The sequence below is a fragment of the Dorea amylophila genome (assembly GCF_025567265.1).
Lineage (GTDB): Bacteria > Bacillota > Clostridia > Lachnospirales > Lachnospiraceae > Dorea_A > Dorea_A amylophila.
Genome location: NZ_JAOQJW010000026.1, coordinates 1 through 50901, shown reverse-complemented (window position 1 = coordinate 50901; position 50901 = coordinate 1). Strand labels below are relative to the sequence as shown.

Annotated in this window: 61 protein-coding genes and 3 pseudogenes; 21 read left to right on the top strand and 43 right to left on the bottom strand. The window is 38.4% G+C overall.

Features of this window, described 5'->3' with window-relative positions; genetic code table 11:
• Positions 1-650: 650 nt before the first annotated feature.
• The 8 genes from OCV72_RS14620 to OCV72_RS14585 all read right to left on the bottom strand — a co-directional run bounded on the left by OCV72_RS14620 (position 651) and on the right by OCV72_RS14585 (position 7640).
• A complete protein-coding gene (locus OCV72_RS14620; RefSeq protein WP_172675683.1) occupies positions 651-2042 on the bottom strand; it encodes a tyrosine-type recombinase/integrase in 1392 nt (463 codons plus the stop codon).
• A 1-nt stretch (position 2043) separates the two neighbouring features.
• Positions 2044-3033, bottom strand: a complete 990-nt coding sequence (locus OCV72_RS14615) for a helix-turn-helix domain-containing protein (protein WP_044954635.1) — start codon at positions 3031-3033, stop codon at positions 2044-2046.
• Positions 3034-3153: 120 nt separating this feature from the next.
• Entirely contained in the window at positions 3154-3330 is a 177-nt protein-coding gene (locus OCV72_RS14610; protein ID WP_003864535.1) for a helix-turn-helix domain-containing protein, read from the bottom strand.
• A gap of 278 nt (positions 3331-3608) precedes the next feature.
• Positions 3609-4229: an NUDIX hydrolase N-terminal domain-containing protein gene (locus OCV72_RS14605; protein ID WP_005334860.1), complete on the bottom strand. Its 621-nt coding sequence runs from the start codon at positions 4227-4229 to the stop codon at positions 3609-3611.
• Positions 4230-4312: 83 nt separating this feature from the next.
• Positions 4313-5479: an ABC transporter permease subunit gene (locus OCV72_RS14600; protein ID WP_055057093.1), complete on the bottom strand. Its 1167-nt coding sequence runs from the start codon at positions 5477-5479 to the stop codon at positions 4313-4315.
• Positions 5480-5483: 4 nt separating this feature from the next.
• A complete protein-coding gene (locus OCV72_RS14595; RefSeq protein ID WP_055057092.1) occupies positions 5484-6350 on the bottom strand; it encodes an ABC transporter ATP-binding protein in 867 nt (288 codons plus the stop codon).
• Positions 6341-7096 (bottom strand): hypothetical protein, encoded by a 756-nt coding sequence (locus OCV72_RS14590; RefSeq protein ID WP_055057091.1) that lies wholly within the window; start codon positions 7094-7096, stop codon positions 6341-6343. Before OCV72_RS14590 ends, OCV72_RS14595 begins: the two co-directional genes overlap by 10 nt.
• Positions 7086-7640 (bottom strand): RNA polymerase sigma factor, encoded by a 555-nt coding sequence (locus OCV72_RS14585; RefSeq protein ID WP_005334762.1) that lies wholly within the window; start codon positions 7638-7640, stop codon positions 7086-7088. Before OCV72_RS14585 ends, OCV72_RS14590 begins: the two co-directional genes overlap by 11 nt.
• Positions 7641-8030: 390 nt before the next feature.
• On the opposite strand from OCV72_RS14585, the gene OCV72_RS14580 reads away from it, so the two are divergent.
• The 4 genes and pseudogenes from OCV72_RS14580 (at position 8031) to OCV72_RS14565 (ending at position 9815) form a co-directional block, all read left to right on the top strand.
• Positions 8031-8339, top strand: coding sequence for a type II toxin-antitoxin system RelB/DinJ family antitoxin (locus tag OCV72_RS14580; protein ID WP_028087852.1), 309 nt, complete (start codon positions 8031-8033; stop codon positions 8337-8339).
• Positions 8336-8665 carry a type II toxin-antitoxin system RelE/ParE family toxin gene (locus OCV72_RS14575; RefSeq protein ID WP_005334765.1) on the top strand — a complete coding sequence of 110 codons (330 nt, stop codon included), beginning with the start codon at positions 8336-8338 and terminating at the stop codon, positions 8663-8665. The genes OCV72_RS14580 and OCV72_RS14575 overlap by 4 nt, the downstream gene beginning before the upstream one ends.
• 135 nt (positions 8666-8800) lie before the next feature.
• Positions 8801-9127, top strand: a pseudogene (locus OCV72_RS14570) (MobA/MobL family protein); the annotation flags it as partial.
• Positions 9105-9815, top strand: coding sequence for a DUF6040 family protein (locus OCV72_RS14565; RefSeq protein ID WP_008369915.1), 711 nt, complete (start codon positions 9105-9107; stop codon positions 9813-9815). The pseudogene OCV72_RS14570 and the gene OCV72_RS14565, both read left to right, overlap by 23 nt.
• Positions 9816-10034: 219 nt before the next feature.
• On the opposite strand, the gene OCV72_RS14555 is transcribed toward OCV72_RS14565, so the two are convergent.
• The 8 genes from OCV72_RS14555 to OCV72_RS14520 form a co-directional block, all read right to left on the bottom strand.
• Positions 10035-10766, bottom strand: a complete 732-nt coding sequence (locus OCV72_RS14555; RefSeq protein WP_005334769.1) for a hypothetical protein — start codon at positions 10764-10766, stop codon at positions 10035-10037.
• Between the two features lie 97 nt (positions 10767-10863).
• Positions 10864-11145: a hypothetical protein gene (locus OCV72_RS14550; protein ID WP_055057068.1), complete on the bottom strand. Its 282-nt coding sequence runs from the start codon at positions 11143-11145 to the stop codon at positions 10864-10866.
• A gap of 19 nt (positions 11146-11164) precedes the next feature.
• On the bottom strand, positions 11165-11362 hold the full coding sequence (locus OCV72_RS14545; RefSeq protein ID WP_005334773.1) for a hypothetical protein: 198 nt from the start codon (positions 11360-11362) through the stop codon (positions 11165-11167).
• A gap of 33 nt (positions 11363-11395) precedes the next feature.
• Entirely contained in the window at positions 11396-12598 is a 1203-nt protein-coding gene (locus OCV72_RS14540; protein WP_005334774.1) for a hypothetical protein, read from the bottom strand.
• A gap of 31 nt (positions 12599-12629) precedes the next feature.
• The gene (locus OCV72_RS14535; RefSeq protein ID WP_226901469.1) at positions 12630-12788 is read right to left on the bottom strand and encodes a hypothetical protein; all 159 of its coding nucleotides are present in this window, start codon (positions 12786-12788) and stop codon (positions 12630-12632) included.
• A 205-nt stretch (positions 12789-12993) separates the two neighbouring features.
• Positions 12994-13407 (bottom strand): hypothetical protein, encoded by a 414-nt coding sequence (locus tag OCV72_RS14530; RefSeq protein WP_005334777.1) that lies wholly within the window; start codon positions 13405-13407, stop codon positions 12994-12996.
• Positions 13408-14049: 642 nt separating this feature from the next.
• Complete coding sequence (locus OCV72_RS14525) at positions 14050-14805, bottom strand: hypothetical protein (RefSeq protein ID WP_040015611.1); 756 nt, start codon at positions 14803-14805, stop codon at positions 14050-14052.
• An 880-nt stretch (positions 14806-15685) separates the two neighbouring features.
• Positions 15686-15868: a DUF6061 family protein gene (locus OCV72_RS14520; protein WP_052302926.1), complete on the bottom strand. Its 183-nt coding sequence runs from the start codon at positions 15866-15868 to the stop codon at positions 15686-15688.
• 351 nt (positions 15869-16219) lie between these two features.
• Between OCV72_RS14520 and OCV72_RS14515 the strand changes: the two genes are divergently transcribed.
• From OCV72_RS14515 to OCV72_RS14490, 6 genes are read left to right on the top strand one after another with little or no spacing between them, the layout of a single operon-like run.
• Positions 16220-16606, top strand: coding sequence for a plasmid mobilization protein (locus OCV72_RS14515; protein ID WP_055057067.1), 387 nt, complete (start codon positions 16220-16222; stop codon positions 16604-16606).
• The gene (locus OCV72_RS14510; protein WP_055221938.1) at positions 16584-18137 is read left to right on the top strand and encodes a relaxase/mobilization nuclease domain-containing protein; all 1554 of its coding nucleotides are present in this window, start codon (positions 16584-16586) and stop codon (positions 18135-18137) included. The genes OCV72_RS14515 and OCV72_RS14510 overlap by 23 nt, the downstream gene beginning before the upstream one ends.
• A gap of 29 nt (positions 18138-18166) precedes the next feature.
• On the top strand, positions 18167-18493 hold the full coding sequence (locus OCV72_RS14505) for a hypothetical protein (RefSeq protein WP_003864545.1): 327 nt from the start codon (positions 18167-18169) through the stop codon (positions 18491-18493).
• Positions 18480-19259, top strand: a complete 780-nt coding sequence (locus tag OCV72_RS14500) for an FAD-dependent thymidylate synthase (RefSeq protein ID WP_033126099.1) — start codon at positions 18480-18482, stop codon at positions 19257-19259. Before OCV72_RS14505 ends, OCV72_RS14500 begins: the two co-directional genes overlap by 14 nt.
• On the top strand, positions 19249-19662 hold the full coding sequence (locus OCV72_RS14495; protein WP_055057065.1) for a dUTP diphosphatase: 414 nt from the start codon (positions 19249-19251) through the stop codon (positions 19660-19662). The genes OCV72_RS14500 and OCV72_RS14495 overlap by 11 nt, the downstream gene beginning before the upstream one ends.
• A 4-nt stretch (positions 19663-19666) precedes the next feature.
• On the top strand, positions 19667-19816 hold the full coding sequence (locus OCV72_RS14490) for a helix-turn-helix domain-containing protein (RefSeq protein WP_242856472.1): 150 nt from the start codon (positions 19667-19669) through the stop codon (positions 19814-19816).
• Positions 19817-20067: 251 nt separating this feature from the next.
• Here the strand turns inward: OCV72_RS14490 and OCV72_RS14485 are convergent, their stop codons facing one another.
• Complete coding sequence (locus OCV72_RS14485; protein WP_033126098.1) at positions 20068-20496, bottom strand: hypothetical protein; 429 nt, start codon at positions 20494-20496, stop codon at positions 20068-20070.
• A gap of 323 nt (positions 20497-20819) precedes the next feature.
• On the opposite strand from OCV72_RS14485, the gene OCV72_RS14480 reads away from it, so the two are divergent.
• The 7 genes from OCV72_RS14480 to OCV72_RS14450 all read left to right on the top strand — a co-directional run bounded on the left by OCV72_RS14480 (position 20820) and on the right by OCV72_RS14450 (position 27204).
• Positions 20820-21194 carry a TnpV protein gene (locus OCV72_RS14480; protein ID WP_015535394.1) on the top strand — a complete coding sequence of 125 codons (375 nt, stop codon included), beginning with the start codon at positions 20820-20822 and terminating at the stop codon, positions 21192-21194.
• 366 nt (positions 21195-21560) lie between these two features.
• Positions 21561-23480: a tetracycline resistance ribosomal protection protein Tet(O) gene (gene tet(O), locus OCV72_RS14475; RefSeq protein WP_055284540.1), complete on the top strand. Its 1920-nt coding sequence runs from the start codon at positions 21561-21563 to the stop codon at positions 23478-23480.
• Positions 23481-23531: 51 nt separating this feature from the next.
• Positions 23532-23705 (top strand): cysteine-rich KTR domain-containing protein, encoded by a 174-nt coding sequence (locus tag OCV72_RS14470; protein ID WP_071705139.1) that lies wholly within the window; start codon positions 23532-23534, stop codon positions 23703-23705.
• Between the two features lie 492 nt (positions 23706-24197).
• Entirely contained in the window at positions 24198-24623 is a 426-nt protein-coding gene (locus tag OCV72_RS14465) for a sigma-70 RNA polymerase sigma factor region 4 domain-containing protein (RefSeq protein ID WP_033126097.1), read from the top strand.
• 592 nt (positions 24624-25215) lie between these two features.
• Positions 25216-25560 (top strand): plasmid mobilization protein, encoded by a 345-nt coding sequence (locus tag OCV72_RS14460; protein ID WP_033126096.1) that lies wholly within the window; start codon positions 25216-25218, stop codon positions 25558-25560.
• Position 25561: 1 nt separating this feature from the next.
• On the top strand, positions 25562-26917 hold the full coding sequence (locus OCV72_RS14455; protein WP_033126095.1) for a relaxase/mobilization nuclease domain-containing protein: 1356 nt from the start codon (positions 25562-25564) through the stop codon (positions 26915-26917).
• The gene (locus tag OCV72_RS14450) at positions 26914-27204 is read left to right on the top strand and encodes a hypothetical protein (RefSeq protein ID WP_033126094.1); all 291 of its coding nucleotides are present in this window, start codon (positions 26914-26916) and stop codon (positions 27202-27204) included. Before OCV72_RS14455 ends, OCV72_RS14450 begins: the two co-directional genes overlap by 4 nt.
• 295 nt (positions 27205-27499) lie before the next feature.
• Here the strand turns inward: OCV72_RS14450 and OCV72_RS14445 are convergent, their stop codons facing one another.
• The 6 genes from OCV72_RS14445 to OCV72_RS14420 form a co-directional block, all read right to left on the bottom strand.
• Positions 27500-29173, bottom strand: coding sequence for a recombinase family protein (locus tag OCV72_RS14445; protein ID WP_033126092.1), 1674 nt, complete (start codon positions 29171-29173; stop codon positions 27500-27502).
• 77 nt (positions 29174-29250) lie between these two features.
• Positions 29251-29424, bottom strand: a complete 174-nt coding sequence (locus OCV72_RS14440; RefSeq protein ID WP_002604472.1) for a transposon-encoded TnpW family protein — start codon at positions 29422-29424, stop codon at positions 29251-29253.
• Between the two features lie 458 nt (positions 29425-29882).
• A complete protein-coding gene (locus OCV72_RS14435) occupies positions 29883-30125 on the bottom strand; it encodes a helix-turn-helix domain-containing protein (protein WP_002604473.1) in 243 nt (80 codons plus the stop codon).
• Positions 30109-30546 carry a sigma-70 family RNA polymerase sigma factor gene (locus OCV72_RS14430; protein WP_002604474.1) on the bottom strand — a complete coding sequence of 146 codons (438 nt, stop codon included), beginning with the start codon at positions 30544-30546 and terminating at the stop codon, positions 30109-30111. The genes OCV72_RS14435 and OCV72_RS14430 overlap by 17 nt, the downstream gene beginning before the upstream one ends.
• A 473-nt stretch (positions 30547-31019) precedes the next feature.
• Complete coding sequence (rlmN, locus tag OCV72_RS14425) at positions 31020-32003, bottom strand: 23S rRNA (adenine(2503)-C(2))-methyltransferase RlmN (protein ID WP_002584956.1); 984 nt, start codon at positions 32001-32003, stop codon at positions 31020-31022.
• Between the two features lie 16 nt (positions 32004-32019).
• Positions 32020-32205 carry a cysteine-rich KTR domain-containing protein gene (locus OCV72_RS14420; protein WP_003431289.1) on the bottom strand — a complete coding sequence of 62 codons (186 nt, stop codon included), beginning with the start codon at positions 32203-32205 and terminating at the stop codon, positions 32020-32022.
• Positions 32206-32603: 398 nt separating this feature from the next.
• On the opposite strand from OCV72_RS14420, the gene OCV72_RS14415 reads away from it, so the two are divergent.
• Positions 32604-32960 (top strand): helix-turn-helix transcriptional regulator, encoded by a 357-nt coding sequence (locus OCV72_RS14415; RefSeq protein ID WP_002584957.1) that lies wholly within the window; start codon positions 32604-32606, stop codon positions 32958-32960.
• 2 nt (positions 32961-32962) lie between these two features.
• On the opposite strand, the gene OCV72_RS14410 is transcribed toward OCV72_RS14415, so the two are convergent.
• The 11 genes and pseudogenes from OCV72_RS14410 to OCV72_RS14360 all read right to left on the bottom strand — a co-directional run bounded on the left by OCV72_RS14410 (position 32963) and on the right by OCV72_RS14360 (position 43622).
• Positions 32963-33154, bottom strand: a complete 192-nt coding sequence (locus OCV72_RS14410) for a hypothetical protein (RefSeq protein WP_033126091.1) — start codon at positions 33152-33154, stop codon at positions 32963-32965.
• Between the two features lie 28 nt (positions 33155-33182).
• Entirely contained in the window at positions 33183-33380 is a 198-nt protein-coding gene (locus OCV72_RS14405) for a hypothetical protein (protein WP_015535391.1), read from the bottom strand.
• Positions 33381-33639: 259 nt separating this feature from the next.
• Positions 33640-33930 carry a hypothetical protein gene (locus OCV72_RS14400; RefSeq protein ID WP_015535390.1) on the bottom strand — a complete coding sequence of 97 codons (291 nt, stop codon included), beginning with the start codon at positions 33928-33930 and terminating at the stop codon, positions 33640-33642.
• Positions 33931-33933: 3 nt separating this feature from the next.
• The gene (locus tag OCV72_RS14395) at positions 33934-34818 is read right to left on the bottom strand and encodes a DUF4316 domain-containing protein (RefSeq protein WP_015535389.1); all 885 of its coding nucleotides are present in this window, start codon (positions 34816-34818) and stop codon (positions 33934-33936) included.
• Positions 34808-35068 (bottom strand): transposon-transfer assisting family protein, encoded by a 261-nt coding sequence (locus OCV72_RS14390; RefSeq protein WP_015535388.1) that lies wholly within the window; start codon positions 35066-35068, stop codon positions 34808-34810. The genes OCV72_RS14395 and OCV72_RS14390 overlap by 11 nt, the downstream gene beginning before the upstream one ends.
• The gene (locus tag OCV72_RS14385; protein ID WP_055284538.1) at positions 35065-37086 is read right to left on the bottom strand and encodes a YodL domain-containing protein; all 2022 of its coding nucleotides are present in this window, start codon (positions 37084-37086) and stop codon (positions 35065-35067) included. The genes OCV72_RS14390 and OCV72_RS14385 overlap by 4 nt, the downstream gene beginning before the upstream one ends.
• 67 nt (positions 37087-37153) lie before the next feature.
• Positions 37154-39703: pseudogene (locus OCV72_RS14380) on the bottom strand (thioester domain-containing protein); the annotation flags it as partial.
• A 472-nt stretch (positions 39704-40175) separates the two neighbouring features.
• Positions 40176-40835, bottom strand: a complete 660-nt coding sequence (locus tag OCV72_RS14375; protein WP_055284536.1) for a sigma-70 family RNA polymerase sigma factor — start codon at positions 40833-40835, stop codon at positions 40176-40178.
• 619 nt (positions 40836-41454) lie between these two features.
• Positions 41455-41682, bottom strand: a complete 228-nt coding sequence (locus OCV72_RS14370; RefSeq protein ID WP_005334838.1) for a hypothetical protein — start codon at positions 41680-41682, stop codon at positions 41455-41457.
• 234 nt (positions 41683-41916) lie between these two features.
• A complete protein-coding gene (locus tag OCV72_RS14365; protein ID WP_227234580.1) occupies positions 41917-42333 on the bottom strand; it encodes a hypothetical protein in 417 nt (138 codons plus the stop codon).
• A 14-nt stretch (positions 42334-42347) separates the two neighbouring features.
• Positions 42348-43622 (bottom strand): Y-family DNA polymerase, encoded by a 1275-nt coding sequence (locus tag OCV72_RS14360; RefSeq protein WP_044932403.1) that lies wholly within the window; start codon positions 43620-43622, stop codon positions 42348-42350.
• Positions 43623-43885: 263 nt separating this feature from the next.
• Between OCV72_RS14360 and OCV72_RS14355 the strand changes: the two genes are divergently transcribed.
• The 3 genes from OCV72_RS14355 to OCV72_RS14345 all read left to right on the top strand — a co-directional run bounded on the left by OCV72_RS14355 (position 43886) and on the right by OCV72_RS14345 (position 45668).
• On the top strand, positions 43886-44344 hold the full coding sequence (locus OCV72_RS14355; RefSeq protein WP_049940522.1) for a helix-turn-helix domain-containing protein: 459 nt from the start codon (positions 43886-43888) through the stop codon (positions 44342-44344).
• Between the two features lie 92 nt (positions 44345-44436).
• Positions 44437-44952 carry an ImmA/IrrE family metallo-endopeptidase gene (locus tag OCV72_RS14350; RefSeq protein ID WP_252830946.1) on the top strand — a complete coding sequence of 172 codons (516 nt, stop codon included), beginning with the start codon at positions 44437-44439 and terminating at the stop codon, positions 44950-44952.
• A 65-nt stretch (positions 44953-45017) separates the two neighbouring features.
• Complete coding sequence (locus OCV72_RS14345; RefSeq protein ID WP_055160139.1) at positions 45018-45668, top strand: CpXC domain-containing protein; 651 nt, start codon at positions 45018-45020, stop codon at positions 45666-45668.
• Positions 45669-45823: 155 nt separating this feature from the next.
• Here the strand turns inward: OCV72_RS14345 and OCV72_RS14340 are convergent, their stop codons facing one another.
• From OCV72_RS14340 to OCV72_RS14300, 9 genes and pseudogenes are all read right to left on the bottom strand, one after another.
• Positions 45824-46300, bottom strand: coding sequence for an MGMT family protein (locus OCV72_RS14340; RefSeq protein WP_055160137.1), 477 nt, complete (start codon positions 46298-46300; stop codon positions 45824-45826).
• A 437-nt stretch (positions 46301-46737) separates the two neighbouring features.
• Positions 46738-47052, bottom strand: a complete 315-nt coding sequence (locus OCV72_RS14335; RefSeq protein WP_055160135.1) for a DUF3784 domain-containing protein — start codon at positions 47050-47052, stop codon at positions 46738-46740.
• 11 nt (positions 47053-47063) lie between these two features.
• Positions 47064-47195, bottom strand: a pseudogene (locus tag OCV72_RS16835) (phosphomethylpyrimidine kinase); the annotation flags it as partial.
• Between the two features lie 45 nt (positions 47196-47240).
• Entirely contained in the window at positions 47241-47492 is a 252-nt protein-coding gene (locus tag OCV72_RS14325; RefSeq protein ID WP_055160154.1) for a DUF3781 domain-containing protein, read from the bottom strand.
• Between the two features lie 77 nt (positions 47493-47569).
• Positions 47570-47968 (bottom strand): hypothetical protein, encoded by a 399-nt coding sequence (locus OCV72_RS14320; protein ID WP_330376624.1) that lies wholly within the window; start codon positions 47966-47968, stop codon positions 47570-47572.
• Positions 47969-47981: 13 nt separating this feature from the next.
• The gene (locus tag OCV72_RS14315; RefSeq protein ID WP_029471075.1) at positions 47982-48278 is read right to left on the bottom strand and encodes a hypothetical protein; all 297 of its coding nucleotides are present in this window, start codon (positions 48276-48278) and stop codon (positions 47982-47984) included.
• 9 nt (positions 48279-48287) lie between these two features.
• On the bottom strand, positions 48288-49286 hold the full coding sequence (locus OCV72_RS14310; RefSeq protein WP_055160133.1) for a DUF6017 domain-containing protein: 999 nt from the start codon (positions 49284-49286) through the stop codon (positions 48288-48290).
• A gap of 78 nt (positions 49287-49364) precedes the next feature.
• Positions 49365-50276: a ParB/RepB/Spo0J family partition protein gene (locus OCV72_RS14305; RefSeq protein ID WP_055160131.1), complete on the bottom strand. Its 912-nt coding sequence runs from the start codon at positions 50274-50276 to the stop codon at positions 49365-49367.
• Positions 50266-50901, bottom strand: a 636-nt coding sequence (locus tag OCV72_RS14300) for a ParA family protein (protein ID WP_055284534.1), incomplete at its 5' end; no start/stop codon positions are given. The genes OCV72_RS14305 and OCV72_RS14300, both read right to left, overlap by 11 nt.

The following is a 50901-nucleotide window of genomic DNA, read 5'->3' as shown; positions in this document are numbered from 1 at the left end:
GTTTGCAAACCGGTAATTTTGATTAGCTGTCAGCTAACAAAAATCGGATTGCGTTAGCTGGAAATTGATCATTTTGAATGGAATTTTGTGTCACGAACGTGATTTGAAAATAACAAAAGCGTTCGTTGTCAGCTAATCCAGCTAACATTTTCGAACGCTTTGAAGCCCGTCGCCAAGAGGATTTGAACCTCCGACCCCTCGCTTAGGAGAGCTCCAACCTATTGTCACTCTCTGTCAATCTGAGGTAAGGTAAACCCATATGGGACACTATTAAAAACTGTTTCCGATTCAATTTGAGTTATTCTGAATACCCCCTCTGTCAAGCTCTGTAAAGCTCTGAAAGTTAGCTGATTGTTTGCTCCAGCTAATAATTGGGGAATGCCTTGATATTACCATCGACATCTGTTATATGACCACCATGCTTCGTACGTTCGATCATGGTAAACAGTATTCAATTAAACTTCCTATCGAAAGCACAAGATATTTTCTTGTCTATAAATAATATAACGCATACGAGACGGTTTGTCCATGCGTTTTTGACTGGCAAATTTTATTCAGTAAAAATATCTGTAACCTTTTTTGTAACTGAATCTCCATCATTCCATCATCAAATGATGGAGATTCCAATAGATATGATGGAGATAGACTAATTACTTCATCGTCTTCGCCAGTGAATTGAGCAACGCCCGCATCTCCGGATTTGCCAATACTTTTGCCAGAAGTTCCGGATCGACTTCATCAGCAACAGGTGCATTATTATTTTCCAGCTGTACATGCATCTGTGGATCCAGATTCTTTTTCTCATAAAATGCTTCTTCAAAAAGCTCTGCATTTTTCCTTCGGTCATCATCCAGGATATGAGAGTACACATCCGTAACCATATTGACTTGAGCATGGCCGGAATCACCCTGTACCGCCTTGATGTCTCCACCATTCAATTTCAGCTTATAAGTAACGCTGCTATGACGGAAACTGTGAAATACAACCGGTGGGAGATTATAGTCCTCGATCAGTTTCTTTAAAGGACCACGGATTGCTCCATCTCCGAGAGGAAGACCAAAGGTACTTGCCATAACCAGGTTATAGTCCATATATTCATCACCAAGAATTTCTTTCATTTCATCTTGCTCAACTTTCCAGTCTACCAACATATTAGCGACACTCTTTGGTAAGAATATCTTACGTACACTACTTTCTGTCTTCGGTGTTTTCAGAATACGGACCGTAGAATTCTTCTTATGATTTGTCGGAAATACCAACAACACATCTTTTCCATCCAATGCATTTAAAGATTCTTTTCTTATACGCTGTGATTCTTTGTTGATGAAGACATATGCACGGTTTTCTTCAATTGCCTCAGGAGAAATATCTACACAATCCCAGGTAAGACCAAGCAGCTCACCAAGTCGCAGGGAACATGAGAAAGATAGATTAATTGCGAGCTTTAATCGTTCATCTTCACAGACACTGAGCGCATACATCAATGTATCCGCTGTCCAGATGTCTCTTTTTTGTGATTTATGTTTTGGTACAGTCGCATGGGTGCAAGGATTCTTCTCCATCAACTCCCATTTCACTGCCTGTTCAAAACAGTTTCTAAGCAGCTTATTAATATCCCTGACCGTACTGGAAGATACAAATTCATTTCGACTGGTTTTATTCAATGGATTGATAACTGCACGTCTCTTCAAAAGACTCTGATAATATCTTTCGATGAAACGGGTATTGATCTCTGAGAGTTTCGTATCACCAATGATCGGAAGAATATAGTTATTGATAAGAGAGACATTTCCTTCATATGTAGAAAGCGCCCAGTTTTCTTTGCCATAAAGTGCAACATATTCTGTAATAAGCTCGTCCAGTGTTTTGCATTTACGGACGACAAATGATCCCATCTCTTTTTTATATTCAATTTCTTTTTTTCTTCTCTTTGCTTCGGCTTTCGTTTCATAGGTTTCCCACTTCTGTTTCCTCTCACCTTTTTCATTCGTATAAGAATAGATTACATTAAATTTTCCGTTTCGTTCTCTTATAGATGCCATATTATTGCATACTCCTTTCCAAATCTCTTTGCTCCATCCAGTCCTCAAATTCATCCCGACGGATCCTAACTCGACTGCCAACTTTTATTACTGTGAACTTTCCTTTATCCGCCCACTTGTTAATCATGCTTCTGCTGACCTTTGCCAGATAGGAAGCTTCATCAAAAGTAAGATACTTTATATTTCCATTGCTTCCTCGTATTCCGGTCTGTGATAATTTCTTCCGCCGGAAATTAGCCAGGGCAATATTTTGTTCCTGTGCAAGTTCTTCATAATCATTCGATGGATCCAGCTTATACCGATCCTGACCTTCCAGGAATTTTCGAAAACTCTCTTTTGTGATCCTTTTCTTTTCTGCAATCACAATGAATTCAAAAAAATGACTATACTTTGGATTATCAAGAATTGTATATACTGCGCTTCTGGTTGTTCCAAGCAGCTGTGCCATCTCAGGCATCGTAATTGTTGCATCTTCCAGAAGAGCGTCTTTTTTTCTGTCTTCCTTTGTTCGATACCGGGACTGGCTTTTATACCAGTTCTGAAAAGATTCTTTTGGTATTCGTTTCCAGTAATCGACAATAACAGCTTCCATTTGATTTTTCTTGAGTAAATCATAAACAAGATACTCATCAACACCCAACAGATCCGCAACTTCCTTAACGGAATAGGACCAGGATTTCAATTCTTTCCCTGGTTCTTCTCCGGTAACTTTATGGTATTTAATCTGATTGGCGTACCATTTTTCAAAGCTGGCAATATTGATTCGTATCTTTCCAGCAATCTCTTTAGATTCAAAAACATTTTTATGCACCAGCCAGTATCGATCTGTCTTTTTTAATCCCAGCAGCTTTCCCATTTCCGGCACGGTCATCCAGGTTCTCTTTTGTGTCGGACGCCGTTTGTAAGGACTGTCTTCTGATATCTTTGAAATGATCTCTTCAACATCGTCCATTTCCGGAACTTCTTTTTGTTTCATAATTGCTGTTGCCATTTATTCTTCACTTCCTGTCTTTTTTAGTGTTAGTTTTTTTTCTTATATCATATCTCAAATCCAGATAAAAATTTAGGATGTCGATTGCAGACAAAATCTGCCTGATCAACACCCTGTTTTTTATTGTTCCAAGTTATCGAGCCAGTCATCGAAACTCTTCTTAGAGATGCGATACTTTCCGCCATCCAACTGGATCCACCGGAATTCCTTTTTCTTTAAAAGGTTATAAATAGTAGGTCTGCTGACTCCTAAGATTTCCTGTAACTCTTGAACTGTATAACATCTTTTTTCTGACATTTCTTTATCCTCTTTTCTTTGAAATATGAAAGAAAAATTATCCCTTCATATAACGAAACGCTCAGAGCATGTTTTACAGTGGTCAAAAGCAAATTTTTTTACTTTTTTCTTACGAGTTTTCTTTAATGCAACTCGTAACATTAGATTTTTACATTTTTCATGAAATTAAGTAAAGAAAAAGAGCATATGGAATTGAATCCATACACTCTATGATTACTGGAACTTTATTTCATTTTTAATTCAACAAACTAGAAGTTGTCAGTTTAGAAAACCGGAAGTCAATCAAATAAAGCTTCCCATTTTTCTGATTGCATTGCATTAAAACACATCGCAATTTGTTCTTTATTATTCTTTTCTTCTGCAAGTTCTGGAAGCTCATCAATTCCAAAATAATCAAAACCTGTTGTTTCAATATTCGTTTTAAATTGACCGCCCGTCACTTCACATTGCATAAAAATCTTACATACTTTATACGCATATATTGGAAGATTATGTTTCTCCCTATCTTGAACAGCAATCACACGTTTTACAGTAACATCAAGTCCTGATTCCTCTTTGACCTCCTTTATTGTATTCTCCTCTACGGAAATATCGACATCACACCAACCTCCCGGTAATGACCAAGTACCATTTGCTTCATGAACCAATAATATTTTCCCGTCTTTAAAAATCGCAGCCCTTGTATCTATTTTAGGAGTCTGATATCCTACATCACTGCAAAATAAATTTTGAACTTTTTCTGTAGATATTTCAGTTTTATAGCTTATCATTTCAGCAGAAATTTCTCGGATTCTTTCATATCGTTCTATATCAAATTTGTCCTTTCCATAAAACAAACCACCCTGAGCAATAGCTTGTAATTCTACTGCCCATTTTAGCCATTGTTCGTTTTTATTCATAGATTATCGCTCCTTTAAATTCCGATTTGTTACTCACATGATATCATATTTTTTCTTCAATTGCATTTTCATTGAAAAAATCATTAAAACTTCCAATGTTTAATATAAATAAAGCAATATAGTTGCATCCCTACTCGTATTAAGAGCTGAAAAATAAATATAAATCCTATATTAATGAAGAAGGAATGGAAGAAAAAAGCATCTTTTGAATATAGAATACCTAATATATTTTGTACATTCAAATTATTTATTGGAAACAAATACAAAATTTTGTTACCTACCCCTGTTTTTATCATTTGCACCAGCAATAATGGTAATATATATACCCCTAATGAAACAGCTAATACTGACATAGATGAATGCATAAGAGCTGATATTAACAATGTTACACTCTCAACAAATCCAATACCAACTAATTGCATGACAAGAATTAAAAAGTATATTTGAATATGGTTATATTGCAAAGGGAAGTCAAATAACCCCAACGACAAATTTGTTTGTATGTCTGAATTCCATCCGCTCATATCATACATTGTAGAGAAAACACCTATGTTGACCAATTGAAAAATAATAAATAAACTCACTGTAATAATACTTGTCGCAATCAATTTAGCAAATATCATTTTGTTTCTTCCATATTTTGTAACTAACAGAATCTGATTGATATTTTTAGAATTATCATCTGAAAACACTATGGAAGATACCAATATTGTAATTATGGACAAAAGAGCATATATATATCCAAGTACTCGATATAAATCTGTCCATGGAACATAATTTCCTAATGTCAAAGGAGTATCAAATTTTTTAAATCCAGCCTCGTCCAATGAATATAAATCCACGTCTTCTATTGTTAATCTTTGGCCTTTATTAACCTGTTCAATCATTTCTGAATAAACATTTTCGGCATCTTTTGAAAAAAAAGTATCTCCCATTTCCCAATAAAATGGATAAAAAGGCTTATTAACAACTTTTTGCTCTTCATTCTCTTGGAAATTATTCATAGAATCAGACAGAATCATTTTAACTTTTTCATCTGTAAACTCTCCAGAATATTTTTCATCTATTATTACATCGAGGCTCTTTTCAAACCCCTTTTTCTTATTACTCGCTTCACTCATTGATAGCTGTGAATAGTGATACCCAACAAAAAAAATCCCCAGAAGGACTAAGCATCCTACAACAATCCCACCAAATACAGTTCGGTTTCTCAATATTTTCCCAAGTTCAAACTTAATTAGCGATGTCATACTCTCATTCCCCCTCTCTAAAATAAAACAAATACAAATCTTCTAAAACCGGATCAACTTGTTTCGCATTTGCAAAAGGTTTTTCCCTTGAAATAAGTCGAAGAACAACTCCGTCTTCTCCATATTTACGATTACTTACTGTATATACTTGCTCAATTCGATTTACTTCTTTTTCTGGAACCAGGCATTCCCATACACACTTGTTAATATCTTTCAACAAATATGTTATTGTGCCTGTATTTTCAATTCTACCTTTTTTTAGAATAATGATTTCATCTGCTATATATTCTATATCTGATACAATATGTGTAGACAATAATACTATTTTTTCTGATGCAAACGAACTTATCAGTTTTCTAAATTTAACTCGCTCTTTGGGATCAAGCCCTACCGTAGGTTCATCTAATATTAAAATTTCCGGATTATTGATCATTGCTTGAGCGATACCTAGTCTCTGTTTCATTCCGCCAGAATACTTTCTGATTTTTTTATTTTTCACATCATCTAAGCCAACCTGAATCAATAAATCTAAACATCTCTTTTTTGCTATTTTCCCATTTAAGCCTTTCAATGAAGCGATATACATCATAAAATTTAATCCTGTAAAATCAGGATAGTATCGAAAATCTTGTGGTAAGAATCCAAGAATCGAGCGATAATATTCTGCTTGCAGAGCAATATCTTTATGGTCATATTGTATATTTCCACAATTTGCTCTCATCAGTCCACAAATAATACGAAATAAAGTTGTTTTACCCGCCCCATTAGCACCTAATATTCCGTAAATTCCAGGAGTAAATCGATACGACACATCATCAAGCACAGTTACATTCCCATATTGTTTTGTTATATTATTAATAGTTAATTCCATACTGAAGCTACCTCCCATTTGATTATTTTAGTTTGAGAATATAAGATAATCCCTAATATTGTCGTTGTAATGAAATATGCTATTCCCCAATAAAGCATTCGAATTTCATATATTTTAAAGATATTTGCAATTAAAATAACTGCGACACAAATACTTCCCGATATACACCATAGGAAATAATTATGTAATTGCTTTCTCCATATAGTTATAAGCGAAAATAAAATAATGCAAACAATATTGTATGGAACAAGTACATAGACTAATATCTGATACAAAGGCAAAGATACTATAGATTTAGTCATAAGAGAAAGCAAAATAACAATTACCATATCAATAATGCCAAAAATCAATAATTTCATCATAATATGTTGTCGCAAATCATATTTGAATGTCTGTTCCAATTCCCACATTCCTGTAGTAAAACTTTTGAATAATTCATCTATAAAAAATAAAGCCGAAATGAATATTACACCTGTGATGCATAACATTATTTCACTTATCGGCTGTAAATTTTTAAAATTTAATGCCATAGTTATCCCTGATAGAAAAATGAATAATTGAATTATCCAAGTATGAACATGTATGAAGCGAAAAGTTGACAGGAATAGCTCAAAGTAAGAATGTCGACTCATTCTAAGTCTAATCATTATTTCATATCCTAATTCGATGATTTTTTCACGTCCTTCTATATCACCTTCTAATTTATAACCAGCCAATTTCGATATAATATCTTTTTTATCCATCATAAAATTCCTCTCTTTCTAAAACTTTTTCTAATTTTCTAAGGCCTTGATAAATACGTGACTGTACAGTAGATACCCCCACGCCAGTAATTGTCGCAATATCTTTTACCTTTAAATCGTGATAATACCGTAGTATCACAACCTCTCGTTGTATTTCAGGAAGTAAATCAAGTGCTTTTTGAACCGTTTCTTTTCTCTCATCATGTAATATTTCATCAATCAATGAAGTGTCTAAATCAGTTGTAAAATTATCTGTGAGTTCTATTTGCTCAATATGTCTTTTTTTCAAATAATTATTGCAAGTATTGACAGCCATAGTGTATAGATAATTTTGAAATTTTCCTATGAATCGGTATCTAGGTAAACTTTCTACCAATTTTAAAAAAATATCCTGTGTTAAATCAGAAGCTATATCGCAGTCTCCATAACATCTGCGAACACAATAAAAATACACACTATCATAATATTTATGTACTAAAATATCCCATGCATCAGGATCTCCCATCTTAATTTTGTTTATTATCATCCAGTCTTGTATCATATCCATCACTTTTCTCTTAATTATTCTTCTCTATATATAAACAACTAACCTTAACAAATCATTTAAAAACACAAAAACTTTTTATATTATTTTTATATTTATTTACAATATGATAAACTATTCTTCCCCTCATGGGCAAGGGATTAGGAGTTCCCTGTGGCGGTTAGTATGCAGTAGTTCGATTATCCTGTAAGCGTGAGTTTTCCAAACTTATCGGATTCTTGGTAGTTGCCTTAGTAGCCGTTGGTCTTGTATTCAATGCGTCCGGCGTAAAAGATGTATTGTTACAGTTATTCAATAAGATTATTGGAGCATAAAAATAGTATTGCTATTGTGCGGACATTTGCATATAATAAAGATAGATGGAAATACTACTCACGAAAGGAGATGTTTTATATGGCTACAAAATCAGCAAATTTATATGCAAGGATTGAACCAGATGTCAAAGAAAAAGCAGAAAGTATCCTGTCTACACTTGGTATCCCTGCTTCCAGTGCTATCAATATGTTTTATAAACAGATTATCTTACAGAGAGGACTTCCGTTTGAAGTAAAAATACCATCTGCCAGACCGGTTGATATCAGCACATTATCAGAAGCAGAGTTCAATGAAGAATTGGAGAAAGGATATGCGGATATGCAGGCTGGACGGACAAAAAATGCGAAGAAAGCATTTGCTGACATTCGCAAGGATTATGGCTTATGATATATGAAGTAGAATTATCCGAACAGGCTGACAGTGATTTGAGAGGGATTTTTGAATATATTTCTTTTGAATTACAATCGCCGGAAAATGCAAGCGGACAGCTTGACCGTCTGGAAGAACAGATATTAAGTCTGGATACGATGCCGGAGCGTTATCGAAAATATGAAAAAGAACCGTGGAAAAGTCGTGGACTTCGTGTATTACCAGTAGACAATTATGTGGTACTTTATATTCCAGACAGCGATAAAAAAGTTGTAACAATACTTAGAGTAATGTATGCCGGACGGGACATAGACAATCAGTTAAATCTCCACACAAAGCAATAAAGGATATGATTTAAAGCAGTCTTTCATTTATGATCGACTGCTTTTTTCATATTCAAAATTAAAAAGAAAGGGCTGAATTACGATGGAAGAATGTAGCGTATTGATTGAAACGACCAAATCAGCAGAGGATAACAACGAATTGCTGAACTGGAACAGCAGATAGAGAAAGGACGTGATATAGATGAACGAATCCAGAGAATTAAAGAACGCCGAACAGTTGGAAGAGCTTCTGCTCCTGACCGAGGAGATACAAGAAGAACTGGAACAGAAAGACCAGCTTATCGTGGAACTGAAGACGCAGCTCAACGAATCTCTGATCTTGAACGAGAAATTAAACAAAGAGAACAGAGCCGGGAATATTCAAGCATTAAAGAACGACTTGAAGCTGGCAGACAGAGCATTGCGGAACGAGAAAGAGAAGCTGCGAAGCGCAAACGTCATGATCGGGGAATATCAAAATAAAATACGCTGTTTAACACAACAACGGGATTATGCCCGGACACATCAGAAAATCGTAGAGATACCGGTAGAAAAGCCGGTACTCTATGAAAAATGTGAATCCTGTGACCGGACAGCCTATCAGAATGAAAAAGCGAAATACGGAACACAAAAAGAGCGACTTGCCGGACAGTATAAAGCAAAAACGGTAATGTTCCAAACAACCTTGTTCCTTCTTGCATGGTATTCGCTGACAACCACTCTTTTTCAGGCAGTACAGTCCGATGTGTTCCTTTCCGATTGTAAATCATTCTTCCATGATGCAGCGTCATTCCTACAAACTTTTATCGGTTGGACAATTGATGCCGGGCAATCTGTGGCACAGATTAGCACAAAAATTCCAAATCCTTTTATAGCCGGAATGGTATATTGGTTATTTCTGATATTGGTTGTCGGAATATGTGTGGCAGGGACAGGGATACTGGCGATACTGATAGAAATAAAGGTTATAGAATTATATAAGAAAAACTGTTGGGATGTTATTACTCTACTGATGATACTGACAAGTACTGCTGTCATCATTTATTTTGGAGAAGCAATTAAAAAAGCACTTTCCGTAAATCTTCTATTGCTTTTCGTACTTTCTCAGGGAGTATATCTTGGAATCAGATGTTATTTGAAAAATCGGTTAGGTACCAAGCAATATTGGTGAAAACATGCTAAAAAACGTATAATAGCAGGGGATAAAACATCGTCCCCTACTATTATATAAACAGCGAAGTTTTACCCATCTCTCTCTTTTGAAAGATTCGCTACTTGTGGAACCGAGATATAAGGTTTCGCCTGTGTTCTTTGGTGTATCACTACCACATTTCTCTGTACCGATGTAATCTTTCTGCATACGGAAGCAAGAGATACAATATTCCTTATTTTAAAACATAATTACAATTCCTGTTTGACAAGAACGATCATCATAGAAGGATTGTATTTGTCCCCACTCATAATAATATTCGACGCCTGTCATACTCTTTTTACTGGGAGTACCTAAGCATTTCCTTAAAAACCTATTATTTTCTTCTTGCAACTTTTCTAAGACTGTACCATTCATTGTCTCATATTTCGTAGAATACTTTTTGTCTGCTCGAACCAATTCAATCTTTTTTACTTTTCCATGTCTTCCATAGATTGTAACATAAAACTTCTTATAAAGCCATTTTAAAGGTTTCTTAGAAATCAATATTGTATAAGAATACTCTGTTTGAGCAATCTTAAAATCAATTTCTTTAAATAGGGAAATACTTCCTTTGGGAGTAATTTTATATCCCCCTATTTTTAACATATCTTCCTTTAGCTCATCCTTTATTTGGATAATCTCCATACTTACTATAAAAACAACATAGCCTTCACACACTACAACGGTAACTATTTTTGCCCATAGCACATCTGGAACAAACATGTTCCAAGCTATAACAGGAAGCAAAGCTACTCCTACCGCAGTCACCAGTAGAAGCACCCTCCAAATATAATTTTTCTTTCTTTTTCCTTCATTAGTTAAATTTTCATCATAATAAAGATGACCTGGGGCTTCGAATGAGTTTAATAGAAATTCCTTTAAAAATGACACCAGAACCGCTCCCCAAGAAGATTTCTTTTGTTCCTTCATATTACCCAATCTCCTCTGCTATATGATTATTTTTCATTCTATTTTTTACTTAACTTATACATTAGCAAGATTTTTAGTTATTCTTCTAACAATATTTTTATCCCCGCTTTTTCTGCTTTATGCGAAAAGTCAACAGCAAATCCCCATCCCATCTCTGCAAATTGCCATTTCTTCGTTTTTTTGTAATTTTATAGCTTTCAACTGTAGACACTTTATTTAATTCAGGATATAACTTCTTAAGTGTAAGTATTTGTTTATTTCTGCTTATTTTTTCATTCCATATAATTGTTAATTTAACCTGTTTTCTTTCAAAAAAACCCACCTTACATAAATCTGCATAGCAGGCTTCTGGTATTGATATATCATTGTTTTTTAACATTTTTCTCCTTTATTTAATTTTATAAAAAACTTCTAAGCCCTATTAAAAGAAATATGAAGCCTATTAGAGGAACAGGTATCATACAAATGAGAAACACATTAAATTTTTTCCTTGCTTCATCAGTATTTTCTTCTTTTGTTACTTTTGCTTTTTTCATAACTATAAAAGGGAATATCAGTAATAATAATCCTCCAACTACTGCTAACAATATTTTCATCTTATATATTCCCTCCTTATCTTTAAATAAATATTAATCATGTATCGTACTATATTCCAATCCTAATGCACTTTTTCTTCTACAAATTCTTTTACTATCGCCTATTGATGTATTTTCATATTCACTGTTTGAAACAGTATATATTTCTCTTTTACCATTACAACTTACATATAACTCTCTATCTCTAGTTTTACCACTGCTAATCTTTTTGTCTGTTACAATTGCAATTTCATGAGTTGCCCCATCAAATGTAAATAAAAAATTTATTGGGAAGCTAATTGTAAATGCGATTATAAAAGCAGCAAATACAACTGAAAGTTTACGTCCAAATTTCTGTGGTACATCTGTTTTTAAAGATTTAATAATAAATGGCAGTGCAAGTAAAGCAGTAATAATTGCCGTAATCTTCATATAGTTTCCAAATTCATAATTAAAGAGTTTACTCGTATTCAGGGATAAAAGCATTGCTATTGCTGCACCCATAAATGGTAATTGATACGCCAGTTCTTGTCCTTTTTTTGTGGTGACTTCTATAAATATATATGGATAATATTTTATATACACTGCATATGTAATCATCAAAACCATTATAAATATAACTAACATTGTTTTGCCACCAATAAAAAATGCTACCGCATCAGCAATTATTAGAATCCAACCTAAAGCTTTTAAAAATTGCTTTGTTTTTTTACGCTTTTCTTTTTCTATTGTTTTTGACATATTTTTGATAGTTGTATTCTCATTACATATAGATTTATAGAAATTCTTTTCTATCCAGTTTAAAGCAGGTACATACTTTGATACATCTTTGTTCTGTTCAACTAACTCACCAAAATCCACAAGATCTATTTCATGTTTTATAAGTGTATCATATAAAATATCATAATTTACATACACTTGCTCCAGAGTAACAAGTCTATTGTACATCTTATCAATTAATATGACATCTGTTCTACCATTTAATGGAATCATTAAAATACAACGAATATCATTATATTTTATATGCTGAGTTTTCTTAACCAGATAGCTAAATACAATTTCATCTTCATTTACTACAATTATTTGTTTCTTGTATGCCAAAATTAAAGCAATACCTAAAAATACAAAAGGCATAAAACATATCGCAACCCCCATATTTCCTGTAACAAATGTTACCAGTACGATTATTAAAAAAAGAACTGTTGTTACTATTCCTAAATTTTTTACAAATTTACTTAATCTAATGACATTATCCATAAACTCAATCTCCCTATATGATTCACATTTTTCATTTTTTACGTTCTAATTTCTTCTTATCCTTTTTTATTTCTGCAATCTTTACTTGCAGCCAGTCCACATTTCTATTTCGGGCAGAAATTTTAGCGATTTTTTTCTGATTTTTATATAAAATAAGAGCTTCTCCAAATAAATTCTTTTTTCTTTTCATCTGGGTAATATCCGTTAATCTTATTTTACAGTTCTTCCTTAAAAATCCATTTCTATATAGCCATCCATCCTTGACAATTGTTTTGTCCATTAAAACATAAAATAAATTTCTAATTATCTTTTCATAAGTTCTTATAACACCGATATATCCCTATTTTACAGGCTTTATCGGTGTTTTCTTTTTGGCAGATACTTCTTATAACCACTCATAAATCTGCATTCTTACTAAGTCCGTTTTCTTTTGGAAATATTTTTTCAATGTCACGAAAGCGGTTTGCACAGAATATATGTGGTAAAATATTCCAAGCGTGAATGGAATGGTCGCAACCGCTGTTTGTTATTGTGAGTTGTCCCCATGTTACTGCCGAATTGAACGCATTATTTAAATAGCTCATATCCTTTTCTTGTAATGCTAAGTAACTTCCTAAATAAACAATCTTTTTTCCGAAATTTTCATGCAATAATTTCAGCCATATAATAATCTGTTCTTCTGGCTTTTTACTTTGACAGTATTTCGTATACTTCTTTAATCGCTCATCAATATATGCGTTCATGTTGGCATATCCAAACATTTTATCCACATTTTGTAAATATAGTTTGATAAGTTCCTTTTTTTCCATAGAGTACCTCGTTTCACTTATAAAATTTTGCTATTTGCTACATAAATGCTTTCAATCCCATTAGAATAAGTATAATAGCAATATATACACCCCACTTATCCCAATTATAAGTGTCATAATAAAATTGAAAACAATACAAACTTTCTTCTGATTTAAAGAAAAATGTTCAAATTTTTCAAGGTTGTATTGACGAATATAACTTTTAGTAATTATGGAATAAATTGAATAACCAATAGCAATGATACTTGAAATAATAGCAATAATATCAGTCATTTTACAATCCATATCTTCCCTCCTAAAAAGTTTGCATATCATTACCACAAAAATTAAAATATTATAATGTTTAAATTTATTGTTTTTCTTTTGTGAAATAGATACTTTTTATATCACATCTTATAAAATGCGGTTTTGCCTTGTAAATACAGCGTTTTCCGCCTGTTAGTGTATAGTGTCTTTTGTTTTTTGTGCCCCCCTTGTTAGATAACGGGGGCTTAATCTTCGCTCGCCACAGGCTCGCTCACAGACGAAGTAAACCAGCCACTTGCAAGACATGGCAGAAAAATCTGAAAGATTTTCCTGCCACCGTGTCTGGATCACTCCGTCTGCCTAACTAATAATATAGTATTATGTAAAAATGTCATTTTATTTAGGTACATCTACCGAATAGCTTAAACAGTCACCTCTTTTGTTACTTTGTAAGTCATTGTAATACCATAGATACATGACTCTGTCATATACATTGATTTCAATTACACCGTCCGGTTTTTGTCCTTCTACTTCCAATGAATAGATTTCTTTATCATGTGCATAGCCGTAAACAAAACGCTTGCTTGGATAATCGGGGTTTAAGTCTTGTTGGAAATCACTTAATTTCAAAGAAGAGTGAATAAGCTCTGTAATATCATCTAACAAAATTCTATCTCGTTTCGTTGTAACCGGTGTAGCATTTATAAATGCGTATTGTGTATGCCCATTCTGTATCTGCTTTTTACAACGAGCCATTACTAAGCCTTGAATATCATCGTTATCATTTCCAGCCCGATAGAAAATCGTATCATATTTTTTGCCTTGCCATATATGCAAGGTTTCATCAACATGATTAAGAAAATCAGCAGGAACCGAAAGTTCCTCATTTTCAGCATTCAAAGTGGAAAGTTGAATAGCTTCTTCAATCGTGTCATAATATACAAGCTTGGCATTATTTTTATCATAATCATTTATCGTAAATTCCACGTATTCATTATCTTTATTTTCTTCTTCCGGAACATAAGTATAACGACCATTTTCAATATGGTCATCATATTCAACATCAACAAATAACCCAATCCCTATCAGAGCTACAAAAATCAAAGAAATCGCTCCAATTATGATTAACATTATTTTCAAAAATTTTTTCATGGCATACACTTCCTTAATCACTTCAAGTTTATCTATTATTATTTATCATATTATATCATTAGAAAATTGAGTAGTCATCACTTTTCTAGTATCTGTCAGAATATTTTTTATTCCATAAATTATCAAGAGTGTAAACATTGCTACGCAACAAGCTCTTGACAATTCATGTCCTAAAAAATGATTAATAATCAAGCAGAAAAAGAATAGTTATACTGTATTACAGCAACAAAAAAGACATCTCATATTCTGTATGAAATGCCAATTTTGCCTTTATTTATGCTGTTTTCTCTGTCGTATCAAGGTTCTTTCATTCGTAGTAAATTAGTGGTAAAATTCTTTTATTTTTTGTTTCATATTGCTTAAAATCCCTGTGTTTATGCGGATAATTCGATTTTTACTCTTTTTGGGATAAAAACTGCATCACAATATCGAACCAAAATATAAAAATCAATTTTATCTCTTTATCATAATTATATACATCAACTAACCACATTGTAAAGCAAAAAGCAAGCCATTTTCAGACTTGCTTTCCACCAGATTACTGCACCTTATTGCCAAATCATCTCCTTATTCAAAATTCCCTTTTCACACTCTTGTATAGTATTTATTTGCTACCCATTCCATCTGTTTATCTGCCTTCAACTCTTCCTTAATCCCCTGTGTCTATTTCATTTGCTCTACAATTGACTATTATTCCAGCGATTATATAAAAACCATAACCAATACAAAATATGGAAACGGTGCTTCTAACTATACCGCTAAAGCCTTTCGCCATTATCCCGAAAATAGTACTCCAGCAGAGAAATAGCGCCAGCAGACATAAAAAACTCGAACCCCTTGTAAAATGGGCATCAGAAGTTTTCTACCCGTTATTCTTGTTCTATAATTCAAGTGAATCTTCTGAATCTATCCACATCTGTAAATTGCCATCGAGATATAATCTTGCATATTCTAAAGGCTCATCCACAGCCAATGAAGTAAGCGCACATTCTGATCCATATGTGGTTTTTAAATCTTTTTCAGCTCCCCAGCAATCAATGCGAAGCATATATCCAACACTTATGCTTTTCTCTTTTTTTCATTCTATCACAAGCTCACCATTAATCATCATTTTTTTGATATTTTTTCTTTTCCCCCACTGTAAAACAGGCTCTCAGCGTTTCGTTATATAGAGGGGTACACATACAGAGCAAGATCCACCCATGTTTAACAGTATTGCCGTTTGGCATCCTGTTCTCCTATGGGATTTATCTTGATGGGGATCTCCCCATACCCTCTTAATAACAGACGTTTCACTTGTCTGTTGGTTCCACCTGAAGGTGTTCACGGCACTATTTCTAATATCGGAAGGGACAGCCGATATTGAAATACGTGGACTCCCGGCGGGAGGAATAGTCTCAGCGGAAGGAGGAGTATGAGAACAAAAAACAAAGATAAAGAACTGAATCACAGACATTTTATAGGATTACGTCTTACAGATGTCGAACTGGATTTATTAGACCAAGGCGCTGCTTGTTTATCTATTAGCCGATCAGAATATCTGAGAAAACTTCTGCTTGAGAATCAAATCAATCATCAGATTGAAGTTGTTGCAGACATGAATGACCTCAGAAAACTGGTCAGTGAATATGGAAAGATTGGATCGAATCTCAATCAGATCGCCAAGCATTTTAACAGTGGTGGCAGTCAGTCACGTGCTATAGAAAACGAAATCCATCAGTGTATCACGGACTTATTCCTATTGAGAAAAGAGGTACTGAAACTGGCAGGTGGTATGAATGGCAATCGTAAAACACATTAAAAGCAGAAATGCAAATTACTCAGCTGCTATCAATTATCTTCTGTTTGAACATGATGAAAAAACCGGGAAAAAGATTGTAGATGAATCCGGACGAAGCATCTTGCGAAAAGAGTTTTATATGGATGGGCTGAACTGTGATCCGATGTCTTTTGACAAGGAATGTGAACTGACAAATGCTCATTTTCACAAAAATAAAAAACGTGAAGATATCAAAAGTCACCACTACATTATCAGCTACGATCCGAGCGATGTTACAGAAAACGGACTTACCGGACCAAGAGCACACGCAATCAGTTTGGAACTTGCAAAGCAGATGTTTCCCGGATATCAGGCACTGGTGGTTACTCATACCGATGGGCACAATGAGTCCGGAAATATCCATACCCACATCGTCATCAACAGTGTGCGGAAGACTGCAGTAGAAAGGCAGCCTTATATGGATAAACCACATGAGGAAGCCGCCGGTTACAAGCATCGTTCCACTGATAAATTCATGAACACTTTTAAGAAAACAGTCATGGATCGGTGCCAACAGGAAGGACTTCACCAGATAGATCTTCTTGCTCCGGCTGAAAGAAAAATCACTCAGAAAGAATATATGGCACAGAAACATGGCCAGCAAAAACTGGATGAGATCAATCAAAAAATCATCGAAGATGGTCTCAAACCAACATCCACCGTGTTCCTTACACAGAAAGAATATTTGCGAAATGCGATTGATGAATGCGCTGCCACATCCAATAGTTTTGATGAATTCCAATCTAAACTTCTGGAACTATTTCAGATCTCTGTGATTGAGCATCGTGGCAGATACAGCTATCTTCATCCTGATCGACAGAAGCGGATTTCTGAACGTGCACTGGGAACACGATATGGAAAAGAACACCTGGAACAGACCTTCTTACGCAAGGATCCATTGGCCATTCTCTACGTCAGATCTCACCTGTGCCTGGTTGTAAATCTCCAGACAAATGTGAAAGCAATGCAGAGCCCGGCTTATGCTCATCGGGTAAAACTTTCTAATCTGCAGCAAATGGCAAATACCATTATCTATGTGCAGGAACATGGATTTGATACGCAGTCAGATTTGAAAAAAACACTGCTTGCATCAAAGCAGGAATTGAAAGAAATGCAGACACAGTTTGCTCAGCATCGGTCCAATCTAAGGACTCTCAATGATCAGATCCGCTACACCGGACAGTACTATGCAAACAAGGAAGTTTATTCCCAATTTTCAAATGCAAAGTACAAAGGAAAGTACCGGAAAGAACATGCGAAGGAAATTCAGAAATATGAAGAAGCCAGAGATTGGCTGAGATCCTTTTATCAGGATGGAAAGATGACAAGCCTAAAAACCCTGACTTTACAAAAAGAAAAACTGCAACAGCAGATAGCTTCCGAAGAAGAAGCAATAAGCAGCTTGAAAGAAAAATTAAAAGATCTGGACACTGCCGATCAGAATGTTGATGCCATTCTTCAGATGCAGATACCAGAACCAGTAAGATCAAAAAACAAAGATCTCGAACGATAACTATCACAAAACAAAGGAGGAACTATCACATGACACAAGAAGAATTTAATATTGTATTTGAACTTCAGATGAGAAAGTGTGCCGATATTCTGGCACATAAAAAGAAAGAATATACCGGTGACAATATTGACCGCCTCAGTGCATTCAAGATTGCTGCCGCCTTACAAAACTGCGATCCAAAAGCAGCACTGGCCGGTATGATGTCGAAACATGTCGTATCCCTTTACGATATGTGTTATTCCACTCTGTTACATTTTGACATGGAACAGTGGGATGAAAAAATCACAGACTGCATCAATTATCTGATCCTTTTAAAAGCTCTGGTAAAGGAGGAACAGGCCTATGGATCACATTGAAACAGCTATCTTAAACTGCTATGGAATCCGGGAAGCAGAACAGAATATGGTCTTTGCTGCCAGACTCACACAACACGGTCATACGATCCAGAACATGGCAGATCTGATGGATCTTTACCGTCAATCCTACAGTCAGAAGACTGTAGAAAACATTGCAGGGCTTCCGCATCCAACCGTGCAGAAATTCATGGTCATTACCGTAGCTGTTGTTGGTGCAAGCAGACGCTTCCTGGCACAGATCACAAGACATCAGAATGAAGTAAAGTACATGAGTGCATCTCTGCAGTACAGCAATTATTCCGGTCATGCTGCATTTGCTATTCCATATGGAATCATGAAAGCAGATAAAGAAATCCAGGATATTTACAAGAAAAGCTGTCAGTCAGATCTGGATCATTATGCAGAGCTTTGTGCCTTAGGCATTGATCATGATTCAGCCGGATATGCCACACCTCAGGGACTTCGAAACGTACTGATCATCAGCGCGACACCTTACCAGTGGAAGCATATGATTGGTCAGAGAACCTGCAGAAGGAATACGGATGAAACCAGGATTGTGATGCTCTATATCTGGCAAAGATTGTACAAATTAAGCCCGATTCTTTTTGCACCAGATCTGACCGGTCCATTCTGTCAGAGAGGAAGCTGCATGGAAAAACAGATGTCCTGTCAGAATCCCATTTCAAAACTTTGGATGCCTGCAGATATCTTAAAAACAGATTATCCATTGCTGATCCGGAAGGAGATGAGCAGCCATAAAGATTAAACTGATTGACTTTGGTCTGAAAGCAGATCATCATCCATTCCGGCCACATGAAAATGATGCCGGTGCTGATGTATTCATGCCTTATGATTGCGTATTAAAACCAGGCGAGGTTGCAAGAATTCCGCTTGGATTCGGTCTCATCATCCCAGATGGATTTGCCGGATATGTCTTTCCACGAAGCAGCATGGCAGCAAAAGGACTGGTATGTGAACTTCCACCGATTGACTCCGGTTATCGTGGTGAAATCCATGCCATTATAAGCAACGTGAGCACATCTTCTCAGACCATTCATAAAGACACACGCGTCGGTCAGCTGGTGATTACACCGGTCGTGATCGCAGATTTTGTCCTGGACCTTGGTGAAGAACGAGGAACTGGGGCATTCGGAAGCACAGGAGAATAATACTATGATTACATTTGGAAGAAAATTAAAACACTTAAGACAAAAAAATCATCTCACCCAAAAAGAACTTGGCATGGCTGTTGGATTTCCCGACAGCTGTGCTGATGTCCGGATTGCTCAGTATGAGAGTGATGTCCGAAAGAGGATCTTATGAAGCTCTTCGCATCAACACTCGGTGTTCCGGTTGAACTCTTTACCGTACCGGTACTCTCAGAACCCAGGGAGTATGAGGCGGCGGAGTATTGGAGGTATGAGTTAGGGGCGGAACTAGATTAAGTGTCGTATACTGTAATGAGGCAACGGATTATCCGCTGCCTCTCTTTTATCATTTTAGGGGTAATAATTGAAAATAACCTGTATTGAGCAATCCTCTTTTTCTGCGCTTTATCTACATATCTATATATTTCACTTTATTTCTGTTCCATCGATAAGAAGCACATATTTATCCGGATTATGAACAAGATCATAATCTTTTCCATATTCAATCGGTCTAAATTCTATTTGCATAATGGATTCGCCATTTTCGATATCTTCTTTCCAAGAATATACGGTCATATCAAGGCTGGTTGCATATCCATGATCTGTAGAAAATTTTATTGAATGAAATGAATTCTCTTTGTACATTTTTAAAAGCAGTCTTGCAAATGCTTCTTTATCAGAAATATTTTTTCTGTTAGCAACTACTGTAAAATTTTCATCTCTATTCATAGAAAAACTGCCAACTACATCTGGCTCACCTTCTTTATACTTTAATAAGCTTTTTCCAATTATCATTCCAACAATAATCGAAAAAACGATAGCAACAAATACAAGTGTTATATTATTTTTCTTCATTTTATTAAGTTCCTTAGAATTATATAGTTGAATTAAATCTGTATTTCAAATAAAACGCCTACAAAGTGGGCGTTTTATTATCTTAATACTATTTAATTTTTTTCATTTCTTCAACAAACTGTTCTTGTGTAATTCTCGCATTTAATACATTTTTTCCTAAAAACAATTCATCTTTATCACATGTAGCAAAACATGATTTTACCCAATTAACTTTTTTATTTAATTTTAAATAATGTATGAAACCAGATAAGGAGAAAACGTAAATTGTGTTAATGATAGCAGACATGAGTATGGAGTGAATATCTTATTTGGAGGAAAAACAAATGGTACAATCAATCTTTGAGGAAATGGGCGGCAGATACGAACGGCAAGGCGAATACATTTTACCCTGCCTTACCATACCACCCGAAAAGGAACAGTCGATAGACTTATTCGGACGGCGGCACTTGGACTATCTGCGGGAGTACCGCAAAATTACATACACCAATCTTCTCACAAGCGGCAGGCTCAATGCTTACCTTGCCGACATTGACAGACAGGCACAGGAACACTTTGAACGGCTCATAGAGGGCATGAAGCAAGCACAGGGCATAACGGAATGCCTAAAGGAAGAAAACGCCTTAGAATGGACTGGAAGAACGAATAACATAAGGGCTTGTGCGAGGGAGATTGTGGAAAAGGAAATTATTTTTGCATAAACAGATGATTAGTGGCAGGGGGAAATCCTGCCGCTTTTTCTGCTTTAGTTTGTCAGCTTGACAAATAAAGGGTTAAGGAATATAATTAGATTCAGTATTATACAAGGAGTTAATAAATATGCGGCAAGGTATTCTTAAATAAACTGTCAATTTGATAGTGGGAACAAAAAGTAGCAGTCCCGTTTCACTTTTAATATGGGGCTTAGTTTTTTGTACCCAGTTTAAGAATACTTTTATCATGTAATTTTATATGCCCGAAAACATATAAGTGTTTTGGGGCTATTGGAGTTATTTACCCAGTGATAGGAGTATTTATCACTGGGTATTTTTATGCCCTTTTTTGGGTGTTGATAGGAGGAAAATCACATGAAAATAATTAACTTAGGCATTCTGGCTCACGTTGACGCAGGAAAGACAACATTAACGGAGAGTTTATTGTATACCAGTGGTGCAATTGCAGAACCAGGGAGCGTAGATAAAGGCACAACAAGGACAGATACAATGAATTTGGAGCGTCAAAGGGGAATCACTATCCAGACAGCAGTGACATCTTTTCAGTGGGAGGATGTAAAAGTCAACATTATAGATACGCCAGGCCATATGGATTTTTTGGCGGAAGTATACCGTTCTTTATCCGTATTAGACGGAGCAGTATTATTAGTTTCTGCAAAGGATGGCATACAGGCACAGACCCGTATACTGTTTCATGCACTACAGACAATGAAGATTCCGACAATTTTTTTCATCAATAAAATTGACCAAGAGGGGATTGATTTGCCAATGGTATATCAAGAAATGAAAGCAAAGCTTTCTTCGGAAATTATAGTGAAGCAAAAGGTTGGGCAGCATCCTCATATAAATGTAACGGACAATGACGATATGGAACAGTGGGATGCGGTAATTATGGGAAACGATGAACTATTAGAGAAATATATGTCAGGGAAACCGTTTAAAATGTCAGAACTGGAACAGGAAGAAAACAGGAGATTCCAAAACGGAACGTTATTTCCCGTTTATCACGGAAGCGCTAAAAACAATCTGGGGATTCGGCAGCTTATAGAAGTGATTGCCAGTAAGTTTTATTCATCAACGCCTGAAGGTCAATCTGAACTATGCGGGCAGGTTTTTAAGATTGAATATTCAGAGAAAAGGCGGCGTTTTGTTTATGTGCGTATATATAGCGGAACATTGCATTTGAGGGATGTTATTAAAATATCTGAAAAAGAGAAAATAAAAATCACAGAGATGTGTGTTCCGACAAACGGTGAATTATGTTCATCCGATACAGCCTGCTCTGGTGATATTGTAATTTTACCAAATGATGTTTTGCAGCTAAACAGTATTTTGGGGAACGAAATGCTGTTGCCGCAGAGAACATTTATTGAAAATCCTCTCCCTATGCTCCAAACAACGATTGCAGCAAAGAAATCTGAACAGCGGGAAATATTGCTTGGGGCACTTACAGAAATTTCAGATGGCGACCCTCTTTTAAAATATTATGTGGATACTACAACGCATGAGATTATACTTTCTTTTTTGGGGAAAGTGCAGATGGAAGTCATTTGTGCCATCCTTGAGGAAAAATATCATGTGGAGGCAGAAATAAAAGAGCCTACTGTTATATATATGGAAAGACCGCTTAGAAAAGCAGAATATACCATCCACATAGAAGTCCCGCCAAATCCTTTCTGGGCTTCTATCGGGTTGTCCATAGAGCCGCTCCCTATTGGAAGTGGAGTGCAGTATGAAAGCAGAGTTTCACTTGGATATTTAAACCAATCGTTCCAAAATGCGGTTATGGAGGGGGTTCTTTATGGCTGCGAGCAGGGGCTGTATGGATGGAAAGTGACAGACTGTAAAATCTGTTTTGAATATGGATTGTATTATAGTCCTGTAAGTACCCCCGCAGACTTTCGGCTGCTTTCCCCTATCGTATTGGAGCAGGCTTTAAAAAAAGCAGGGACAGAACTATTAGAGCCATATCTCCACTTTGAAATTTATGCACCGCAGGAATATCTCTCACGGGCGTATCATGATGCTCCAAGGTATTGTGCAGATATTGTAAGTACTCAGATAAAGAATGACGAGGTCATTCTGAAAGGAGAAATCCCTGCTAGATGTATTCAAGAATACAGGAACGATTTAACTTATTTCACAAATGGGCAGGGAGTCTGCTTGACAGAGTTAAAAGGATACCAGCCAGCTACTGGTAAACTTATTTGCCAACCCCGCCGCCCGAATAGCCGTATAGATAAGGTTCGGCATATGTTCCACAAGTTAGCCTAACAGCTTGCATAAGTCGTATAAAATGAGATTTGAAAGGATTAGAAGCTAATTATGATGAAATGCGAATGGATATTATGTCCTGTTTGTGGGAGCAAAACCCGTAATAAAATTAGGAAGGACACTGTTTTGAAGAATTATCCCCTTTATTGTCCAAAATGCAGACAAGAAAGATTGATTAAAGTTGACAACTTGAAGATAACTGTCATCAAAGAGCCAGACGCTTAAGACGCAGAGCCGATGAAATTGTGGAACAATTCACGAATCATCGGCTCTTTTTGTTTCGTATTTGAAAGAACAAACTCACCAAATAAAAAAAACGATATTCGGGTGGGTTATTTTGTTATACCCTAAATTACCCTCTGAATTTGTTTTTAAATTTGGAGGGTTTTTATGTTCCTTTTTTCGGGCGGTTGCCCATCTGCTTATATAAAGCAAAGTTTATTTATACATAGCACATCAGGGAATGGCGGGAAGCCAGTTAAAAAAATCCCTGCCAGTGCAACGGTACTTCCCACCATGAAGGTAGAAGTACAATCTCCATACAACAGAATTAGTATTTCCCATAACCGTAAAGGTCACAAAGCCTTTGCGGTTTTTCTTTTGTCGTTTTTGGTTGGAAAGTGCCGCAGGACTATTATTGGTGTTAAGTGTCGTTCGCCGCCTTTCAATCTGGATTTTTATGTTTTCAAAGATTCAGATTGATTGGAGGAAAAAAGAATGGCATATAACAACGGACGTGAGGACAGGAAGTGGCGTATCTGGAAAGAAGCCGAGGAAAAAGTGTTGCGGGAACATGGAGTTGATGAAGCTACCATCGAACAAATCCGTATTGACGACAGGGCAGACTTTAATTCCAACAGGCGGTTTTACCATTGGACAAGCGATTTCGGGGAATACCTTGAGGGAATGGCAGACAGGGAACAGTCAGCCGAAGTAAAGACCGTTGAAGATTTACTGGATGAAATCGAAGATGAAAATCTGTATCAGGCATTACTTACGGTGGACAGGCGTACACTGCAAATCGTTCTGCTGAAAATGAAAGGGTATTCCACAAAAGAGATTGCCCCGCTTGTGCATTTAACGACGGGTGCTATCTATGCACGGTTAGACCATCTTAGAAAAAAGTTGCGGAAGATTTTATAGTCATCTAATACAGCATGCTTTCTTATGGGCTATTGGGTGGGGGATAAAATTCTCCCACCCAATTTTAGAATAAGTGAATAAAATCCCTGTCCATAGAGAATACTAAAAAGTTTGTGCAAAATCTTGACAGCCATATTGCCGCTATGGTATTCTGAAATACCAATGGGGAAATTGGAAGATTGAAAATTAAATAAGCACATAGATATAAGATTGAAATGTCAGCCAATCGGCAAGGCTGACATGGGTTTTGAATTTCAAAGCCGCTACATAGCATTGCGAATCAGAGCGGGAGGGAATCCTCTTGTCGTTCGTGATGCAGTGTGGCGGCTTTTTCATTTATCCAAAAGTCAAAGGCAATAAAATCCAGAACGGAGGTGGAAAGGACATAGGATTTCCTTTTCGGAGGGTAAAGGCAGGCATTAAGAAAGCCGTTACACAGAAAAATGCTCTGCGGAGTTGTCCACAGAGATAGCGAGCATCGGATTGTGTCAGCCACAATCCAATCCACACCCTAAAGGCGTGTGGACTAACTTAGGGGACAACCCCTAGCTACCCCGATAAAAGGAAAAATAAAACTGGAGGATTAAGAAAAATGAGTAGAGAAAAATCAGAAAAAGTATGCATTACTTTTAGATTGAGCGAAGAAGAACATGAAAAATTAAAGCAGTATTCATCCGCCTGCGGTCTGTCCACCGCAGAATTTATGCGTCAGTTATGCAGGGGAAACGCACCGCAGCCACAGCCAGAGAAAGAATTTTGGGAACTATTAGGCACGCTTTACGAAGTACACGTAGCCTTTAAAAAGTGTATCCCCTACGCCCCTTCCGCTGATGAAATATGCAGGGAGATTGAGGATTTTATCTTGGAACTGCAACGGAATTATACCCTCCCACAGCAGTTTGACATGGAAAAATTGACGGAACAGGGGGCAGTCTGATATGGCGGCAACGAGCCTCTGGCACATCGAAGGACGGTTGAAAGACTTAATTTCTTATGTGGAAAACCCAGAAAAGACCGTGCCGAATAAGGAGATGCAGGACTTCTTTGACGTGTTCTCCTATGTGAAGAATCCACAGAAAACGGACAATGGAGAGTTTGTTTCCGCCATCAACTGTTTAAAAGAAACAGCGTTACAGCAGATGATTCTAACGAAAAAGCAGTACCAGAAGACAGGCGGGTATATCGCTTGGCACGGCTACCAGAGCTTCAAGCCAGACGAAGTAACGCCCGAACAATGCCACGAAATCGGCTTAAAACTTGCGAGGGAAATGTGGGGCGACAAGTACCAGATAATCGTTGTCACCCACCTTGACAGGGGGCATCTCCACAATCACTTCTGCTTCAACTCTGTTTCCTATCTGGATGGGAGCAAATATAATTACTCAAAATCGGAGCAGAAACGGCTAAGGGAAACGTCAGACCGCTTGTGCAGAGAGTACGGATTATCGGTGATTGAGAACCCGAAGAAAGCACCGTCAAGACCGCTGTATCTGGATGAAAAGAGCGGCAAGCCGACACGCTACAACGTCTATCTGGAAGATTTAGCGGAGGCAATCAGCGGCAGTCGGGATATTCCGCACATGATGAAGTATCTAATCGACAAAGGCTACGAGGTTGATTTTTCGGGCGGGCATTGGAAAATGAAGCTGCCGCAGTATAAGCATTTCACAAGATTAGATACGCTTGATGAACGCTTAACGCCCGATTTTATCCGTTCACATTTAGGCACAAGGGCAAGATATGGGAACTACAAAGCAAAGATTTCCTACTCTCCCCATATGCCCGAAGAATATAAAAAGGCTTGGAAACCGCACCAGAAAACAAGGGGAATCTTAGCGTTGTATTACTATTGGTGCTATCAGTTGGGGATATTTCCCAAAGGCACGGACTACAAGCCGACAAGCCCGCTTATGAAAGAGGAGCTTCGGAAACTGGATGAGATTACCACACAGGTACGCTATATGTCGGAGCATAACATCTCCACCCTCTCCGATTTGCACGCCGACAGGGAGAAGAACCAGACGGAAATGGACAGGCTTACCAACTATCGGCGGCATTTGCAGAATAAGATACGGCGTGCTTCACCCGCCGAGAAAGAAACGCTCCGAGAAGAAAAAAACGGGGTGACGGAACGGATAACGGAGCTGCGAAAGCGGCTGAAATATGCGGACGGGATTGAAAAACGCTCTGCCCACATTGATGACTGCTTGAACCAAATCCACGATACGGTTGAAAATCAAAGGTCAAACCAGAATGGCAGGACAGACCGCAAGAGGGAGGACGCATTGCGATGAGCAGACTGACAGAACAGGAACTTACGGAAATTTTAGACGAAAATAAGGGTATCTCAATGGTAAACCCGAATAGGGTGTACCCGCCCCTGCCGCCTGCTGAAAACATTATGCCCCTTATGCGTATCCCTGAACAGGCAACGCTCTGCGAGAAAATCGGCGGCACGGAATATACAGTGACCGCACATTTCCGAGAGGACGGGAGGGACTTGCTTGGGCTTCTCAGCAGGATATTCATGCGGGACACAGCAGATTACAGTTTTGATTCCGAGGGTTATGATGAGGATTAAGAAATATCGGAAAGATTATCGCTTTAAAGCGTTGAAGTTTGACCGCAGGCGTGGTATACTGTATCTACACTTCATACTATCGTGTCTGCTGTCGGAAAGGAGAAAGCATTGCAAAGACAGCAGGAAGAAATCACCGCCTTGTACTGTCGTCTGAGTCAGGACGATGGACGTGAAGGCGAGAGCAACAGTATCGTAAATCAAAAAGAATATCTATTCAAGTACGCTAAGGAACACGGGTTTCCAAATCCCACCTACTATGTGGACGATGGCTATACGGGTACGAATTTTGCTGGGGTTAGATAGCGATACTTTTTACATCTACCATGTTGCGGCGGTCATGGTTGACAACTTGCGTCGGCTCCTGCTCGGTATCAACCTGTCCGACAAAGCTATAATGGATTTCGATTTTCCGGGTGTTGGTTTCCCGGTCTAATTCATGTATCAAAATACGGTCGATAAACTCATGGACGTTTTCATAGGTCAATTCCTGTATGTCGCTGTATTTCCCGACAATCTGAATAAACCTTGATATATCCCTTTTTCGCTCGGTAACGGTTGCGATCTGCTGTTGTAACTCGTCTATCCTTGCGGCAAGGGATTTCTTTTCGTCCTCATAGCCGGAAGTTAGAAACACAAACCGTTCATCTGTCAGTCTGCCTAATGCGTTGTCCTCATACAGCTTGCGGAAAAGCGTGTCAAGTTCGGTCATACGCGCCTGTGCTTTGAAAAGTTCCTTTTGCTGCTGCGCTAATGCCTTTCTCGCTTCCATGTCGCCGTACTCGGTAGCTTTACAGATAAAGTCCTGTTCGTGTTCCTTAACATACCGCAAAACCCGCCGCATATCTTCCAGCACTAAATCAAGAAGTACGTTTTTGCGGATATAATGAGAGGTACACTCGCTGCCTGTCCTTGCCCTGTTGCGCCATGCGCCGCAAGAATAGGAAAACTTGCGCGGCTCGATATTTACGCCCTGTTGGTAATACATCTTATGTCTGCAACCAGCGCAAAACAGCAAGCCGGAAAAAATATCAATCTCCGCTGCTTTTGTCGGGCGGTGGCGGGTAGCAATCCGCTTTTGCGCAAGTTCAAAGGTTTCCTCGTCAACAAGCGGCTCATGGGTGTTTGGGAAGAAATAGCGTTGTTCTTCTTCGTTCTTCCGGGCCTTTTTCGACTTGTAGGATACCTTGTGAGTTTTCGCGGTTATGGTATGCCCTAAATATTCCTGCCTTGCTAATATGTCATAGAGCGTTTTGTCCGGCCAAGTATAGGGGGCGATCATTGCCCGCTGATACCGCGCCTGTCCTGTACGCTGATAGCGCAACGCTCCAATCGTCAAGACTTTGTTTTCCGCAAGCCATTTTTGGATTTCGCACATACGCACGCCGCTAACAAACATAGCGAAAACCTGTTTGACAATCGGCGCGGTTTCCGGGTCGGGTATAAGGTGGTGGCGGTTGTTCGGGTCTGGGATATAGCCGTATGGATATTCCCCGTTGACGCGCTCGCCTTTTTGCGCCTGTGCCTGTTTAACTGCGCGGATTTTCTTGCTTGTGTCGCGGGCGTAAAACTCGTTAAACCAGTTCCGCAAGGGGGTAAACTCGTTATCCTCCCGCGCTGTGTCAACTCCGTCGTTGATCGCGATATAGCGTACTCCGTTTTCGGGAAATACAATCTCTATGAGTTCGCCCGTTTTCAGATAGTTTCTGCCAAGACGGGAAAGGTCTTTGGTAATGACCGTCGCCACTCGTCCGGCTTCCACTTCCTGCAACATCGCTTGCAGCCCCTCGCGCTCAAAACTCACGCCGGAAAATCCGTCGTCCACAAAAAACTTTGTGTTCAAAAAATGGTGTTCGTCCGCATAGCGTTGAAGTATCATTTTTTGGTGCTGTATGCTTCCGCTTTCTCCGGCTTGCATATCCTCTTGACTTAAACGGCAGTAAAGGGCGGTGATTTTATTCGACTGTAACATTAGTCCTCCTTTCCGACAGCCGAATAAACAGGTATAATGTGTTGCTATCATTATACCATATCCCGCCGCCTAATGCACTACTCGGACGCTAAAAATCCCGGATTTCCGGGCTTTTTCTGCAAATCCTTTACAATGAGTTTCTCAATCTTTTTATGGATTGTATCGGTTGCCTTTTCACTCGGCAACGCTTGAACAAGATAGGTGATTTTCCCTATTTTGCGTTCGGTTGTAATTGTCTGTTTTTTATCCATTAGAAAAACCTCCTTTTCCTGTATGGATAAACTATATTCGTCAAAAGGCAAAAACGGGCGGTTGTTAGCTGCAACCTCACGGGAGTTTCACCCCGGCCCATGCTTATGGGTGCGCCGCGCAATACTTTGAGGGTGTTCAACGCGGGAGTATCATTGTGCCGCCTTGTATGTCGTCGCCCACAAGCTGCTAAACCTGTTTTACGGCGCGGTAGTTCTCGCTCGGCTTTTCCCCTATGGGGAAAAGCTGTCATGGCGTACCCGCCGACTGGCTCGGTACAGACGGAATGTACCCGTTTGCCTGTTATGCTGCGCACCAAAGGCCGCTTTCTTTGTCAAAGAACAATAGGCTTTGTCGGCCTGCAAAAGCACATCAACAGCGGATATGCTTTTGCGGAACGACAAATAGCCCATAACGGGAAGCGTGGAAAGGGGACACGCTCCCCGCATGGGCTAAAAGATTATCCTACATGAAAAGCAAGGGTGCGGGTAATAAGGCGCACTTGCAGCCTGTTACGCATTTCCTCGTCCACATAGGAATAGGTATTGCCCGCGTCGTCTTTCAGCGTGCGGGTACAAAGTTTCGCTATGTAACCCTCGTAGTGCTTCAAGATCGCGCACATGGCGGTTGTGTCGCCGTTTGCCGCTGCGGAAATGACAGGGAACGGCAACAGATTTTCAGACTTCCTAACGGTATTCATCATCTGCTTTTCCCTCCAAATACTGTTTGATTTTCGCAAGCGCGGATTTCCTGTGCCGGAAAACCGTCGTGCGTACAACATTCAGCAGTTCGCCAATTTCCGCGTCGCTCATATCCAAGAAGTAGGACAAAAGGATAATGTCGCGTTTCCTTTCGGGCAAAGCGTTAAGGGCTTCGGCAAGCAGTTCATTTTTGACGAGTACATCAAAGCCGGACACTTGAAAACGGAAATAATCGCTTTCGTATTCGTCCGTTGTGAAAAGCTGCGCGAGTTCGCTTTCGCTCAAATCCGAAAAAGTAACTTCGCGTGCTGCGCGTTTCGCAAGAGTGCGGCGGTGGCTTTTCGCTTCGCCGACCAAAGTTTTCTTTGCTAATGCGTCGTACTGATGTTGTATTCTTTCCTTGTCGGAAGAAGATAGCTCCATAGAGTTCACCTCCTTCCCGCGTGGAGTAGAGGACGGGAGTTAAGGGCTTGTCCTCTCTGCCCCTTTCGCTCCGTACCCGTTCGGGAGATGGCTCTTGAGTGCGCTTTTCAGAAAAAAGTTGAAAAAAGCAAAATGCGCCCGTCCGCAAGACGCGGACGGGCGCAAAGGAAATGTAAGCAGTAGCTAAATGTATTGACAGTTCACATTCATAGCCGGAATATCCCGCTTGCGGAGCATAGCTTTTTTTGACCGCAAAGCATTAGGCGGGTTACAGTAAATAAAAATGGACACGGCGATACCTCCCCGATACCGCCGTATCCTTAAAAAAGGGCGACTTTAATACACTACCCGCAATCCATTCTATAATAGGGAACAGCGGCTTTTGCGCAATATTAAATAAAAAAGCCGATAACACATAGGTTTTTTGACCTAATGCGTTATCGGCTCTGCGTCTATGCGTCTGGCACTTTTAATCATTTTTTTTTGAATTTATTATATGTGTTAGCTAACTGTCCACAAGCCGCGTTAATCTCTCTGCCATGAGAAACTCTCATAGTAACTTCAAGTCCTGCTTGCTCTAATTGATGTTTGAATGCAACTATTTCCCGTTTCTGTGGTGCTTTAATTCTTGAATTGCTTGTTGGGTTGTATTGTAACACGTTAATCATAACTTTTTTGCCCCGAAACCATTTTGCAAGTTGTCTTACATCTGAGGGCCGGTCATTTATACCCGGTAAAAGCAAATACGCAAAGACAATTTTGCGATTATGCCTTTCAGAATAGGATAAGGCTTGCTTAACAACATCTTCAATAGCATATATGCGCATGTGAGGAATAATACGATTTCTTGCAGATTGTGTTGCTGCGTGTAAAGATATTGTCAACTGAATTTTAAGATGTTCCTCGCGCAATTTTTTTAATTGATCGACCGGACCAACTGTTGATATGGTAATGCCGTCGGTTGGAAAGTTGAGCCCATATCTATCTCGGAGAATATGGATTGCTTTTATCAAGTTGTCATAATTGAATAAAGGCTCTCCCATACCCATAAAAACGATACGGTTTACTTTTCGACGCAACAATATAATCTGTTGTACGATTTCTGACGATGTTAGATTACGAACAAAGCCATTTCGCCCGGACTCACAAAAAATACAACCAACAGGACAACCGACTTGTGTGCTCACGCAAACAGTTCCACCATCTCGCCGCTTGATAAAAACCGTTTCAATGTATTTGTTGTCTTTCAGTTCGTAAACATACTTTTCAGTATCACTGCTTTTGCAAATATTTTTTACCAACATTGATAGATTTTTTTTGCGTGGTAATTGCTTATATAATTCTTCATATAAGGCTTTTGCTTCATTCTCGCCAATAACTTCCGACATTTCTTTGTAAGTAAATCCGTATGGATCATTCCGTACTTCCGCAGGCGTATATTTAGGTAAACGTTTCATTTTTATATCCTTTCTTCTAAATAATAAAAGTTTGTTTTTCTGTATTTTTGATTACAATCTCTAATTTTTCTACATCAATGATATGCGTCAATTTGCATTTAGGGCAGAAAAGAGGAAAATCTTTTAATACAGTATTATGAAATACTTGAACTCTCGTCTTTCCGTTACAAATCGGACATTTTATCCAATATTTTTTAAGCATTATATTTCACTCGTCCTTTTTACACAAAAAAATGCAGGTCAATCCTCAACATGAGCATTGACCTGCATTTATAATGCACAGAGCAGTACAACAAAACTAAGGCATAGCTTGCACTATGTCTATACTATATCTATACGTCGTTAGTTTTTTGTATAGCATCCGCAAAATAAGCATGACAAAAAAGCCCATGTTGAAAATGGGAAAATCCTTTTTTTCAATGCTTATCTAATACGCATGCTATGCAACATAAACGCCGCCTCCTTTTACATAAATTTTATTTTATCAGAAAATCAGTCTACTGTCAATACACAACAGGAAGTATTTAACCTAATGATATGAATTGTGTGGACATATCCAAAAAGAAAGGTGAACTGTAAAATGTAACAGGGTGAATGAAAATGGCAAAAAGACCCGTACCATTGTACGACTTTAAGGCTTTCGGGGCAGCTATAAAAGCCGCGAGAAATGAATACGGCGAGAGCCGCAAAAAGGTAAGCGACGAGTTATATATTTCCCCGCGCTACCTTGCGAATATCGAGAACAAGGGACAACAGCCGAGTTTACAGGTATTCTATGACCTTGTAACCCGGTATCATATTTCGGTAGATCAATTTTTCTTCCCGAACAGCAATGCGGAGAAATCCACCGGGCGGCGGCAGCTTGACGCGCTGCTGGACGGTATGAGCGATAAAGGCATACGGATTGTAACCGCAACAGCAAGGGAGATAACGGAAGTCGAAAAAGCAGAGGATTAACCTCACAATATGAGAAATCGGGAGATTGCAGCGCATGGCGGCTGCAATCTTTTTTTGCGTCCAAAATCAAAGGAACGCGCAACAAATGTAGTATACCATTCATCCGTGTTATCTGCAGAATATTTTGCGTTATTTAATATTGAATTTCCTGTTTTATTTATAGTTATAATTTCTTGATCTTTGCCGTTGATCATTTGCTTGATTCTCCCCTGCATGAATTTCTCATTTGTCTTGATTAGATTCTAATTCTTTTAATTTCTTTTTCATTTCTTCATATTCATCGAAATAAGAAATTAATGCTCTTTCAACAGCAACCGTTTTTGTATGTCCTGCATCTTTACAAAAATTTTCTAATCGCTCATAAATAGGAGTTTCAATACATACATTAAGGTATGTTCCATTCTTTTTTGGTCTTGCCATTTTTTTCTCCCTGCATTTAATACTATTACATGAATTTTCCTCAAATAATTGTACCACTGAAAACTACTTAAATCAACTATTCACTACTTGTTATCAAATATATAAAAGATAAAATCAGGTTTTGTACTACTAAATGATTTTAAACAAAATAAGGCCCAAAAGGGAACTTTCCCTTTTGAGCCTATACACTTTATCAGCTAACATATTTTGCTTTCATTTTTCCTCATGGTCATGAGGCTTTTTTCTCTTAAATCGCATTCTATGAATCCTTTGATTGTTCCTTCTGTTCTTCAATAATTCGTTCTGTTGCTTTATGAATTCTGTCCTTAGAATAGGGTGGTCTTAAATTCAATGACAACCGGCCCTTTTTGATTATATACGTTTCACTGCCATCCTCCGAAGATCCTTTCAACCAGCAATCATCCGGATACTTCTCAGCGAATGCCCGTAACCGTTTCTGCAAGCTCTGATTGAAGGTATACACATCATAGAATCCGTCATCTTCATTGGTCAGAATAATCGTTTCTTTTTCACACTTTAACCTTCGCATATTCTACCCCCGCTTTCTTTCCATTTCCTGATCCAGGTATTTGGGTATCGGTTTTCCGGACCGGCGAGCAATGGCAATCTGTTTCTGATGCAGACGTTTGATCACGGATCTTCGTTTCTTAGATTTTCCATCCTGTTGATTTCGGGAGGTCTGATTGTTGCTGCTAGCATCAGAGGTCTTTTCCTGATTCTTCTTCTGATTATTCACCAGACCGTCCACCATATCATAATTGGCTTCGGTACCAGATTCTCTGCTTCGTTCATAAGTGCCGTTCTGGTAGAATTTCTGGTAATGTTCCAGACGGATTTTACCATCTTGTTTTAGCTGTTCGACCGGATTTAGCGGTACTTGCTGTTGGATGTAATCATGAATCTTTTGTTTTGTCTTTTCATCGAATTTCTTACATTCTTCGACAACCATTTTTCCATAGGCATCCAGGATAACACCCTGGGCCTGATCTCGGTATACCTGATGTTCCATCAAATAAAACTGTTTTCCATCAATAATGATGGTGTCTGTGGCAATCCAGTTTCCTTTTTTCCCATCGATCTGATAATTCTCAGTTTCCATAGTGATCAGTGCACCGGATGTATTGATACGAATGAATCCGGCCAGATACTGTGGATAGTTTTCATCTACATAGTAGCAACTGATTTCTCCGTTCTTGTTCAATACGAGCACGTCACTGACTTCGCATTGCTTTTTCATTCGTTTCCAGATGTCAGCGACTTTTTCATTTTCCTGCATTTCATGAATCGAGACTAATCGGTAATTTTCGACAGTAATCGACACATTCTGCTGTCTTGCCTCTTGATATGGCAGATGCCACAGTGCTTTTCCTGCTGTCTGCTGATCTACTCGGTAGACTGCAAATTGATTAAGCTTCATAGGCATCGTTCTCCAAGTTATTCAGATAATAATTCAGATCCAGAGAATAGTAGTATTTGTCTTCGATCTGCTGTAATTTTCCAACTGTAGAATTGATGATCTCAATCATTTCATCATTCTCAGGATCACTTTCTTCCTGTTCCATAACTTCCAAAGCTTCTTTCAGTGTTTGGATTGTTTCTTCCTTTGTGTGCTGCTGGAAGATAGCAGTAATAGTCAGTTCGTTTTCTTCCAGGTTTACATTTCTCATAGGCTCATTTCCCCCCTTTTCTTTTTCGGTATTGGTTTCATCTGTATATTCAGCTCCTTCTCGTTTTTTTCTTTGCTTATATTTTTTTCGTTATCCACTTTCTTATTGGATTCCAGAGGATTTTCCACATTTGGATGTCTTTCTTCCAAGTACTTTTCCACACGACTGATTGCATTTTGCACATAAGAATTTTCTCTAAATCCAGGAATCGAATTCAAAAATTCTTTCTGTATTTTTCCTTCGATCATCAGACTCTGCATTCCTTCATAATCACTTCCGTCTTTCAGATCAAAGCCAACACATTTCAGTCCATGCATACGTTCTGATGGGATTTTCTCATAAGCTTCCAAGGCTTCCGGTAATGTCAGGTCATAATGTACTTCACCCATCACAGGAAATTCAGCACATTCAGCCGCATAAAAGCTGATACATGTAAGATCATTTTCATAATCCACATTTTCTATTTCCGGGACAATATCGAGTATTTTTTCTCTTTGTACTGCAAAGTCTGGAAGTTCTGCAAATCCAAATCGATCCACGTAATATGCCTGCATATCCCCACCACGGTTTGTAATGATAACATCACTAACCGACATAGAATGTGCTTTATAATCTGCCGGTGGATTATCGTTGAATACGGCATACAAATCATCCAGCTTTTCATTTTCATGTAATCTGCCAGAATAGACACATTTATAATTTGCTGCATCGATTGTAATTCCATCTTCTTTGACCATTGCCATATTCATAAATAAATGTTGTTTTCCAGGTGTGTCTTCATCCACGTGGTAAATCGCATAGCGGTCACCATTACCTCTGAACATTTCTTCCTCTAGGGTATAATCAAACTTAAATGGATACAAAGCCCGATCAACTCTTTCCGAAATATCCGTTCCTTCTGCAATCGTATCTTCCAGCCAGTCTTTGATATCTCCCCATGATTCAAACTGCAAGTATCCGGCAATTTCATGTGTCCCATCCGGCGCCAGTACAATATGTCCCGGTTCGCTTTCCCGATAATCATAGCGGTATCCGGCTGCTTCCAGTGCATCTACCAGAATGCCGTATTTATCATGTAATTCTGTTTTCTGTTTTTCTTCAAGAATGATTTCCAGCTCTTCTGTAAGCTGATCGATCATTTCACCGGCTGTCTTGCGGATCACATCCATAGATGCTTTCATTTCTTTCATTTCCCGGCTGCTGCTCCAACCTGCAATGTAAGGGAAACTATAATCCGATGTATCCAAACCAAAGGAAGAACACACACAGTAAGCAACGGATTCAGCCTCAACCTCTTTTGTCAATCGGTCTTTTTCTACACCAAGGCTTTCCATGATCTCCCTGTCATGCAATTTTGCATGGACTGTTTCATGAATAGCAGTCTTTAAGGTCTGGCTTTCACTGAGTCCTTTTTTGATCACAATTTCCTTATCTGCATTATGATAATATCCATTAGCATTGTCATCGATCTCATCGAATCGTATCGGTACTGGGGATATTTTCTGAATAGCCTGCATGAAAGAATCAAAATCCTGTACAGCTGCAGTCAGTAATTCTGGTGCCAGTGTCTGGATCGGTTCTCCGGATGTCTGAGCAATATCAAATACCGTAACTGCTTTAAAATGCGGAACTGTAACTTCCACCTGTTCAGTCTTAGGTTTTCCATCGCTTCCCATGATCGGTCGCTGATTTTCATCCAGAACCTCTTTTTCCTTCATTTTCTTATATGGTGCCGGGGCAATGATTGTAATTCCTTTTTCACCTTTCATGACCTGTCTACCCATGGACTGCCAGTTTTTGTAGCTGGTAACAAGTGTGGCATCCGGTCGCTGCATAGCGATCAGCATTGTATTATTAAAAGAATAATTGTGAAACTTTGCCATGGTTTTAAGAAATTCCTGATAGCGGTTACTTGTAAATAGTTCTTCCACACCGGATTCCAGTGACTGCATAATGCTGTCCATATCTTTTCCCGGAACCGGCAGTGGAATAGTAGTAGTTTTGTTTTGTTCTGTCATAATACTCCTTTCCAAAAACGCCCCACGACATTGTGTTTATGCCGCAGGGCTTTTTATTAGTTGACGAGATCTTTAATTTTGCTTTGAATTCTTTATCCAGAAGCACTCGCCATGTCTGCGGTGTATCTGGATAATTCTCTGTGATCTTCACTACAAAATCATCAACCGGTGCATAGTTGTGTTTGCTTGTGGTTTCTCTTACCACATAAGTTCCATATGGAAGCGGAATCGATCTTGCATATCCTTTTTCATCGGTAAACATTTCTGTCTGTCCATCTGCAGTCAGTACAACCGGTCTGGCTGAATCAAAATCATAACTTCCATCTGCCTTTACTTTCAGATTACTGACAAGCCATGCTGAAAAACCAACTCCCTTAAGAAGATCTGCATCGGTTTTTCCATTGTTTGCTGCCTTAATGATCTGGAATGGCTGTTTGACGACAGTTTCTTTACATACAGAAGTTCTTTCTACTGTCGGAACAGTAGCACCTTCGTAAGTACAGTCCACATCATGTTCTGTCGGATCCAGTACGTATCCCACCGGAGCACTAAGCTCTTTCAGATAATACTTTCCAAGATAGAGATCCGATACAGAAGCTTCGCCATTCTTATCCGTTGTCAGGGATGTGATCAGGGTGTCTTTCTTATAGATTGTTCCGGTTCTTCCATCCGGATGAACAATGTCTTCCCTTGCATAAAGACCATATACCGCACCTTCCAGTGTTGCATCACCCTGGGCTTCATTGCCTGTCTCAGCATCCTGTTTTGCAATGTTGAGCTTTGCATTTACTCGTTTGTCCGTTACATTTTTAGTCGTTGTCTTTCCGATAGCAAGAGTCACATTATAAGACTTTGTATCAATCTGATACCCTGTTGGAACAGAGATTTCTTTCAGATAAACAACTTCCTGTGTCTTTTCCATTGTGAGCTGTGAAGCACCATTCTGATCAGTTGCAGGCATCTCTGCAATCAGCTTTGTACATGCAGCATCGGAATAGATCCCGTACACTGCACCAGCCAGTGCGTTGCCTGTATCCTGGTCTTTCTTTACAATGGATACCTTGCATTCTTTTGTCCAGGTTACTTTAAAATCCACATATTTCTCATTTCCGACACCTTCACCGAAAACAAGAGCCAGGTCCTGTGTTCCAGATCCTGTTACAATCTTGTAAGCAGAGTATTCTTTATCAATGCTTCCCTTCATCCGAGAAGAAAATGTAGCACTGACGCTCTCTGCCTGATCAAGTGGTGCTGTCAGATAAAACTGTGTACCTCCACTGATTTCTACACTTGCTCCTGCAGCACTGGTTTTACCGGTTGTCACATTTACAAGCTTTACACCGCTTGGCAACTTAAATGTGATTGTCTGCAGTTTATCTGCTTTGAATGTGATCACGCTTGTTCGCTGGCTGTTTCCTTCCACATAAGCCTTTACATTAGATTCGGAAAAGCTCATATCTACAGACGGAATGTCCGGCATATTTACACAATAATTGTAAAGCTCCATTGCCAGGTTCTTTCCTGTTGCATTAGTTCCGGATGCCCAGTCACTGGATCCATTTGCATAAGCTGCTGCAAGATGGGTAATGATGAATCTCTTTCCTGCCGGAAAATCCGGATGTTTCTCATCGAAGAAACCATTCTCATCACTTGCTTTTGTTCCGTAATAGCAGACCTTTGCAAGTGTCTTTCCATCGGCAAGTTTCTGGATTGTATAAGTTCCATTTCCCGGTCCTTTTTTCGATGGTTCAACACAGTATGCTGTCGCATTGATGCTTCCCCATTTCACATAATATGGACAAGTCAGATAAGAACCTAATCCATAATCTGCGTAATAGTACCAGGAACCGGCTGTGACTGTGACTGATTTTGTTCCTGTTTCACCGGAAGCAAGCATCATTGGCATATCAAAAGTAATACTTTCGCCTGCTTCAAGATCTGCAAGAGCAACTTCCTGGTCAACAGCTTCCTGCATAACCTCTGAGAGTGTGATCCCTGTTTCCGGATCAACGGTCTCCTGATTCTCCGTTGCTTCGATCTCTGCATCAAATTCTTTTTCTGTCAGTTCTGTTTTGCTCTCCGTTTCAGCAGCACCAGTTTCCTCTGTAGACGAGTCTGCCTCAGAATCCTCTGTTTCTGTCTTATCGGAAGAACCAGCATCCTGATCAGAAGAACTTTCTGACTGCGAATCTTTCTGCTGATCCGCTTCTTTTACCACAATCTTTCGATTGATCTGGTAGGTTGGGTGATCCGTTGTCTGTGGTTCTACATAATAGACTGCCTTATAGGAATTGGCATAATCGGTAGAAAAGTCATTTCCATCCGTATCTTTTGCTTCCTGAAATGTAACTTTTACTTTGCTGTCATCCTGAATCGTAAGACCGGTATAATCACTCTTTACATCGAAATTGTCTCCAACCTTAATCTCATAATCCTTTGCAGTTACCACTTCATCTTCATCCAGCTGATCCTTGATTTCCTCATAATACGGAATCTTTTTTATAGATCCGGCATCCTCAGAAGCATAGGCAACAACGGGAGAGAGTACCGTCGATAGAACCGTTACTGCAGTCAGTAAACCGGACATCACCCTACGTGCTTTCTTTTTCACGTTCATTCTCTTAAATCCTTCCTTTCTGATTTTTTTGTGTATGGTTATCTGTTCGTGTCTGCGTATTATCTTTTATACGAAGATGGTCGCCTCCTTTCCTGAAATTTGCGCTATTTGGGACAGTCAGCACAAGCTGAGATAACAGCACAAATATATGGCGGTACCTGTTTATCACAAATACCGCCACATGATTTCTACTGTCATCCTCTTTTCAGATTCAGACATTTTATTTTGATTTAAAATTTAAGCGTTTTCCTGTTTTCTTTCCCGGATCCGTTCCTATATCAGTTTCCATCTCTGATACGTTTTCTTCTGGCAGACACGCAGCTTTTCGCTCTATGCATGTTCAAACCAAATATCACTCCAGGCAGGCTATTCATTTTTCAAGGTACATGAAGGTGTTCTATGCAAACCCTTCATATAACGAAACGCTCAGAGCCTGTTTTACAGTGGTCTAATTCAATTTTTTTAAAATTTTTTAAAATTCTTCGTTTTCCGCCTTTTTTTTCATCGTTTTTAATGCCCTGTTCAGGAGGTCATTTACACTCTGCTGTTTGATTCCCAGATAATCCGCAACATCCTGCTGACGCATTTCCTCAAAATAAACCAGATTGAGTACCGTCTTTTGTCTCTCTGTTAACTCTTTGATCAAAGCGTTCAGAATTTCTCTGTCGATAACATCGTCAACAAAATCTTTTGAAGATCCTCTCATAATCTCCGCATCATCTGTAACATCGCTGTTAGAAAACACACCATGATTGGTGCTGATTTTGCTCTGGCTGTATGCCATACGGTCTTCAGCCTCCATCAGCAGACGGATATACCAGTTTTCATTATCAAAGAACTCTTTATTTAATTCCTTGTTATCGCCAGTTACACTCACATATTCATAGTCATCACAACTATGAAGTGGAAATACGGTTGATTGATTTCCTGCTGTATAAAGTATATATCCGTGATCATAAACAGAGATTGTTGTATCTGCATTGATCATTTCCTTTACTACAACTTTGTGTTCCTTCAAGGATTTCACGCTTGGGATTCTCTTCTCCACATCAGCAACTTTCACGATTTTTTTCAGTTCTTTTAATGTCAACATAAAGACCACCTTTCTGCCTTTCGGCTCCGGGTGGTCCATTCCATCTTTTATAAAATTCCTGCACAGACATAAAGAACTGCAGCACAAGAGGTCACGAACTCACCCGTTTTTTTTGAACGGGAGTCCGCGACTCCTTTGTAACGCATGTATCTGCGTTTAGATTAAGTTTGCCAGATTGCCTGGCTTATTCAGTTGCTATGTGCATCTTCTGATTTATTCTCTGTTTGCTCTTTGCGAAACATGGAATAATCGCCCATAGCATCGTAAGGACAATGCCTTACAAATTCCTGGTATTCGATTTCAGTCATCTTTGCTTCCTCCTTTGCGTCATGTTATCAAAATCTCTATTTACAATTATTTTTGCAAAAAAGAATTCAACCTCTATATAACGAAACGCTGAGAGCCTGTTTTACAGTGGGGTACGACAAAAAAATTTAAAATTTGTCGAAATACGTCAAAAAAGCCCGACAAAACAAATACTTCAACAATCTCCAAAACCAGAAAATACTTCTGATCTTGCAGTGTATCCGTAAATGTTTTGCCGGGCTCTTAGTGATTCCAGTCAGGTTCAGCTCCTTGACAAACTCTTGCTGTCTGGTGCGTTCTTGATGGTTCCTGCCAAATCCAACGCTTACTACAGACAGCTCATTCTATTCTGTTATGATCCCTGATTCATCATCTTTCGGGAATACGTCCGCATCCTGGACTTTAATTGTTCATCTCGGATGTGGATCGGACGAACCGACACCATATCATCCTTTACAAATATTTCCAATGTACTGCGACATTTTTTGCACTCCACTTCTGAATCGCTTTGTGCGCTCTTTTCAATAAATGCTCCGCATACAGAGCAGTGTACATGCCATTTAATAGCACCTGATCCCATATAGGCTTCCTCCTTTAAGCAATAAGATATTTCTCCATTTATTACTCAACGGACCAAAGGGAAATCAAATCCGCCTTATGAGCATCATGCCATCCATTCCGTAAGTGCCAAAGCTGCACGAACAGCACGATTTTTATTCTGATCAGATCTGCTTTGTCGATCTGTGCATCCTTTTTTATCCTTCCACCAGCTACCACACACTCTTTCCGGTATAAAAAATTCCGCTGTGATTAATTAACATGATATTTCAATAGTTTCAAATACATCACCAGTCAGATCACAGATGTCCTGGATCTGAATCTCAGTATCATCGATCCGTAAGTGGACTGATGGATCAAAAAATTCTACGGTTCCGGATAATGTATGGTACTGGCCAACTGACGGATCCTTCCAGGATTTTTGAAAATAAGTTGCCTGTATCTTCATCCCATATGCCAGGATCCTTAATTTCATATCCAGCTCATTTTTCTTTTCTTCGGATAAATCTCTTTTCGATTCGTAAATGATTTCCTGTTGCCGGATCGTTTCATCCAGTCCACGAAGTGCCGCAAATGGAGCAAACTGTTTTGCCCTGCGTCCTACATCCATGGGATGTCTCCTGGAAACCGGTCTTGATAAATATAAATACGGTTGATATTCACTTGCCAGCACTTTTTACACCTCCTCTAAGCACGGTGACCACCTATTTGTTCATTGCGTTCTCGATAAGTAGAACACTCTAGCAGGTTAGATCCACGCATGATCGCATTCTTTCCATAACGCTGCTTTACATTCAATACTGCTTCCTGTAAATGCCGTTCTTTATCGGTCTGTTTTGGATCATCAAACAGGCTGTACTGCACATAATTTTCAGGAGCAACCCTGTTCGCACACACCTCGATTCTTCGAATTCCGGTATATCTGTCCGCAATCCTGAGATATAAATCTTCCACTGCATCCATGATTTTTTTTGAACTGTTACTTCCTCTTTCGAGTTTTACGGTTCCTTTGGATGCCTCATGCTCATACCTGTGGTCATATGCGATCCATAAGGTGAGAGAGCTTGTCACCAGTCCTTTTTCAAACAGATCCAGGGCCAGGTTGTCTGTCATTTCCCTTACGATTACAAGTGCTTCTTCAAAAGAATAATTTCGCATCAGCACCTGACCATTTGAAAGGCTGTGTTCCTCCGAATGATAGTTCTTGATGTCACTCATCCGGCATGTTTCATAGCCCCATGCATGATCAATCAACAGCTCTGCATCAATCCCAAACATCTTATACAGCCAGTCTTCGGATCTTAAAGAAGCCATTGCGATATCGCCCATCGTATGAATCCCGTAACCGGCCAGTTTTTTTTCAGTCCGGGATCCAATCCTCCAGAAGTCACTTAATGGTTTATGATCCCATAGCTGCTCTCTGTAAGAGAATTCATCCAGGATTCCAATATGGTCATCCACATGCTTTGCTACGATATCCATTGCGATCTTAGCAAGATACAGATTGGTTCCCACACCAGCGGTTGCAGTGATACCTGTTTCCTCCATAACCTCCTGCATAAGCTTTACCGCCATTTCTTTTGCAGTGAGATGATAAAGCTGCAGATAGTTTGTCACATCAATAAAACACTCATCGACACTGTACACATGGATATCTTCTTTTGAGACGTACCGCAGATAGATTCCATAGATCTTTGCAGAATAATCCATATACAGCTGCATCCTTGGCATGGCTGTGATGTACTTTACACAATCCGGTATCTCATGGATCCGGCACCGGTTCTTGATGCCAAGAGACTTCATAGCCGGAGTGATTGCCAGGCAGATTGTTGACTTTGATCTGGTCGGATCTGCAACCACCAGGTTTGCTTTAAACGGATCCAGTCCACGTTCTACGCATTCTACAGAAGCATAAAAAGACTTCAGATCAATACAGATAATAGAAGTCTGATCCTGACTCACTTTTGTCACCTCCCATACGTCTTTCCTCTTTTTGTAACATGTATCCCATTTTGACTGTCAATGACTGTGCATCCTTCCTGTTTTCTTTAAAATACAGGAAATTCATTTCACATATTCATTGACAAAGGAGGAAATATTGTGTATCTTATAGGAAAGATGTTTCCCTTATCTGTGATTCACATTATAGGAGAGATATTTCCCTTTGTCAAGATTAATTTTTATTTTTTGGGAGACACATTTCCCGTTTTGCCTTGAAGCGGCTAATGAAACTTATAAGACAAGGTTTAGAAAGAGGTATGTTTATGACATTCGGTGAAAAAGTAAGATCATTAAGAAAAGAAAAAAAGATGAGTCAGCAGGAACTGGCCAGTATGGTTGGTGTTTCATATAGGACCATTCGATCCTGGGAAGTAGAAGGACGTTTTCCAAAACAAAATGTTCTGTATCAGAAACTGGCAGATGCATTACAGTGTGATGTTTCTTATCTCATGAGTGAAGATGAAGCTTTTATCACAGAAGCATCCGAACAGTTTGGTAACCGTGGTGCCAGACAGGCTCAGCAGATTCTGGAACAGGCTGCAGCTATGTTTGCCGGTGGATCACTGACAGACGAAGATAAAATAGCTTTTATGGATGAGATTCAGAGCCTTTATCTGGATTCCAAAAGACGTGCAAAGAAATTTACACCGAAAAAATATCTGAAAAACCAAGAGGAAAAATAATAGAAGGCGGAATTATTGTACACCTAATCTGTTACCTTATAGTTACAAGGATATTTCTGCCCTTTTTATTTTTTACTTTTGAGGTGATTTATTTGAGAAACACTTACATATATACAGAAACAAAGAAATTAATCAAGAAATATGGCACCAGGGATCCCTTTGAGATCATGAATCAGATGAACATTGTTGTTGGGGAAACTTCAAGATATAAAACACTGAAAGGCTATTGCTTCATGAGCTGTAAGACAATCTATGTCATGATCAGTAGTTTCCTTTCAGAAGAAGAAAAGATGATTGTTGCCGCTCATGAATTAGGACATATCATCCTGCATCGTTCCCAGCTGAAAATGGCTCCAATGCAAGATGATACACTCTACAATATGACGGATAATACAGAATATCAGGCCAATCTGTTTGCTGCCGATCTACTGATTGATGATGAGGAGATCGAAGATATGGTTCAGAACGAAGACTTGGATTATTTCGGACTCTGCAGCTCTTTGAATGCAACTCCGGAACTCATGAGCTTTAAACTATACAGCCTGACAAAACGAGGCCAGGCTTATCATATGCCGATGGAGATACAGAGTAATTTTCTGGCGAAATAATATAAGGATACGCTTATTCTACAATAGAAAAATATAGATTTATCTCACTGAAAGGGGGATTATTTATGTCAAAACATCATATGGAAAAGATAATCTGCCCTTCCTGTCATCATGATGGAGATTTTGAAGTCTGGGACAGCATTAATACTGTCCTGGATCCTGAAATGAAGGAGAAGGTACTTAATCAGTCTATTTTCCTTTATACCTGCCCGAACTGTGGAGAGACCTTCCGTTTAAACTACCCTATACTCTATCACCAGATGGAAGATCTTGTCATGATTTATCTGGTTCCTGAATCAGAAGTAGAGAAAACATATGAAATATTTTATGAAAAAAATGCTTTGGCTGATTTTCATACCGAAAAGTACTTAAACCGGATTGTGACATCAGCAAATCAGCTCGTTGAAAAGATCCAGATCTTTGATGCTGGTAAGGATGACAGGATAATGGAACTTGTTAAATTGCTTGCGACAGATTCTATTCTCAAAAATGATCCTGATAAAGAATTTGATGAACTGCGCTTTGCTGTCGATGACGATGGAACTAATATTCTTGTAATCATTAATAAGGGTGAGATCACTGGTGCAGTTGACATTGACAATATGTATGAATTTGCTTCTTCACACTGCGATGATTTCAAGGATCTTCGAGATGATGAGGACATTGTTATCAATCGGGAGTGGATCCTTAACAAACTTTCTGAAGAAAAAAATTAATAATATATTTGGTGGCTACACCCCCAAGCCCCTGTGGAATCAATAACGCCGGTACTGGATATCAAAATCCCGCACCGGCGTTATTGATTGTAATTATCTTACTTTGATATAATCATAAACTGTCAGCTCTGCAAACTGAAGTTTGACATTATCTATTACAATGTAAATAATGCTTTTTCGTAGTCCTTAACATAATACTTAATATTAGTTCTTCCTTTTTGTACTACAGTATGTCCCTCATTTTCAAGCATTTCCTTTTGTGCCTCAATTCCTCCGGGATACTTTGCATTTAATTCTCCATTTGCTTTTAATGTTCTCCAATAAGGGGTTTTATCCTCTGCACGCTGATAACTCGCCCATGCAACTATTGAAACAAAAATTCCGGCTGTGATTGGCTCTGTAAAATCAGCACCGCTTTGTTTAGCAAAGTAATCTCTTATTGTACCTACAGTAAGCAATTTACCACAAGGCACAAGTCGCATTACTTTGTCATAGTCAATAGGTGGGGCAAAGTACATTTTATCTCCACCATATTTTTCAATGCTTTTTTCATCTGTTATTATTTGGACTTTAGGCATATCCTTGCTATCCATAAGCATAGCATTAAAATCTTTTTTATCTTCATTTGCCATAAGTATCACCTCCAAGCCAATCATATCTCAATAAATATACTCATGCAATGAGACGGTTTTAAAATTTCTCTCAAAAATTCATATTCGCCTCTCCGTTAAACACACCGGCTTACAGTTCCTTTCTTGTTCTGAAGTGATTGTATCAGAAAAATGTAGTGAAAAACAGATACGAATGATTACCTACTTACATACGGAAAGCCATTTCTCTTTAGTTTGTGATGCTGTGGATAGCAAGTGATTTCCTTGGATTTCTTATTCAATAAAAGGTTCTTCTAGAATCATTTTAATTTCATCATAAAAGAACCCCTTCAAGTACATTTTTTCAACACTAGTAATAATTGGAATTAACTATCCCGTATCTATTAATATAACCTATCTTGTTAAAATATTTGATACAATACTCAATATTTTCATTAAAGCTGATTTAAGCATTATTCCTACTTTTTCCCACCATTGTTTATAAGCATCCAAAAAATCAAAAAAAACATAGATATTACAAACAAACCACAAGAAATTGCAAAAAGTATATTCGATGGAAAAAATTCATTTAGAAGCAGTAAAAAAGTTGCTAAGGCACATATAATCATACAATATGAATATGCCCTACAAAGTTTATTTTTGTTATATTCTTTTTTTTTGTCCTCAGGAAGCATATTATATTCGGGTATAAACCAACTCCATTGACCTTTATATAATTTTGTGGCTATACTAATAAACAAAACTGTAATTAAAAAAAAGATTAATTTCCCCATTTTTAATATTCTCTCCTCGTATTTGGATTATCATTTTCTAACCATTCATCAATGGTCGGAAGTGCTTTTTCATATCCTGTATTTTTGCAAAATTCATCAAATGCCTTTGCTAATACTTCCTGAACTCTCCAATTATCATCTTTCTTGTCCTATAACTGAAAATGCTTCTAATTCACGAATTGTATATTTCATTTCTTTTCCCTATGTGCCGTAATAATCGTATAACTATAAGCATTTACAGTTATGATACAGTTATCTATATTCACATACCAGTTCTTCCCACTTCTTGTGATTACAGCCTTTACAGAATCGATTTTAGCTTTACACCAGACGACTACATCATCTGTATCTAAAAACAGATTTCTTTTAATGCGTTCTACGCCTAATTCTGTTGTGTGCAATTTATCCAAATTCTTTAGTAATTCATCATCTGCATTCATTTTATAATTATCCATTTTTCTTCATAAAATATCGATTTGCACTTCAAATCGTTTTCTTCATTCTATCACAGCATCTATTATTCTGCCATCAATCTTTCGAACCAGGTATCCATGACAATAATAAACTGGCTTGCCCCTTTCCATTCTTGCAGCATTTCATCCAGAGTTTTGTGCTTCACATATTTCTGTACATACACCCAGGTGGCAACACTGCTGGCCTGAGAAATAATTCCTGCTATAATTTTACGCATAGTTTCTTCAAATTCCGCGATTTCTTCTTTTGGAACGATGTCATAGAGATCTGGAATCTGAAAATCTTCCTTCTCACAATTTTCATCCACATCAATTAGATCTGCCGTCACTCTCTTTCTGGATTCCTCAGGTAATTTCAAATATTGCCAGATCATTGAGACCACTTCGGACGGTGTGTCTTTTTTGATTGGTGGTAATTGTATAAAATCATTCTTTTCACTCATTTTCATATCCTCCTCAAGATAAAATAAAGTCAATAATACATTCTCTTGTCATGTCCAGTACAGTATCTACAACCACTCCTGCAAACAGAATCAGATACAGAATAGTGCTCAGCACAAACAGGAATGCAACCTGAACCCAGTCATGGTAACAGTATGCAGTCGCTATAATCAACAAAGTGAATATAAAACCAAGGATTCCCCTTACAACCGCATAAGTCTGTACTGTCATCTTCACTGCCAGGCCGATCACAAAAAGGATCAGCCATACCGGCAGTAATAATATCTTTCCAGCAAGTTTTAAAATAAACATGTGTACCTCCTATCTTACCAGTCCTGGCATATCATGGTTCACCTCTGCCTGATAATATCCGTTCATCGTTGACGGTGCATTAAACAGGGCTGCTAACAAATATTTCTTGATGTTCTTCACCTTTGTGGTGTTACCACTCATACAGTGTAAGACATACTCGATATGTGAATAGGTCAGCATCAGAAATTTTTTCTTCACCAGTGATGCCGGATACCAGTTGCTGGCAATCAAGATCTTGTCATTTTTACACATCACAGTCTCTACAATCAGGTTCACGATTTCATCTACCTGTCGCATATCGTCATGATGGGTTACTTCCAGTGATTCATAATCAATGGTCTCTTTGACAAGGTTTTCATAAGCCTGATAATCCTCAGAGCGATTATCGCTATCAAATCTTTTCTCATCCACAGATATGATAGGATTAGATTTATTATCATTCATTTCAGTATCACTAAGATTAGTATTATTAGGGTTTGAAATGTAAACTTCTTGAAGTTTGTTTTCGGGACTTCTAGAAGTTTGATTTTGGGACTTCATGAAGTTTGAATTGTAAACTTCTGTAGATTCCTCATTTTCCACAGAAGTTTGTTTTTTAAACTTCTCTAATTCCTCTCCAAATTTTTTCTCATCTGTTTTCTCAAGCATAAAGGTTTTCACGTAGATGACGTTCACCTTTCCAAATCCCTGTCTGCGTTTTTCAATCAAACCAATTCCGGTTTCATCATCCAGTTCTCTCATGGATTTGATGGCTTTATTTCTGCCACAGTTCAGTAATTCCATGATATCTTCGATGGAAAAATAGATATATGCTCTGTTTTTGTCATCAAACCACTGATTCTTGATGGAAAGAGACATTCGATCCAACATCAGTCCATATAAAATTTTAGCATCGCTCGATAAATCTTTAAAATAACTGTCTGTAAATAATGCTTTTGGTATGCGGTAGAAGCTGAACTGATCAGCTTCGGTACCGTAAAAATAATTAAATGTCATTTTTTTCTCCATAGTTTCCTCCTTTCATTTTTTGCTAAGAAGTCCTCTTTTTAAACTTCTTTGACTTTATTTTCTTAGCATTTTCTATCCTTAACAGGACTGTTCCTGCATCCATTTTTCTAATAATGATTCAATCACCAGCTCCATATCTTTGGCTGTATAATCATCCGGAAAGTACTTTGTCAGTTTCTTTTCTGAGAAAGTAAGAGACCGGGATACTTTCTTTGCCATCACACAGTTATTGAAAATTGATAACATCTGGATCTGATTGATTGGTCCATCATTCAGCTGATTTCTGAGTGCTGCAATCTGTTTTGGTTTGATAAATCCTGTGTCGCAGATATATTCGTAAATCCATCCCTGTACTTCCTTATCGATGTAAGAGATATCTACAGCAACCGTGAATTGAAGCTTTTTGTTATCTACCAGATCAAGAAGTTCAGGAATCAATTCTGTCAGGCGAATGTAACGCTGAATCTGTTTAGAACTTTCTCCAACTTGCTCTGCTAATACATCCCTAGATACAGTTCCTATTAAATTCTGGTCATTTTGGCCAGAATTACTTTTTGGTCTTCCTGCTTGTCTTTTCATAGCTGCTAATTTCATCTTATAAGCAAAAGCTTTCTCACTCGGCAACAGTTCCTCTCGCTGAATGTTAGCGTCCACCATCGCCACAATGGCATCATCATCCGATAATTCTCTTACGATTGCCGGAATAGTCGTAAGTCCTGCAAGCTGTGCTGCATGCATTCTTCTGTGACCGGATACCATTTCATATTCTTCATTTTCATCCATGCGAAGCAGTACCGGAGTCAGTACTCCATTGATCTTTACACTTTCAACCAGATCCTGCATCTTTTCATCATCCAGCACCTTGAACGGATGATTCTTAAACGGATGGATCTTACTAATTTCTATCTCCATTGCTGACTCTTCATTTACCACACCAAGCAGTTCATCAATACTTGCCAGTTTAATCTTTTCGCCACTTCTATTTTTCATTACTCAAAACCTCCTGTGTCAATTTCATATATGCCTCGGCAACTTTTCCTTTCGGACAGTGCATGTAAATACTTTTTCCCTCTGCACTGGTCTCAGCTGCTTTTACAGACATCGGGATCACATTTTCAAATACTTCAATCTGGCTTCCGTAGGTTGTATGTACTCTCGATGCAATGTCTCTTGCGTAATTGGTTCTGAAATCTACCATAGTCAGGAGAATGCCCTCAATCGCCAGTTTCCGGTTCAGTCTTTTCTTTACTGTAAGAATGGTCTTGATCAGCTGCTGAAGTCCTTTCACCGGCAGATATGCGGCTTGCACAGGTATCAACACAGAATCGGAAGAGACCAGTGCATTGATTGTCATCATACCAAGGCTCGGCATACAGTCGATCAGGATATAATCGTATCGGCATCGTATCGCATCGATATATTCTTTCATGATCATTTCTCTGCTCATAACATTTCCCATCGTTACTTCCAGTGCGGAAAGCTCAATATTTGCCGGGAGAAGATCTACATTTTCCTGGTGATGTAAAATCCCATCTTCCAGAGAGATTTCTTCTTCGTTGATGACATCCATCATGATCGTTGCCAATGTGATGCGAAGATCATCCGGTTCCTCATA

Excerpts from the sequence above, each read along its gene's own strand:
- OCV72_RS14620 (WP_172675683.1), bottom strand. The coding sequence starts at position 2,042 with ATGGCATCTATAAGAGAACGAAACGGAAAATTTAATGTAATCTATTCT.
- OCV72_RS14615 (WP_044954635.1), bottom strand. The coding sequence starts at position 3,033 with ATGGCAACAGCAATTATGAAACAAAAAGAAGTTCCGGAAATGGACGAT.
- OCV72_RS14610 (WP_003864535.1), bottom strand. The coding sequence starts at position 3,330 with ATGTCAGAAAAAAGATGTTATACAGTTCAAGAGTTACAGGAAATCTTA.
- OCV72_RS14605 (WP_005334860.1), bottom strand. The coding sequence starts at position 4,229 with ATGAATAAAAACGAACAATGGCTAAAATGGGCAGTAGAATTACAAGCT.
- OCV72_RS14600 (WP_055057093.1), bottom strand. The coding sequence starts at position 5,479 with ATGACATCGCTAATTAAGTTTGAACTTGGGAAAATATTGAGAAACCGA.
- OCV72_RS14595 (WP_055057092.1), bottom strand. The coding sequence starts at position 6,350 with ATGGAATTAACTATTAATAATATAACAAAACAATATGGGAATGTAACT.
- OCV72_RS14590 (WP_055057091.1), bottom strand. The coding sequence starts at position 7,096 with ATGATGGATAAAAAAGATATTATATCGAAATTGGCTGGTTATAAATTA.
- OCV72_RS14585 (WP_005334762.1), bottom strand. The coding sequence starts at position 7,640 with ATGGATATGATACAAGACTGGATGATAATAAACAAAATTAAGATGGGA.
- OCV72_RS14580 (WP_028087852.1), top strand. The coding sequence starts at position 8,031 with ATGGCTACAAAATCAGCAAATTTATATGCAAGGATTGAACCAGATGTC.
- OCV72_RS14575 (WP_005334765.1), top strand. The coding sequence starts at position 8,336 with ATGATATATGAAGTAGAATTATCCGAACAGGCTGACAGTGATTTGAGA.
- OCV72_RS14565 (WP_008369915.1), top strand. The coding sequence starts at position 9,105 with ATGATCGGGGAATATCAAAATAAAATACGCTGTTTAACACAACAACGG.
- OCV72_RS14555 (WP_005334769.1), bottom strand. The coding sequence starts at position 10,766 with ATGAAGGAACAAAAGAAATCTTCTTGGGGAGCGGTTCTGGTGTCATTT.
- OCV72_RS14550 (WP_055057068.1), bottom strand. The coding sequence starts at position 11,145 with ATGTTAAAAAACAATGATATATCAATACCAGAAGCCTGCTATGCAGAT.
- OCV72_RS14545 (WP_005334773.1), bottom strand. The coding sequence starts at position 11,362 with ATGAAAATATTGTTAGCAGTAGTTGGAGGATTATTATTACTGATATTC.
- OCV72_RS14540 (WP_005334774.1), bottom strand. The coding sequence starts at position 12,598 with ATGGATAATGTCATTAGATTAAGTAAATTTGTAAAAAATTTAGGAATA.
- OCV72_RS14535 (WP_226901469.1), bottom strand. The coding sequence starts at position 12,788 with ATGAAAAGAAAAAAGAATTTATTTGGAGAAGCTCTTATTTTATATAAA.
- OCV72_RS14530 (WP_005334777.1), bottom strand. The coding sequence starts at position 13,407 with ATGGAAAAAAAGGAACTTATCAAACTATATTTACAAAATGTGGATAAA.
- OCV72_RS14525 (WP_040015611.1), bottom strand. The coding sequence starts at position 14,805 with ATGAAAAAATTTTTGAAAATAATGTTAATCATAATTGGAGCGATTTCT.
- OCV72_RS14515 (WP_055057067.1), top strand. The coding sequence starts at position 16,220 with ATGAGAACAAAAAACAAAGATAAAGAACTGAATCACAGACATTTTATA.
- OCV72_RS14510 (WP_055221938.1), top strand. The coding sequence starts at position 16,584 with ATGGCAATCGTAAAACACATTAAAAGCAGAAATGCAAATTACTCAGCT.
- OCV72_RS14505 (WP_003864545.1), top strand. The coding sequence starts at position 18,167 with ATGACACAAGAAGAATTTAATATTGTATTTGAACTTCAGATGAGAAAG.
- OCV72_RS14500 (WP_033126099.1), top strand. The coding sequence starts at position 18,480 with ATGGATCACATTGAAACAGCTATCTTAAACTGCTATGGAATCCGGGAA.
- OCV72_RS14490 (WP_242856472.1), top strand. The coding sequence starts at position 19,667 with ATGATTACATTTGGAAGAAAATTAAAACACTTAAGACAAAAAAATCAT.
- OCV72_RS14485 (WP_033126098.1), bottom strand. The coding sequence starts at position 20,496 with ATGAAGAAAAATAATATAACACTTGTATTTGTTGCTATCGTTTTTTCG.
- OCV72_RS14480 (WP_015535394.1), top strand. The coding sequence starts at position 20,820 with ATGGTACAATCAATCTTTGAGGAAATGGGCGGCAGATACGAACGGCAA.
- OCV72_RS14470 (WP_071705139.1), top strand. The coding sequence starts at position 23,532 with ATGATGAAATGCGAATGGATATTATGTCCTGTTTGTGGGAGCAAAACC.
- OCV72_RS14465 (WP_033126097.1), top strand. The coding sequence starts at position 24,198 with ATGGCATATAACAACGGACGTGAGGACAGGAAGTGGCGTATCTGGAAA.
- OCV72_RS14460 (WP_033126096.1), top strand. The coding sequence starts at position 25,216 with ATGAGTAGAGAAAAATCAGAAAAAGTATGCATTACTTTTAGATTGAGC.
- OCV72_RS14455 (WP_033126095.1), top strand. The coding sequence starts at position 25,562 with ATGGCGGCAACGAGCCTCTGGCACATCGAAGGACGGTTGAAAGACTTA.
- OCV72_RS14450 (WP_033126094.1), top strand. The coding sequence starts at position 26,914 with ATGAGCAGACTGACAGAACAGGAACTTACGGAAATTTTAGACGAAAAT.
- OCV72_RS14445 (WP_033126092.1), bottom strand. The coding sequence starts at position 29,173 with ATGTTACAGTCGAATAAAATCACCGCCCTTTACTGCCGTTTAAGTCAA.
- OCV72_RS14440 (WP_002604472.1), bottom strand. The coding sequence starts at position 29,424 with ATGGATAAAAAACAGACAATTACAACCGAACGCAAAATAGGGAAAATC.
- OCV72_RS14435 (WP_002604473.1), bottom strand. The coding sequence starts at position 30,125 with ATGATGAATACCGTTAGGAAGTCTGAAAATCTGTTGCCGTTCCCTGTC.
- OCV72_RS14430 (WP_002604474.1), bottom strand. The coding sequence starts at position 30,546 with ATGGAGCTATCTTCTTCCGACAAGGAAAGAATACAACATCAGTACGAC.
- rlmN (WP_002584956.1), bottom strand. The coding sequence starts at position 32,003 with ATGAAACGTTTACCTAAATATACGCCTGCGGAAGTACGGAATGATCCA.
- OCV72_RS14420 (WP_003431289.1), bottom strand. The coding sequence starts at position 32,205 with ATGCTTAAAAAATATTGGATAAAATGTCCGATTTGTAACGGAAAGACG.
- OCV72_RS14415 (WP_002584957.1), top strand. The coding sequence starts at position 32,604 with ATGGCAAAAAGACCCGTACCATTGTACGACTTTAAGGCTTTCGGGGCA.
- OCV72_RS14410 (WP_033126091.1), bottom strand. The coding sequence starts at position 33,154 with ATGATCAACGGCAAAGATCAAGAAATTATAACTATAAATAAAACAGGA.
- OCV72_RS14405 (WP_015535391.1), bottom strand. The coding sequence starts at position 33,380 with ATGGCAAGACCAAAAAAGAATGGAACATACCTTAATGTATGTATTGAA.
- OCV72_RS14400 (WP_015535390.1), bottom strand. The coding sequence starts at position 33,930 with ATGCGAAGGTTAAAGTGTGAAAAAGAAACGATTATTCTGACCAATGAA.
- OCV72_RS14395 (WP_015535389.1), bottom strand. The coding sequence starts at position 34,818 with ATGAAGCTTAATCAATTTGCAGTCTACCGAGTAGATCAGCAGACAGCA.
- OCV72_RS14390 (WP_015535388.1), bottom strand. The coding sequence starts at position 35,068 with ATGAGAAATGTAAACCTGGAAGAAAACGAACTGACTATTACTGCTATC.
- OCV72_RS14385 (WP_055284538.1), bottom strand. The coding sequence starts at position 37,086 with ATGACAGAACAAAACAAAACTACTACTATTCCACTGCCGGTTCCGGGA.
- OCV72_RS14375 (WP_055284536.1), bottom strand. The coding sequence starts at position 40,835 with ATGGACCACCCGGAGCCGAAAGGCAGAAAGGTGGTCTTTATGTTGACA.
- OCV72_RS14370 (WP_005334838.1), bottom strand. The coding sequence starts at position 41,682 with ATGGGATCAGGTGCTATTAAATGGCATGTACACTGCTCTGTATGCGGA.
- OCV72_RS14355 (WP_049940522.1), top strand. The coding sequence starts at position 43,886 with ATGAAACTTATAAGACAAGGTTTAGAAAGAGGTATGTTTATGACATTC.
- OCV72_RS14345 (WP_055160139.1), top strand. The coding sequence starts at position 45,018 with ATGTCAAAACATCATATGGAAAAGATAATCTGCCCTTCCTGTCATCAT.
- OCV72_RS14340 (WP_055160137.1), bottom strand. The coding sequence starts at position 46,300 with ATGGCAAATGAAGATAAAAAAGATTTTAATGCTATGCTTATGGATAGC.
- OCV72_RS14335 (WP_055160135.1), bottom strand. The coding sequence starts at position 47,052 with ATGGGGAAATTAATCTTTTTTTTAATTACAGTTTTGTTTATTAGTATA.
- OCV72_RS14325 (WP_055160154.1), bottom strand. The coding sequence starts at position 47,492 with ATGAATGCAGATGATGAATTACTAAAGAATTTGGATAAATTGCACACA.
- OCV72_RS14320 (WP_330376624.1), bottom strand. The coding sequence starts at position 47,968 with ATGAGTGAAAAGAATGATTTTATACAATTACCACCAATCAAAAAAGAC.
- OCV72_RS14315 (WP_029471075.1), bottom strand. The coding sequence starts at position 48,278 with ATGTTTATTTTAAAACTTGCTGGAAAGATATTATTACTGCCGGTATGG.
- OCV72_RS14310 (WP_055160133.1), bottom strand. The coding sequence starts at position 49,286 with ATGGAGAAAAAAATGACATTTAATTATTTTTACGGTACCGAAGCTGAT.
- OCV72_RS14305 (WP_055160131.1), bottom strand. The coding sequence starts at position 50,276 with ATGAAAAATAGAAGTGGCGAAAAGATTAAACTGGCAAGTATTGATGAA.